45 protein-coding genes, 3 tRNA genes and 3 rRNA genes (2 of these 51 only partly in view) are annotated in these 57,671 nt (G+C 47.8%); 38 read left to right on the top strand and 13 right to left on the bottom strand.

The genetic code is table 11. The features are described from left to right. The 19 genes from TH61_RS01265 to TH61_RS01180 all read left to right on the top strand — a co-directional run. Positions 1 to 270, top strand: partial view of a c-type cytochrome gene (locus TH61_RS01265; RefSeq protein WP_082780267.1) — the final stretch only. 1,059 nt of this gene lie to the left of the window's left edge; 270 of the gene's 1,329 nt are visible here — the last part of the coding sequence; its start codon lies off the left edge, out of view; it ends in the stop codon at positions 268 to 270. Between the two features lie 39 nt (positions 271 to 309). After that, positions 310 to 3,309, top strand: a complete 3,000-nt coding sequence (locus TH61_RS01260) for a TAT-variant-translocated molybdopterin oxidoreductase (RefSeq protein ID WP_066504835.1) — start codon at positions 310 to 312, stop codon at positions 3,307 to 3,309. Positions 3,310 to 3,327: 18 nt separating this feature from the next. Beyond that, positions 3,328 to 4,749: an NrfD/PsrC family molybdoenzyme membrane anchor subunit gene (gene nrfD / locus TH61_RS01255; RefSeq protein ID WP_066504832.1), complete on the top strand. Its 1,422-nt coding sequence runs from the start codon at positions 3,328 to 3,330 to the stop codon at positions 4,747 to 4,749. Continuing rightward, positions 4,742 to 5,266 (top strand): DUF3341 domain-containing protein, encoded by a 525-nt coding sequence (locus TH61_RS01250; RefSeq protein ID WP_066504831.1) that lies wholly within the window; start codon positions 4,742 to 4,744, stop codon positions 5,264 to 5,266. Before nrfD ends, TH61_RS01250 begins: the two co-directional genes overlap by 8 nt. Before the next feature lie 35 nt (positions 5,267 to 5,301). Further along, positions 5,302 to 5,982: a cytochrome c gene (locus tag TH61_RS01245; RefSeq protein WP_231862278.1), complete on the top strand. Its 681-nt coding sequence runs from the start codon at positions 5,302 to 5,304 to the stop codon at positions 5,980 to 5,982. Positions 5,983 to 5,999: 17 nt separating this feature from the next. After that, the gene (locus TH61_RS01240; protein ID WP_231862277.1) at positions 6,000 to 7,280 is read left to right on the top strand and encodes a quinol:cytochrome C oxidoreductase; all 1,281 of its coding nucleotides are present in this window, start codon (positions 6,000 to 6,002) and stop codon (positions 7,278 to 7,280) included. A gap of 24 nt (positions 7,281 to 7,304) precedes the next feature. Continuing rightward, positions 7,305 to 8,342 (top strand): cytochrome c oxidase subunit II, encoded by a 1,038-nt coding sequence (locus TH61_RS01235; RefSeq protein WP_066504827.1) that lies wholly within the window; start codon positions 7,305 to 7,307, stop codon positions 8,340 to 8,342. A gap of 46 nt (positions 8,343 to 8,388) precedes the next feature. Continuing rightward, on the top strand, positions 8,389 to 10,212 hold the full coding sequence (locus tag TH61_RS01230) for a cbb3-type cytochrome c oxidase subunit I (RefSeq protein WP_066504825.1): 1,824 nt from the start codon (positions 8,389 to 8,391) through the stop codon (positions 10,210 to 10,212). Between the two features lie 6 nt (positions 10,213 to 10,218). Further along, complete coding sequence (locus TH61_RS01225) at positions 10,219 to 11,292, top strand: heme A synthase (protein WP_066504823.1); 1,074 nt, start codon at positions 10,219 to 10,221, stop codon at positions 11,290 to 11,292. Positions 11,293 to 11,297: 5 nt separating this feature from the next. Continuing rightward, the gene (cyoE, locus tag TH61_RS01220) at positions 11,298 to 12,194 is read left to right on the top strand and encodes a heme o synthase (RefSeq protein ID WP_066504819.1); all 897 of its coding nucleotides are present in this window, start codon (positions 11,298 to 11,300) and stop codon (positions 12,192 to 12,194) included. Between the two features lie 11 nt (positions 12,195 to 12,205). Beyond that, entirely contained in the window at positions 12,206 to 12,787 is a 582-nt protein-coding gene (locus TH61_RS01215) for a cytochrome c oxidase subunit 3 (RefSeq protein ID WP_066504817.1), read from the top strand. Between the two features lie 16 nt (positions 12,788 to 12,803). Beyond that, the gene (locus TH61_RS01210) at positions 12,804 to 13,550 is read left to right on the top strand and encodes a cytochrome c oxidase subunit 3 (protein ID WP_066504814.1); all 747 of its coding nucleotides are present in this window, start codon (positions 12,804 to 12,806) and stop codon (positions 13,548 to 13,550) included. Positions 13,551 to 13,576: 26 nt separating this feature from the next. Beyond that, positions 13,577 to 13,921, top strand: a complete 345-nt coding sequence (locus TH61_RS01205; RefSeq protein WP_066504812.1) for a cytochrome C oxidase subunit IV family protein — start codon at positions 13,577 to 13,579, stop codon at positions 13,919 to 13,921. A gap of 81 nt (positions 13,922 to 14,002) precedes the next feature. Next, positions 14,003 to 14,572: an SCO family protein gene (locus tag TH61_RS01200; RefSeq protein ID WP_197464076.1), complete on the top strand. Its 570-nt coding sequence runs from the start codon at positions 14,003 to 14,005 to the stop codon at positions 14,570 to 14,572. Between the two features lie 2 nt (positions 14,573 to 14,574). Continuing rightward, positions 14,575 to 15,123: a DUF420 domain-containing protein gene (locus TH61_RS01195; RefSeq protein WP_066504801.1), complete on the top strand. Its 549-nt coding sequence runs from the start codon at positions 14,575 to 14,577 to the stop codon at positions 15,121 to 15,123. Positions 15,124 to 15,136: 13 nt separating this feature from the next. Further along, complete coding sequence (locus tag TH61_RS17745; protein WP_071887750.1) at positions 15,137 to 15,379, top strand: hypothetical protein; 243 nt, start codon at positions 15,137 to 15,139, stop codon at positions 15,377 to 15,379. 5 nt (positions 15,380 to 15,384) lie between these two features. Next, complete coding sequence (locus TH61_RS01190) at positions 15,385 to 15,759, top strand: DUF983 domain-containing protein (protein WP_231862276.1); 375 nt, start codon at positions 15,385 to 15,387, stop codon at positions 15,757 to 15,759. A 62-nt stretch (positions 15,760 to 15,821) separates the two neighbouring features. Then, positions 15,822 to 19,520, top strand: a complete 3,699-nt coding sequence (locus TH61_RS01185) for a HAMP domain-containing sensor histidine kinase (protein ID WP_066504799.1) — start codon at positions 15,822 to 15,824, stop codon at positions 19,518 to 19,520. After that, positions 19,517 to 23,062: a hypothetical protein gene (locus tag TH61_RS01180; RefSeq protein ID WP_066504796.1), complete on the top strand. Its 3,546-nt coding sequence runs from the start codon at positions 19,517 to 19,519 to the stop codon at positions 23,060 to 23,062. The genes TH61_RS01185 and TH61_RS01180 overlap by 4 nt, the downstream gene beginning before the upstream one ends. A 197-nt stretch (positions 23,063 to 23,259) precedes the next feature. Here TH61_RS01180 and TH61_RS01175 read toward each other — a convergent pair whose 3' ends face one another. The 3 genes from TH61_RS01175 to rfaD form a co-directional block, all read right to left on the bottom strand. Beyond that, the gene (locus TH61_RS01175) at positions 23,260 to 24,084 is read right to left on the bottom strand and encodes an FRG domain-containing protein (protein WP_231862275.1); all 825 of its coding nucleotides are present in this window, start codon (positions 24,082 to 24,084) and stop codon (positions 23,260 to 23,262) included. A 47-nt stretch (positions 24,085 to 24,131) separates the two neighbouring features. Continuing rightward, positions 24,132 to 24,917 carry a sulfite exporter TauE/SafE family protein gene (locus TH61_RS01170; protein ID WP_066504794.1) on the bottom strand — a complete coding sequence of 262 codons (786 nt, stop codon included), beginning with the start codon at positions 24,915 to 24,917 and terminating at the stop codon, positions 24,132 to 24,134. Positions 24,918 to 24,992: 75 nt separating this feature from the next. Beyond that, positions 24,993 to 25,958 (bottom strand): ADP-glyceromanno-heptose 6-epimerase, encoded by a 966-nt coding sequence (gene rfaD / locus TH61_RS01165; RefSeq protein WP_066504792.1) that lies wholly within the window; start codon positions 25,956 to 25,958, stop codon positions 24,993 to 24,995. 189 nt (positions 25,959 to 26,147) lie between these two features. Here rfaD and TH61_RS01160 point away from each other — a divergent pair, with 189 nt between their 5' ends. The 4 genes from TH61_RS01160 to lpxB all read left to right on the top strand — a co-directional run bounded on the left by TH61_RS01160 (position 26,148) and on the right by lpxB (position 29,704). Next, complete coding sequence (locus TH61_RS01160) at positions 26,148 to 27,056, top strand: ABC transporter substrate-binding protein (RefSeq protein ID WP_066504791.1); 909 nt, start codon at positions 26,148 to 26,150, stop codon at positions 27,054 to 27,056. Continuing rightward, complete coding sequence (locus TH61_RS01155; protein ID WP_066504790.1) at positions 27,053 to 28,060, top strand: iron ABC transporter permease; 1,008 nt, start codon at positions 27,053 to 27,055, stop codon at positions 28,058 to 28,060. The genes TH61_RS01160 and TH61_RS01155 overlap by 4 nt, the downstream gene beginning before the upstream one ends. Beyond that, entirely contained in the window at positions 28,060 to 28,476 is a 417-nt protein-coding gene (locus TH61_RS01150) for a 6-carboxytetrahydropterin synthase (RefSeq protein ID WP_066504788.1), read from the top strand. The genes TH61_RS01155 and TH61_RS01150 overlap by 1 nt, the downstream gene beginning before the upstream one ends. Positions 28,477 to 28,591: 115 nt before the next feature. Beyond that, complete coding sequence (gene lpxB / locus TH61_RS01145) at positions 28,592 to 29,704, top strand: lipid-A-disaccharide synthase (RefSeq protein ID WP_066504786.1); 1,113 nt, start codon at positions 28,592 to 28,594, stop codon at positions 29,702 to 29,704. A gap of 118 nt (positions 29,705 to 29,822) precedes the next feature. Here lpxB and clpX read toward each other — a convergent pair whose 3' ends face one another. The 4 genes from clpX to TH61_RS01125 form a co-directional block, all read right to left on the bottom strand. Continuing rightward, positions 29,823 to 31,049, bottom strand: coding sequence for an ATP-dependent Clp protease ATP-binding subunit ClpX (clpX, locus tag TH61_RS01140; RefSeq protein ID WP_066504784.1), 1,227 nt, complete (start codon positions 31,047 to 31,049; stop codon positions 29,823 to 29,825). 270 nt (positions 31,050 to 31,319) lie between these two features. After that, positions 31,320 to 32,018: a ClpP family protease gene (locus TH61_RS01135; RefSeq protein ID WP_066504782.1), complete on the bottom strand. Its 699-nt coding sequence runs from the start codon at positions 32,016 to 32,018 to the stop codon at positions 31,320 to 31,322. A 306-nt stretch (positions 32,019 to 32,324) separates the two neighbouring features. Next, positions 32,325 to 33,650 (bottom strand): trigger factor, encoded by a 1,326-nt coding sequence (gene tig / locus TH61_RS01130; RefSeq protein ID WP_066504780.1) that lies wholly within the window; start codon positions 33,648 to 33,650, stop codon positions 32,325 to 32,327. 77 nt (positions 33,651 to 33,727) lie between these two features. Then, a tRNA-Leu gene (locus TH61_RS01125) sits at positions 33,728 to 33,809 on the bottom strand. Positions 33,810 to 33,964: 155 nt separating this feature from the next. Between TH61_RS01125 and TH61_RS01120 the strand changes: the two genes are divergently transcribed. The 9 genes from TH61_RS01120 (at position 33,965) to rrf (ending at position 44,435) form a co-directional block, all read left to right on the top strand. Further along, complete coding sequence (locus tag TH61_RS01120; protein ID WP_066504775.1) at positions 33,965 to 36,169, top strand: bifunctional (p)ppGpp synthetase/guanosine-3',5'-bis(diphosphate) 3'-pyrophosphohydrolase; 2,205 nt, start codon at positions 33,965 to 33,967, stop codon at positions 36,167 to 36,169. Positions 36,170 to 36,364: 195 nt separating this feature from the next. Beyond that, positions 36,365 to 36,835 carry a Fur family transcriptional regulator gene (locus TH61_RS01115; RefSeq protein ID WP_066512390.1) on the top strand — a complete coding sequence of 157 codons (471 nt, stop codon included), beginning with the start codon at positions 36,365 to 36,367 and terminating at the stop codon, positions 36,833 to 36,835. Continuing rightward, complete coding sequence (locus TH61_RS01110) at positions 36,832 to 37,179, top strand: STAS domain-containing protein (RefSeq protein WP_066504772.1); 348 nt, start codon at positions 36,832 to 36,834, stop codon at positions 37,177 to 37,179. Before TH61_RS01115 ends, TH61_RS01110 begins: the two co-directional genes overlap by 4 nt. Continuing rightward, complete coding sequence (locus TH61_RS01105) at positions 37,179 to 38,447, top strand: adenylosuccinate synthase (RefSeq protein WP_066504769.1); 1,269 nt, start codon at positions 37,179 to 37,181, stop codon at positions 38,445 to 38,447. The genes TH61_RS01110 and TH61_RS01105 overlap by 1 nt, the downstream gene beginning before the upstream one ends. 931 nt (positions 38,448 to 39,378) lie before the next feature. Continuing rightward, positions 39,379 to 40,891 (top strand): 16S ribosomal RNA (locus TH61_RS01100). 114 nt (positions 40,892 to 41,005) lie between these two features. Then, a tRNA-Ile gene (locus tag TH61_RS01095) sits at positions 41,006 to 41,079 on the top strand. 13 nt (positions 41,080 to 41,092) lie between these two features. Then, positions 41,093 to 41,166 (top strand) — tRNA-Ala (locus TH61_RS01090). Between the two features lie 177 nt (positions 41,167 to 41,343). Then, positions 41,344 to 44,236 (top strand): 23S ribosomal RNA (locus TH61_RS01085). An 87-nt stretch (positions 44,237 to 44,323) separates the two neighbouring features. Further along, positions 44,324 to 44,435: ribosomal RNA gene (gene rrf, locus TH61_RS01080) — 5S ribosomal RNA — on the top strand. Together the 16S, 23S and 5S rRNA genes with 2 tRNA genes alongside form the textbook arrangement of a ribosomal RNA operon. A gap of 218 nt (positions 44,436 to 44,653) precedes the next feature. On the opposite strand, the gene purB is transcribed toward rrf, so the two are convergent. Further along, positions 44,654 to 46,006 (bottom strand): adenylosuccinate lyase, encoded by a 1,353-nt coding sequence (purB, locus tag TH61_RS01075; RefSeq protein ID WP_066504765.1) that lies wholly within the window; start codon positions 46,004 to 46,006, stop codon positions 44,654 to 44,656. 364 nt (positions 46,007 to 46,370) lie between these two features. Here purB and TH61_RS01070 point away from each other — a divergent pair, with 364 nt between their 5' ends. Further along, complete coding sequence (locus TH61_RS01070; protein WP_071887876.1) at positions 46,371 to 48,236, top strand: biosynthetic peptidoglycan transglycosylase; 1,866 nt, start codon at positions 46,371 to 46,373, stop codon at positions 48,234 to 48,236. Between the two features lie 230 nt (positions 48,237 to 48,466). On the opposite strand, the gene TH61_RS01065 is transcribed toward TH61_RS01070, so the two are convergent. The 3 genes from TH61_RS01065 to hemG all read right to left on the bottom strand — a co-directional run bounded on the left by TH61_RS01065 (position 48,467) and on the right by hemG (position 51,711). Continuing rightward, positions 48,467 to 49,426 (bottom strand): TerC family protein, encoded by a 960-nt coding sequence (locus TH61_RS01065; protein ID WP_066504762.1) that lies wholly within the window; start codon positions 49,424 to 49,426, stop codon positions 48,467 to 48,469. A 188-nt stretch (positions 49,427 to 49,614) separates the two neighbouring features. After that, positions 49,615 to 50,346, bottom strand: coding sequence for a polyprenol monophosphomannose synthase (locus TH61_RS01060; protein WP_066504761.1), 732 nt, complete (start codon positions 50,344 to 50,346; stop codon positions 49,615 to 49,617). A gap of 27 nt (positions 50,347 to 50,373) precedes the next feature. After that, positions 50,374 to 51,711: a protoporphyrinogen oxidase gene (hemG, locus tag TH61_RS01055; protein ID WP_066504758.1), complete on the bottom strand. Its 1,338-nt coding sequence runs from the start codon at positions 51,709 to 51,711 to the stop codon at positions 50,374 to 50,376. 155 nt (positions 51,712 to 51,866) lie between these two features. Between hemG and TH61_RS01050 the strand changes: the two genes are divergently transcribed. Next, entirely contained in the window at positions 51,867 to 52,385 is a 519-nt protein-coding gene (locus TH61_RS01050) for an HAD-IIIA family hydrolase (RefSeq protein ID WP_066512388.1), read from the top strand. Positions 52,386 to 52,434: 49 nt separating this feature from the next. Here the strand turns inward: TH61_RS01050 and TH61_RS18065 are convergent, their stop codons facing one another. Both TH61_RS18065 and TH61_RS01045 read right to left on the bottom strand, forming a co-directional pair. Then, positions 52,435 to 52,596, bottom strand: a complete 162-nt coding sequence (locus TH61_RS18065) for a hypothetical protein (protein ID WP_157600474.1) — start codon at positions 52,594 to 52,596, stop codon at positions 52,435 to 52,437. 89 nt (positions 52,597 to 52,685) lie between these two features. Further along, a complete protein-coding gene (locus TH61_RS01045) occupies positions 52,686 to 54,086 on the bottom strand; it encodes an arginine decarboxylase (protein ID WP_066504756.1) in 1,401 nt (466 codons plus the stop codon). Between the two features lie 86 nt (positions 54,087 to 54,172). Here TH61_RS01045 and TH61_RS01040 point away from each other — a divergent pair, with 86 nt between their 5' ends. The 4 genes from TH61_RS01040 to TH61_RS01025 all read left to right on the top strand — a co-directional run. Next, entirely contained in the window at positions 54,173 to 55,135 is a 963-nt protein-coding gene (locus tag TH61_RS01040; RefSeq protein WP_066504754.1) for an arginase, read from the top strand. Positions 55,136 to 55,158: 23 nt separating this feature from the next. Continuing rightward, complete coding sequence (gene argS, locus TH61_RS01035; RefSeq protein WP_066504749.1) at positions 55,159 to 56,955, top strand: arginine--tRNA ligase; 1,797 nt, start codon at positions 55,159 to 55,161, stop codon at positions 56,953 to 56,955. 161 nt (positions 56,956 to 57,116) lie between these two features. Further along, positions 57,117 to 57,611 (top strand): glutathione peroxidase, encoded by a 495-nt coding sequence (locus tag TH61_RS01030; protein ID WP_369796912.1) that lies wholly within the window; start codon positions 57,117 to 57,119, stop codon positions 57,609 to 57,611. A 13-nt stretch (positions 57,612 to 57,624) separates the two neighbouring features. Beyond that, positions 57,625 to 57,671 carry the 5' portion of a 1,4-dihydroxy-2-naphthoate polyprenyltransferase gene (locus TH61_RS01025; RefSeq protein ID WP_066504743.1) on the top strand. 889 nt of this gene lie beyond the right edge of the window, so 47 of the gene's 936 nt are visible here — the first part of the coding sequence; it begins with the start codon at positions 57,625 to 57,627; its stop codon lies off the right edge, out of view.

Here is a 57,671-nt window from a genome sequence, read left to right as displayed (position 1 = left end):
GACCTGGCCTACTTCAACCATTCTCAGCACACCAAAGTGGGTGGCGTAGAGTGCCAGACGTGCCACGGTCCAATTGAAACCATGGAAGTGGTAGCGCAGTTCTCTCCATTGACCATGGGCTGGTGTATTGACTGTCACCGCAACACACCTCTTAACACAGAGGGCAACGCTTATTATGACAACTTGGTGAAGTTGCATGAGAAGCAATCCAAAGGCGCTTTTGTAGTTGCGTCTAACGGTGGTACAGAATGTTCTAAGTGCCACTACTAATCACTACATATCCATCCTGAATTTGAGTTTTTGAACTATATGCAAGAAACAATTAAATACTGGAGAGGGGTAGAGGAGTTAAACAACACTCCAGAATTCCAAAAGCACGCTCATGACGAGTTTCCTGAGTTTCTGCCAGTAAGTGAGGCCAGCGGCAGTGAAAGATCTGCAGATGTGGCTCCACGTCGTGATTTCTTAAAACTATTAGGTTTTGGTATTGCAGCTACTACCTTGGCGTCTTGTGAGGCTCCGGTACGTAAAGCAATCCCTTATCTAAACAAGCCAGAAGAAGTTGAGCCGGGTATTGCCAACTGGTATGCCTCTACCTACTTTAACGGAGATATCTACAACTCCATTCTGGTTAAAACACGCGAAGGTCGTCCTATCAAGGTTGAGGGCAATACGCTTTCACCAATTACTAAAGGCGGTACGCACGCACGTTCGCAGGCTTCTTTGTTGAGCTTGTATGACAATGCCCGTCTGCAAGGACCAACCGCAAAAGGAAAAGCGGCTACTTGGTCACAAGTAGACCAGGAGATCAGAACTAAACTGACTGGTGTGCAAGGTAAAGTGGTGTTGGTATCTAATACCATCATCAGCCCAAGCACGAAAGCTGTCATTAGAGAGTTTGGTGCACAGTTTCCTTCTTTTGAGCACGTAACCTATGATGCTAACTCTGCTTCTGCTTTGTTAAAAGCAAACGGTGGCGTTATTCCAGGTTATGACTTCAGCAAAGCCAAAGTAGTTGTGTCTATAGGCGCAGACTTCTTGGGTTCATGGATTTCTCCGACTGAATATTCTAAGCAATACATCACTAACCGGAAGATCACGGCTGACAATCCTGTCATGTCTCGTCACTTCCAGTTTGAGACAAACCTTTCTTTGACTGGTGCCAACGCAGATGTTCGTGTGCCAGTTAAACCATCTGAGTACGGTGCGGTAGCAGCTGCCTTGTACAATGCAATAGCAGGCGGTGGTGCTATCCAAGCGCCAACTACTTCAGCCTCTAAGCAAATTGAGGCTGCTACCAAAGAATTGCTAGCCAACAGAGGTGCTGCTTTGGTAGTGTCCGATTCAAATGATGTTGCAGTTCAAACTATTGTAACAGCCATTAACAGTGCCTTGGGTGCAAATGGTGCTACTATCAATACCAGCGCTCCATCTTATGTGCGCCAAGGTGATGATGCCCGCATGTTGCGTCTGATCAATGACATGAACGCTGGTTCTGTAGGTGCTGTAATTTTCTACGGCGCTAACCCAGCGTATGACCATCCTTTAAGCCAGCAAGTAATAGCAGGTGTTAAGAAGGTTGGTCTTAAGATTTCCTTTGCAGACAGAGCAGATGAAACAGCAATGCTAGCTGACTACATCTGCCCAGACAGTCACTACTTAGAATCTTGGAATGACTTTGAGCCAAAAAGAGGTTTCTTAAGCTTAGCCCAGCCAGCTATTTCCCCAATCTTTAAAACCAGACAAGCACAGGACTCTTTGTTGAAATGGTCAGGATCCACTTCTGATTATTACACCATGATCCAGCGTACATGGTCTGGGGTAGTGAGTGGTGGTGCCGCTTGGGATAAAGCTGTGCATGATGGTATAGCTACCGGTTCTACTGGTGCCAATGAGCCAACTGCCGCACCAGCTCCAATGACATTAGCCGCTGCTGCGTTAAGCATCAACAAAGCAGCTCGTGCCGCTGGTAAAAATGTAGAGTTAGCCATTTATGAGAAAGTAGCGATTGGTTCTGGTCAACTGGCCAACAACCCATGGTTACAGGAAATGTCTGATCCTACTACCAAAGCCACTTGGGACAACTACGTGACTATCTCCGCTGCCATGGCTAAAGAGTTAAACGTAGAGCAGAACGACGTTTTAAGAATCACTGCCAAAGGTAAGTCAATTGAATTACCAGCTTTGATTCAGCCAGGTCAAGCCAAAGGTACAGTAGGTATTGCCATAGGTTATGGTCGTACACATGCTGGCCAAGCTGCCAACAACGTAGGTGCCAATGTGTATCCTTTAGTATCTGTAGCTGACAATGGCTTGGTATATGCCAACACGGTCACTCTAGAAAAAGTAGGCGCTGACAAGCCAATTGCACAGACGCAAACGCACCATACGGTAATGGGACGTATTGTAGTGCAGGAGTCAACCCTAAAACAATATCAGAAAGACCCTAAGACCGTAACTGAGTACATCCGTATCGCGACGCCTGAAGGTCCTCAGAAACCACAGAGCGTTTCCTTGTGGCAGGACTACGAGTACAAGGACCACCATTGGGGAATGGTCATTGACTTGAACTCTTGTATTGGTTGCGGAGCCTGTACCATAGGTTGCCAGGTTGAAAACAACGTAGCAGTTGTAGGTAAGCAGGAGGTGTTGAACCGCCGTGAAATGCACTGGTTGCGTATTGACCGCTATTACAGCAGCGATGCCACCCGTGAAAACGGTGGATTCGAGAAAATGGAGGATCCATCAGAGAATCCTACTGTTATCTTCCAGCCAATGCTTTGCCAGCACTGTAACCACGCTCCATGTGAGACGGTTTGTCCGGTAGCTGCCACCATGCACAGCTCAGAAGGCTTGAACCAGATGGTGTACAACCGTTGCGTAGGTACTCGTTACTGCGCCAACAACTGTCCATATAAAGTTCGTCGCTTTAACTGGTTCAACTACGCCAACAATGACAAGTTCGATTATAACATGAATAACGACTTGGGCAAAATGGTGTTGAACCCAGACGTGACCGTACGTTCACGTGGTGTAATGGAGAAATGCTCTTTCTGCGTACAGCGTATCCAAGCGGGTAAGCTAGAAGCTAAAAAAGAAGCCCGTCGTCCTAAGGATGGAGAAGTAGTAACCGCTTGTGCGCAGGCTTGCCCTACCAACGCCATTGTATTTGGAGACATGCTGGATCCTAACAGCCAAGTGTCACAGATCTTGAAGAGAGAAAAAGGAGAACGTGCATTCCACGTATTGGAAGAGTTGAATACTCAACCAAACGTGACGTACCTAACCAAAATCAGAAACCTAGCTTAATTTAACACAGAACGAAATATGCAGCACGTATCTCCGATAAGAGAGCCCTTAGTAACTGGGGGTAAAACTTATGCAGACATCACGGAGGACGTATGTCGGCAGGTGGAAGCCAAGCCGAACGTCCGTTGGATGATGGCCCTGGGAGTTTCTTTGGTTTTCCTGGGAATCTTTCTTTACTCTGTGTACCGGACGCTTTGGTTTGGTATTGGAGAATGGGGTTTGAATAAAACCGTAGGTTGGGCATGGGATATCACCAACTTCGTGTGGTGGGTAGGTATTGGTCACGCTGGTACCCTTATCTCAGCTATCTTGTTGTTGTTCCGCCAGAAATGGAGAACTTCCATTAACCGTGCGGCTGAAGCGATGACCATCTTTGCGGTAATTTGTGCGGCCATGTTCCCGGTATTGCACATGGGTCGTCCATGGTTAGCCTATTGGGTTCTTCCTTTGCCAAACACATTTGGTTCTCTTTGGGTGAACTTCAACTCCCCTCTTCTTTGGGACGTGTTCGCGATCAGTACTTACTTCTCTGTATCCTTAGTATTCTGGTACATTGGTTTGATTCCTGACTTTGCAACCATACGGGACAGAGCAAAAGGTCCAATTGCCCGCAGAGCCTATGCTTTCTTGAGCTTCAACTGGACCGGTTCTGCCAAGCACTGGTCACGTTATGAGACCGTTTCCTTGATTCTTGCTGGTTTAGCAACTCCACTGGTACTTTCGGTACACACCATCGTATCCATGGACTTTGCAACCTCGGTAATTCCAGGGTGGCACACCACCATCTTCCCTCCATACTTTGTGGCAGGTGCGATCTTCTCAGGCTTTGCAATGGTATTGACCTTGATGATCATTACCCGTAAAGTGTTCAAACTAGAGGATTACATCACATTGGAGCACGTAGAATCCATGAACAAGGTAATTACCTTGACAGGTTCTATCGTAGGGGTGGCCTATATCACAGAGTTCTTCATCGCCTGGTATTCAGGAGTGGAGTATGAGCAATACGCATTCATAAACCGTGCTACGGGTCCTTACTGGTGGGCCTACTGGTCCATGATGACTTGTAACGTAATTACGCCTCAGTTATTCTGGTTCAGATCTATTCGTAGAAGCTTAACCGCCACGTTCATCATCTCTATCTTTGTGAACATTGGTATGTGGTTTGAGCGTTTTGTAATCATTGTAACATCTCTTCACCGCGATTTCTTGCCATCCAGCTGGGTGATGTTCTCCCCAACTACCATTGATATTGGCGTGTATGTTGGAACCTTGGGCTTGTTCTTTACCCTATTCCTTCTGTTTGCCAAATTCTTCCCTGTTGTGAACATGGCAGAAGTGAAAGCAATCTTGAAATCGTCATCTGGGGTAAGCCATACGCATGACCCAAATGCCTCAATGCACGCTACAGCCCCTAACAACTCTCACAAACATGACTAGTAAGAAATTCATACTCGGTATTTTCGACGACGAGGATGTGCTGCTGAACGCCATCGAAAAGACACGCGCGGCCGGCACTAAGATTTACGATGTATTCTCTCCTTATCCAATTCACGGAATTGATGATGTTTTAGGGATTCAGCGTTCTAGATTGCCTATCGTGGCATTCTTCTGTGGCCTTTGCGGAACCTCGTTTGCCCTTTGGATGCAGATATACATGTTGGGTTTTGACTGGCCAATGATCATTGGTGGAAAGCCACACATCTCATTGCCTGCATTTATTCCGGTAACATTTGAATTAACGGTTCTTTGCGCCGCTTTTGGAATGGTCATCACCTTCTTTATCATTAGCGGATTGAGACCAACTCTAAAAGTACCAGTAATGGATGTTCGTTCTACAGATGATAAATTTGTAATGGCCATCGAATACAAAGAAGGTACAAACATGCAGCAACTGAACGATCTTCTTCGCTCAAATGGAGCCATAGAAGTTAACGAGAAGGAGGTAGTTAAATAATGAACAATTTCTTTAGAACAGGAGCAAAAGCCTCCATGATTCTTTTCTCGTCCATAACCCTGCTTTCATGTGGCAATGATGCTACAGATCCAGGATTGGAATATGCGCCAGATATGTATAATCCGGTAGCGTATGAACCCTTGAAGCAGTTAGACGGAAACTACAATGCCTTTAACCCAGGAGGTGGGAACCTACGTGTACCAGCTGCGCATACCATTGCCAGAGGTAAATTAGATTTCTACACCCGCATCTCTAAAGACAGCGCGGAAGTGGCTGGCAGTGAGTTGAAAAACCCATTGAAAGCTACATCAGCTAACTTGGCAGAAGGTAAGGTATTGTATTTGAGATTCTGTTCTCCTTGCCACGGTGAGTCTGGTGCTGGTGATGGATTGGTAGGAGCTAAGTTCAAAGGGGTTCCTAACTATACCCAAGGCAGATATGCCTCTCTACCAGTTGGCCATATCTACCATGTGATTGTAAATGGTCGTGGACGGATGATGCCGCATGGTACGCAGGTTAACCCACAAGAGCGCTGGAAGATTGCCATGTATGTGCAGCAATTGCAAAAGGGAATCACTGAAGTAGAAGGTGCAACTCCAGAATCTACAGATGTGGCTTCAAAATCTGCTGATGCCCCTGCAGGCGCAAGTACAACTGAAAACACTAATCCAGTAACAGGTTCCACTGCAGATTCTGCAAAGAATACTCGCAACTAACCTTAAGGTATTTTCAAATGATAACTGAAGAAACACTTAGTATTTCTAAAAGAACCAATAACCGGTTCCTCTTCATGATAGCCATTGGGTTAGTTTTACTAATCATTGGATTGATCATCAACGCCACAACCGGCGGACATGGGGGAGAGCATGGAGAAGCTGCTGGCGCTGCCAGCCATGGCCCCACGTGGGTAAACCGTTTGTTAGCCAACCTTTGGTTAAATAATGTTTACCTTTCTGGTATTGCCGTAGTAGGCGTATTCTTTGTGGCAGTACAATATGTGGCTTATGCAGGCTGGTCTGTATTGGTAAAACGTATTTTCATTGCATTGGGTAATTACCTACCTGTGGGTGGTATTATTATGTTGGTGTTGTTCTTAGGACCAATCTTGTTCACAGGACACAACCCTATCTTCCACTGGACCGACCATACCTTAACAGAGGTAGGGCATGCCAACTATGATCCAATTATTGCTGGTAAAAGCGGTTTCTTGAACGTGACCTTCTATACAATTAGAATGGTTCTTTTCTTTGGCCTATGGATTCTATTCTTCAATTGGTTAAGAAAGCAATTTGCTGCCGAAGACTTAAATGGAGGGCTTGACCATTACAATAAAAGCATCCGTTTGTCTGCTACCTTCTTGGTAATCTTTGGAGTTACCTCTTCCATTGCTGCTTGGGACTGGGTGATGTCTATTGACTCACACTGGTTCAGTACCTTGTTTGGATGGTATGTATTTGCGAGCTGGTTTGTATCTGGTTTGGCCGCTATTACTTTAACTGTGATTGTATTGAAGCAACATGGTTATTTGAAGATGGTAAACTCCAACCACCTGCATGACTTAGGTAAATTCATTTTTGGATTTAGCATTTTCTGGACCTATACCTGGTTCTCACAGTTCATGCTTTATTGGTATGCTAACTTACCGGAAGAAGCGATCTATTTTATAGAGCGTCTTGGTGGATATGACAACCATTATACTTGGATTGTATTCTTTAACCTTTTCATCAACTTTGCATTCCCTTTCTTGTTCTTAATGACAAGAGATGCCAAACGTCAGATGCTTATGTTGAAGATTGCCTGTATAGCAGTACTAATTGGGCATTGGTTTGACTTCTACTTGATGATCATGCCAGGAACAATGCGTGGTGATAGCGGGTTTGGATTAATTGAAATTGGAGCAGCTTTAACATTCTTGGGTATCTTCTTGTTAATGTTTACAAAAGGCTTGTCTAAACTTTCTTTGGTTCCTGTGAATCACCCGTTCCTAGAGGAAAGTGTTCACCATCACGTTTAAGACTTCATTTTAAAGAAATAGATAATGATTACGATTGTTGTAGCACTATCAATCCTCCTTTTACTAGTCATTCTTTACCTTCTGTTTAGAATCCAGATTTTGGCTTCTATCTTTAAGGGAAGCTATCGTCAAGACATAGGGAAGAGTAATAAAGTCAATGCCACCTTGATGCTGTTGTTCATGGTGATCATGGGAGGACTATTCATTTGGTCTTTCTTAGATTCCAAGGATGACATGATGGTTCCAAATGCCTCTGTTCATGGAATAGACATAGACCAAATGTTCTGGACTACCATGATCGTTATTGGCATTGTATTCGTGATTACCCATATTCTGCTATTTGTTTATTCTTACAAATACCAGCATAAAGAAGGTAAACGGGCTTACTATTACCCGCACAATAACAAGATTGAAATAATCTGGACCGTAATACCTGCCATTGTTATGGCGCTATTGGTATTCTCTGGTTGGAAAACTTGGGCTAAAATCACAAGTCCAGCTCCTACGGAAGCCGTTGTGTTAGAAATCATGGGCAAGCAGTTTAACTGGATGGTTCGCTACCCAGGTGCTGATAACAAGTTAGGTGTTACCAAGACTACCTTGATCAATGCCACTAATGAATTTGGTATTGACTTTACGGACAAGAATGCCATGGATGACTTTATGCCCCGTGAGATTCACGTGCCTAAAGGAACGCCAGTGTTGTTGAAAATTAGAGCAAGAGATGTGATTCACAGTGTATTCCTTCCTCACTTTAGAGTGAAGATGGATGCTGTACCTGGCATGCCAACCTCTTTCTGGTTTATTCCTACCAAAACAACTGCTGAGATGCAGTCTGAAACGGGCAACGCAGAATTCAAATATGAATTGGCTTGTACTGAGGTTTGTGGAAGAGGTCACTTTGCTATGAAGTTTACCTTGGTGGTAGATGAACCGGAAGATTATCAGAAATGGTTGAAAGAGCAGAAAGCATTTGTGACAGAGAACCCTGGTGTCCTTGCAAATGGTGGAAAGGCTACTCCTGTAGCGGTGAATACCCCTTCTGCTCCTGCTGGAAACTAGTGCATCTGATTAGAAAGAACAGTTAATAATCCCTTAACAGTATTGTATGTCTAGTACGGATATTTCATTACATAACGATGTGCACTTGGAGCACGATGAGCATGATCATCATGATCAAAGCTTCATTGAGAAGTATATCTTCAGCCAAGATCACAAAGTAATTGCCAAACAATTTCTTTTTGCCGGTATTTTCTGGGCAATCATTGGCGGTACCTTGTCAAGCTTGTTTAGACTTCAGCTGGGTTTCCCAGATGCTACTTTTACCTTTTTGGAGCCATTACTGGGTAAATGGGTAGAAGGTGGAAAGTTAAACCCAGAATTCTACCTAGCCTTGGTTACCATGCACGGTACCATCATGGTATTCTTTGTATTGACGGCTGGTTTGTCTGGTACCTTCAGTAACTTTTTGATTCCCTTGCAGATTGGCGCACGTGATATGGCCTCAGGGTTTATGAACATGTTGTCTTTCTGGTTCTTCTTTATTGCCAGCGTGATCATGTTCTATTCTCTATTCTTAGAGACGGGACCTGCAGGTGGTGGTTGGACTGTTTACCCTCCATTGAGTGCCTTGCCTCAAGCCATTGCAGGATCTGGAACGGGTATGACCATGTGGTTGATCAGTATGGCCTTGTTCATTATCTCTCAGCTGTTGGGTGGTGTGAACTATATCACAACAGTTATTAACTTGAGAACCCGTGGTATGTCAATGTCTAAATTGCCATTGACGATCTGGGCTTTCTTCTTAACTGCAGTGTTGGGTCTATTGGCCTTCCCAGTACTTTTCTCAGCTGCTCTTCTATTGATTTTTGACCGCAGCTTTGGAACAAGCTTCTTCTTATCTGATATCTATGTAGCTGGTGAGGCTTTGTCTCATACAGGTGGTAGCCCCGTTCTTTTCCAACACTTATTCTGGTTCCTAGGTCACCCTGAGGTATACATTGTAATTCTACCAACCTTCGGTATTGTTTCTGAAGTAATTGCCACCTGTGCTCGTAAGCCTATCTTTGGGTACCGCGCTATGATTGGTTCTATGTTGGGTATTGCCTTGTTATCATTTATTGTATGGGCTCACCACATGTTCGTGTCTGGTATGAATCCATTCTTAGGATCGGTGTTCATGTTCTTGACATTGATCATTGCGGTACCTTCTGCAGTAAAAGTGTTCAACTGGATAGCCACTCTTTGGAGAGGTAATATCAACTTCACTCCAGCTATGTTATTCTCAGTGGCATTCGTGTCATTGTTCATTTCTGGTGGTGTGACTGGTATCATCTTAGGTAACTCAGCGCTAGATATTCAGTTGCATGATACCTACTTTGTAGTAGCTCACTTCCACTTGGTAATGGGTAGCGCTGCTTTCTTCGGGATGTTTGCCGGTGTGTACCACTGGTTCCCTAAGATGTTTGGCAGAATGATGGATGAGAAGTTAGGCTATATCCACTTCTGGATTACGTTTGCTGGTGTTTATCTTATCTTCATGCCTATGCACTACATTGGTATTGCGGGCTTCCCTAGAAGATATTACACTTGGACTGGTTTTGATACATTCAGCACGTTCATGAACTTGAACACTTTTATCACGTTTGCTGCGGTTCTTGCCTTCTTTGCTCAATTGTTCTTCTTGTTCAACTTCTTCTACAGCATCTTTAGAGGAAGACGCGCCACAGAGAACCCTTGGAAGTCTAACACGCTTGAGTGGACTACTCCAGTAAATCCAGGTCACGGTAACTGGCCAGGCGCTTTACCAGTGGTATACAGATGGCCATATGATTATAGCAAGCCTGGTGCCCCAGAGGACTTTATTCCACAGAACGTACCATTCTCTCAAACGCAGTCATCTAATTTGCCGCACGAGAGAGACTTTGAGTAGCAAAACATGAGTAAATCTTTTAGTAGTAAAAGGTTTAGAAATATAGGAGTACTCACTATTGCTTCTGTTTATTTTTTAATCTTAGTAGGGGGGATCGTCCGGAGCACGGGGTCCGGAATGGGATGTCCAGACTGGCCGAAGTGTTTTGGAATGTGGGTCCCCCCCACTACGTTAGAGGAGTTGCCAGATAACTACCTGGAGGTATACCAAGAGAAGCGTATTGCCAAGAATAAACGAATGGGCAATATGCTAGGCAATTTGGGTTTTACCCAAGCTGCTAAAGAAATCTTTGATCATCCTAACCAGTACATTGAGACGGCTTTCAACCCTACTAAAACTTGGATTGAATACATTAACAGATTGGTAGGGGTGACCATTGGGATTTTAATCTTCCTGACTGTCATTTTTGCCTGGCCTTATAGAAAGCAAGATCCAAAAGTGTTTTGGGCAGCATTCGCCTCCTTTTTACTAGTAGGGTTTCAAGGGTGGTTAGGATCATTGGTAGTGTCCACTAACTTGTTGCCAGAGATGGTAACGGTGCATATGGCCTTGTCTTTGGTCTTATTGGCTTTGCTTATTTATTGTGTAGTAAGAGCAAAGAGAGAGCAAATTTACCAAGAAGCTGTTACTCCTGAATCTTGGGTAATGCCTCTCTTAATAATAGGCTTAATCTTGACCTTTGTACAGATTATTCTAGGTACCCAGGTACGGGAAGAGGTTGATATGATTGCCTTTAATATGGATGGCTTGAACAGGGAAGGATGGATAGGACAGTTAAGTAGTACATTCTATGTACATCGTTCTTTGTCTATTTTATTTGTCTTGGTAAACGTGGCCCTTGTGTTCAAAATTAACCAGTTGCAAAACCAAGCTCTAAAACGCTTGGGATTTTGGTTAGTGGTTTCTATTGGGTTAGAAATTTTAGTAGGAATCATATTGGCCTACTTTGCATTACCAGCGTTTGCTCAACCTTTGCATTTAGTCATTGGAACGGCCATTTTTGGAATACAATTTTTACTTCTGATGCAGTATTTTTACGCACAGAACTCATTTAAACGTTTTAACGGTACAGTGGCTTAACTACTATGTTCGTACAAAGCGTAACCTCCAGTTCCCCGGCTTCATCAGTTATGACAAAAGCTACCGCATATTTTCAGCTCCTTAAATTCAGGCTATCCTTTACGGTATCTTTTTCTAGTGCTATTGGTTTTATTCTAGGGAATCCTTCTGCTCCTTGGACAGATTCTATTATTGTCATGTTAGGTGGCCTCTTAGTTACTGGGGCAGCTAATATCATCAATCAGATTCTGGAAAAGGATTTGGATAAGTTGATGAAGCGTACTGCCAAGCGTCCTTTGCCAACAGGGGTTTTGACGGTACAAGAAGCAATTGTGTATTGTATTCTACTATGCATTGCAGGCACATGTTTACTAGGGTTTTACTTTAATTGGTTAGCCGCGGCGTTTTCTTTTCTATCATTGCTGCTATACGGTTTCTTTTATACTCCCCTTAAGCAGATTTCTCCAATTTCTGTTTTTGTAGGTGCTTTTCCGGGAGCTTTGCCTCCCTTGATTGGTTGGGTAGCGGCCAGGGGGTATATAGGAGTGGAGGCCTGGATTTTATTTGGTATACAGTTTATATGGCAGTTCCCGCATTTCTGGGCTATTGCCTGGGTATTGGATGATGATTACAAGAAGGCGGGTTTCAAGATGCTTCCAATGTCTGGAGGCAAGAACCTGAAGACTGCTTTCCATATCATGACCTATACCTTGTTGTTGATTCCTCTGAGTCTTTTGCCATTACAGTTTGGCATGGCAGGTAAGACTTCTGCATTTATTGCGGTGGTATGTGGGGTGTTGTTTTTAATGCAGACGTTTTATTTAATGCATACATGTTCTAAGCGCGCAGCCATGAACATTATGTTTGGTTCTTTCTTATACTTACCTATTGTACAGATAGCGTTTGTAGTAGACAGGCTTTGATTTTAAAGAACATGGAAGTAAATACAGAAGTACAACCAGTGCAACGACGGATTAATCCGTTGATTTTTATGCTGGCTTTGTTGTTGGTAAGCATCATAATGATGTTCGCCGCTTTCACTAGTGCCTACATAGTGCGTCGTGAAGAAGGGAACTGGCTAGAGTTTGATTTGCCTTCAGTACTGTTGGTAAATACGATTGTTATTGTCTTGAGCAGTATTTTTATGCAGTGGGCGTACGTGTCTGCCAAGAGAGACAATTTAAAAAACTTGAAGATTGCCTTACTCTTAACCATTGTGGCTGGAGCTGCTTTCTTGGTAGGACAATGGGAAGGCTGGGGACAGCTGGTGCAAGACAAAGTCTTCTTTGGGGGCAGTACAGCTAATCCATCGGGTTCGTTTTTATATGTCTTGACGGGAGTTCACGCATTTCACTTAATTACGGGCTTAGTTTTTCTAATTATTGTAGTAATTTCGGCGCTTAAGTATAAAGTACACTCTAAGAATCTAACAAGAATTGAGCTGTGTACCATCTACTGGCATTTTTTGGGCGCCCTTTGGATCTACTTATACGTATTCTTAATCTTGAACCATTAATTATTCTCTAACACATATGTCGCAAACTACTACATTTGAGCAGCCTAATACCGGCACTTGGGATGGAGGGAACGAGCCCTTTAAGGCGAGTTATGGCAAACTGATGATGTGGTTTTTCCTGTTGTCAGATGCCTTTACCTTTGCTGCTTTCTTGACTACCTATGGATTAAGCCGTCACCGTCACCAAGCCTATGAGGGAACCTCTGAAGCCTTTACCTTCTCTACCCAGTGGTGGCCAATTCCAGATAAAGTTTTCAACGCATTTCCTTTCTTCCATGGAGTTGACTGGCCGTTGGCGTTTGTGGCATTAATGACCATGATTTTGATCTTGAGCTCCGTGACCATGGTATTGGCCGTAGAGGCAGGTCATAGAATGGACAAGAATGATGTACAGAAGTGGCTAATGTGGACCATTCTGTTTGGTTCTATGTTCTTGGGTTGTCAGGCATGGGAGTGGTCTCACTTTATAGCCGGTACGGATGAAGGCATGAAAGTGGCAGATGGATCTGTGATTCATGGGGCAAACCTCATTGTGAATCAATATGGTCCTCCCTTGTTTGCTGACTTGTTCTTCTTCATCACTGGTTTTCACGGTGGTCACGTTTTCAGTGGCGTTATCTTGTTGATCATGATTTTCATCAACACCGTAAATGGTGTGTATCAAAGAAGAGGACACTATGAAATGGTGGAAAAAGTAGGTCTTTACTGGCACTTTGTAGACTTAGTGTGGGTATTCGTGTTTACCTTCTTCTACCTGGTATAATTGTTTACTTGAAATTATAAACAGATATGGCATCGCATCCACACCACAACGAGTTTGAGCATACCAGTGAAATCCCTAAGGCCCAAACCGCAGTTATCTGGAAAACCTTCTTCATCCTATGCGCTATCACCGCAGTAGAATTCGCGTTTGCGTTCATGATGGACCCAAGTACCACGCGTAACTACATTTTCGTGGTACTTACCATCTTCAAGGCCTTTTACATTGTAGGTGAATTCATGCACTTAAAACATGAGACCAAAGGCCTTATTTGGGCCGTTTTGGTACCTACTGTGTTATTGGTTTGGTTATTAATTGCCCTATTGGTAGAAGGCACTTTCTACGGAGAGTCTGTCTTCAATTACTTTAAATAGATGAGTCCAAAAAAGACCCTGGTATTGGGTACCTTATTGTTAGTACCCGTATTGGTGTTTTTGTTTCTTAAAATGTTCGGAGTGAATACTTTTTCACTCCGAACTTATTTTCCAGCCAAGGTTACCACCACCGCGGCAAATGGGGTGGTACAATCAGATACCACCTTCTTCCAAGTTCCGGAGTTCCAACTCACCTCTCAGACCGGGGCTACTTTTTCTCATAAGAACCTTCAGGGCAAAGTCTATGTGGCGCACTTCTTTGATGCTTCGTGCCAAGGGAGCTGTAAGCAGGTAAGCACCCAGTTGACCAGGGTGCATGACGCATTTTATGCCTACCCTGAAGTCATGATAGTCTCCTTTACCCTTAAACCGGTGCAAGACCAAGTAAACGTTTTGGAACAATATGCCAAAAGCTTCAGGGCTAATCCGGTGCATTGGGTTTTCTTAACCGGGCCTCAAGCTCAGATAGACTCCATTGCCTATAGAGGGAAACCATCCAGTGTAGCAAATAGCCATGAAATTAATCACGATGAACTGTGGCTAGTGGACAAGGAAAGACACGTGCGTGGCGTTTACAATGGTAGCCAAGCCGATGAAATTGATAGATTAATCACGGAGATCAACGTGCTTATAAGCGAGTATAAGAAATAGAAATGGACAACAACTCATTAGCTAAGAACGATACCAAGTACCTCATCCTAATAGCCATTCTTTCTATAGTGGTTCCAGTATTGGTGTCAGTGCTGCTGTTTGTGCCGCAGACAGGAAAATTGGGCGACATTGATCTGTACTTCCTCCCTAAGCTGCACGCTGTCATCAATTCACTAACGGCCATCGCCTTGCTGGTTGGGTACTACTTTATCAAAAACGGGAACAGACGCTACCACCGCTTTGCCATGACTACGGCTTTTGTGTTGTCCATTCTGTTCTTGGTATCCTATGTGCTGTACCATTACCAAGTGGCACCTACTTCTTTTGGAGGTGAAGGCACTGCCAAATCTATCTACTACTTCATTTTGCTAACGCATATTGTGTTAGCCGCCGTTATTGTGCCTTTGGTGTTATTGTCTGTTTACTTTGCTATTTCTAAGCAATATCAAAAGCACAAGAAGGTATCTAGATGGACCTTTCCGCTGTGGTTATATGTCTCTATTACAGGCGTGCTGGTGTACATCCTGATTGCGCCGTATTACCCACAATAGATAATTCATTGCCATGAACAGAAGATTATTGATTTGGAGTATAGGAGTGGGGCTGGCTATTTTGTTGTTGTTCACGGGAACGCCTTCTCAAGCACAGTGTGCCATGTGCCGGGCTTCTGTGGAATCCTCCAATGGTGAGGACCAGGATACCATTGCCAATGGCTTGAATAAAGGAATCCTCTATTTAATGGCGGTGCCTTACATTCTGGCGGGCGGAATTGGTTTGTTCTGGTACAAATACAGCAAAAGAAAATAATGGGCTTGGCGCACTTACAAGCCGCCCTTGCTCTAAAGTGCCCGCAGTGTCATCAAGGACTACTCTTTACCCACTCGGCCGCCAACTTACATAAGTTTGACCAAATGCCTGAGCATTGCCCCGTTTGTGGACTGCGCTTTGAGCGGGAGCTTGGGTTTTACTGGGGTGCCATGTACATGAGCTATGGTTTGTCTGTGGGAATTGTAGTGACGTTAGGTTTGGTTCTCTACAACCTTTTCAATGATCCCCCAACTTGGGTATACCTCACAGCGGTGGCTTCTACCATCACAGTTTTGACGCCGGTTCTTTTCCGGTACGGTAGAGTGATGATGCTTTATTGGTTTGGGAGTGTCTCTTTTGATCCCAAGTATAGAACCTAAGGCAACGTATATTTCTGTGCGTTTTGCCCGTATTATTCCTAAATTCGGAAAAACTGGCAACTTTGAAATTCCTCCGCAATAGTCCTTTCCTGTTCTTTTTTATATCGCTGCTCTTTGCCGGCGCAGGTGCCTTCCTACAAATTAGCGTAGAGCGCCAGTTGGTAGAGACTCCAGAAAAGCAAATGGCCCAGGAAGTCTCTGGCAAGCTGCAAACCGTCATTACGCAAGCCCAGGAAGAACTCAACTCTGTTGCCTCTGCCTTACCACTGGATTCTAGCCTCTTTTCTAGGAATCTACCCAAAACCAGCATTCCTATTTTTGTCTACCGCCAGAATGACTTAGTGTTTTGGTCTGAACACATCTTGCAGCCAGAAATTAGTCCCAAGAACATCAGGCAGGACGTCCAAATGGCGGAGAACAGGTTTGGTAAATATTTGGTCCTGCGCAAGCAGCCTGGTTCTCTCTATACGCTGCTAGCGGTTATCCCCTTAGAAACCAGGTACGGCATTAATAACACGTACCTTAAAAATAGGCTCAATCCCCAGTTTTTTGAGGAGCATGCGGCCAGCCTACAGGCAGAGAAAAGTAAAAACACGGTTCCTATTGTAGACGACCAAGGCCGGTACCTTTTCTCTTTGCGGGTCATAGACAAGGCCGAATGGTTGCACGCTGGGCCTGTGACCCTTATCCTGTACTCCTTAGCGGTGCTATTTTGGTTGTTGTTTCTGCGCAGCATGTGGGTGCGTTGTACTACGGCTGAGCACAAAACAGCGGCGCTCTGGATTGTCATCTCAGGATTGATTATTCCTAGGATCCTCATGCTCTTGAACGGTTTCCCAAACAATGTGCAGGAAATTAAACTTTTCAGCCCCCGGGTGTACGCGGCGGGTTGGTGGTCACCTTCCTTGGGCGACTTGCTGTTAAATGAACTATGCCTGCTGGTCATCTCCATGGTGGTATACCGATTAGGCACTACTATCCGTTTTTCGGCTGTTTCCCAGAAAATAGGCCAAAAACAACATTGGCTGGTGTGCATGCTTTTGGCCATCACAATCTTGTTAATCATCATTAGCTGGTATGAGTTCTACCGAAGCCTATTGGTGAACACCCAGGTGTCTTTAGACATTACACAGAACGTGCAGGTGGACTTTGAAAAACTGCTCATCTTTGTGGCCATCATCATTCACACGTTGTTGCTGGGCTGGGTATTGCGTCTGCTCCTTAACTGGCTGCCGCTCACCAAGGAAAGGAAAGCCCCTTTTGCGCTGGCATGGATGACCGTATTGGTGTTTGCCTTGGTATGGGCGTTTAACAGAGACGCCCCCAGCGGGAACTGGATTATTTTGTTCGCGGCCGCCATTCTGTTGACCTGGGAGCAACTGCACCGGCGGTTTACTAAAATTGCGGGTGCCTATTCCAGCATTTTCCTGTTGAATATTCTGAGCGCGGGGATTGGTGCCTCGGCGCTGTATGATGTCTATACCGTTCAGTTGCGGCAGGACAAACAGCAACTGGCCACCCTACTGCTTAGGGACCGCGACGAAATTTCTGAATACCTGCTGGCCCAAGCCGCCGAATCCATCCAACAGGACGCTATTCTGTTGCATGCCTTACGGGCTCCGTGGGTAAACGGCAGTTTTCTAGAAAGGAAGATAAGAAGGCAGCACCTGCAAAGCGTAGTAGACAAATATACTGTACAGGTGCGGCTGTTTGACGTCAATGGTTTGCAGCTGCACCCCAGAGACAGTTCGCTCACCTTAGAAAACTTCGTGGCGGAGTGGGTGCCAAGGGCCAAAGCCACCACCCAGAAGGGACAAAGCATTAAACCCTCCGAAGAAGAGCCAGGGCAGTTTACCTATTTGCAGGAAATCAAATTGCCCCTGAATTCATCACAATGGGTGACGGTGCTTTTAGAACTGAGTCTTAAGATTGCGGCGCCTAATAGTGTGTTGCCTGAATTGCTGATCAATTCACAGAACGCCCAGGTAGAGGCTTTGCCCTCAGGGAGTTATGCTATTTACCGGGACGGCCGCTGGCTCAAGACCTCGGGTTTTTTTGAGTACGGGCAAGATTTTCCGGCGACTTTGTTTGAGTTGCCCATGCTGTACTCCCAAGGGATTGCTGCGGCAGACTACCATCACCTGGCTGCCCAGTCGCCTAATGGCACCGTGGCTGTGGTGAGCACCATGGCCTATGGACTTCGGTCTTGGCTGTCTAATTTTTCCTTGCTGTTCTTGGTGCATACACTGGCGCTGTTTACCATTCTGGGGAGTCTCATTTTATACAAAGGCAAGCTGGTGCAGACCATCACCTCCACCTTCAGTACCAAGATTCAACTCTTCCTGAACATGGGCGTGTTGGTGCCGCTGGTTTTGGTGAGTTTGACCATTGGTAGCCTGGTCACGGATTCTTACCGGCAGGATTTAGTAAGAACCTACATTGAGCAAGGCGATTTTGTGCGACAGAATATATTGACCAGTAATTGGGGAGCGGTCCTGTTCAAAGGAAGAGCAGACTCTTTGTCGCGCCGGGTCAATAGATTGGCTGCCATCTCCCAAGCCGAGTTGAACATCTATGATGCCAAAGGACAACTGAGGATCTCCAGCCAACCGGCCTTGTTTGAAGCCGGCGTGCTTTCCCCGCGCTTAAACCCACAGGCCTTTGGCGTCTTGCGGCAACAGGGGCTTAACAGAATCCTTCTAGATGAAAAAGCGGGCACGCTGCCGTATAGAACTATTTATGTGCCCCTACGGGATAAGCCCACCGAGGCTCCGAAGGGCTACCTCGGGATTCCGTTCTTTGACTCAGAGAAGGAGTTGAACTCTAAGCTCATCCAATTGATCACCACCATCCTCAACATCTTTACGTTGCTGTTCTTGGTGTTTGTGACGTTGAGTTATGCCGCCACCAGGGCCCTGACAGTTCCATTGCAGTTACTAACTGAGCGCCTGAAACGTACTACCCTCACAGAGAGCAACGAGAAACTGGTCTATGAGTCCAATGATGAGATAGGTTTGCTCGTGCGCGAGTACAACCACATGCTTCAAAAGCTGGAGGAAAGTAAACAAGAACTGGCCCTGCGCGAGAAGGAAGCCGCCTGGAAGGAAATGGCCCGCCAGGTAGCCCATGAAATCAAGAATCCTTTGACGCCCATGAAACTGTCCTTGCAATATCTACGCAAGGCCATGGCCGAAGGAAGGAGCAACATTGACGAGTTGGTGGGCAAAATCTCCAACACTATGATTACCCAGATTGACGTACTAAGCGACATTGCCACCTCGTTCTCCAATTTTACATCCATGCCCGACTTGAAAATGGAAGTGTTGGAGTTGAATGAATTGGTTCGCCGGTCAGTGGATTTGCATTTGAGCCCCCAGCAGCACCAGATGAACCTGCAACTACCGCAGGAACTCATTTATGTGCGCGCCGATGAAAGCCAATTAATCAGAATCTTCAACAACTTGTTGCTGAATGCCCTGCAAGCGGTGCCTTCTGGCAAAACCCCAGCCATTAACGTCACAGTTCAGCCAGATAAGGAGGGCTTCGTGTTGGTAAGCATCCAGGACAATGGCTCGGGGATTCCAGAAGAAGTGCAGTCCAAAATCTTCGTGCCCAACTTCAGTACCAAATACTCAGGCTCAGGCATTGGCTTGGCCGTAGTGAAGAAAGGGGTAGAGGCCATGGGTGGTTCCATCTGGTTTGAGACCAAAGAAAACGTGGGCACTACCTTCTTCCTTAAATTGCCGGTGGTGCCAGCATGAAGCAGGCCTGGGTCATAGGCATTTGGCTCCTTTGTTGGCTATTAGCGGGAGAAGCAGTGGGGCAGACCTTGTCCAGTAAGCGCTGCAAGTGGGTGACCATCAACGCCGCGCCCGTCCAGTTGGACACCTTGACCATTGCCGAGAATTCCATTGAAGTTTATGACTCCCGGCAGGTGCGGCTGCATCGGCTGTTTCTGTATGACCCAGCCACCAATCGGTTCCAGTTCACCAACCTACTACAGACCGCCGTTCCCAGTGACACATTTCCAACTATTGACGGCACCGAACCGTTTTTGGTCTCTTTTCCACAAAACAAGCCAAAAACGGATTCTGTCTTAGTGTGCTACCGGGTGCTGCCCATCAACTTGGCCAAGCCGGCCTTCAAGCGCGACATTGCCAACTGGGACTCGCTGTCCTTTGCGCAGCGCCAGGTGTTTGAACCCACCCAGCCGCGTGAGGAGCTCTTCAAAACGCCCGGCCTCAACAAAACGGGTAGTATCTCCAGAGGCGTCTCCTTCGGGAATACGCAGAACGTGTTCGTGAACTCGGCGCTCAACCTGCAACTAGAAGGAAAGCTCACCGAGGACATCAGCATCACCGGCTCCATCACGGACCAGAACATTCCTTTTCAGCCCGAAGGCAACACCCAACAATTGCAGGAGTTTGACCGCGTGTTCATCACGCTGCAGCACCGGCTGTGGACCTTGACCGGTGGCGATGTGGTGTTGCGCAACAAACCGGCTTCGCATTTTCTCAGGTTTTACAAGAACGTGCAGGGCGGCGCGTTGGAGGTGAACCGGGGAAAACCCGGCTGGGAGAGTTCTACCACGGTGGCCGCCTCGGTGGCCAAAGGGAAATTCGCCTCAGAGAACATCACGCCCATTGAAAGTGTGCAGGGGCCTTATCGCCTGCGCGGACCCAACGGCGAGCGCTTCATCATCATTCTGGCCGGCTCTGAGCGGGTGTACCTGGACGGGCGCTTGCTGGCGCGTGGCTATGATTACGACTACACCATAGACTACAACCAAGCCGAAATCACGTTCACGCCTAAATGGATTATCACCAGAAACTCGCGCATACGGGTAGATTTTGAATATTCAGACCAGAACTACAGCCGCAGCATCTTGCACGCCAACCACTACCAGAACCTGGGCAAGCTCAAGGTCTACGGCAACTTTTACAACGAGGCCGACAACCAGAACAACCCGCTGACGCTTAACCTGGACAATGAGGAAAAGCGCCTGCTGTCCCAGATAGGGGATAACCTGGACCTGGCCTTCGCCCCGGGCGCGGATTCGGTGCGCTTTGACCGGAACCAGGTGCTGTATATTAAAAGAGACACCCTTGCCAGCAGCGGCACCTATACCATCTTTGAGTACTCCACAGATTCCACCCAGGCGTTTTATGCCGTCAGTTTTACGGAGCTAGGCCCCGGTCGTGGCAATTACAACCTTTTGAATACCACCGTCAACGGGCGGGTATACGGCTGGGTAGAACCGGTGGGCGGCGTGCCGCAGGGAACGTATGAGCCCATCCGCATTCTGCCCGCGCCCGTGCAAAAGCAGATGGTCACGCTAGGTGCCGGTTGGAGCCTGGACAAACAGTCAGAGGTCTTTGTAGAAGTAGCCGGCTCAAAGAACGACCTCAACAAATTCTCAAACCTGGATTCTCAGGACGACCAGGGCAAAGGCGTACGGGTAGGTTACCAGGTAAATGAAAAGTCTCTCAAGTTTCTGGGGGCTTACAAACTGAACAGCGGCCTAACCTATGAGTACACAGACCCCAACTTTGTGCCCATTGACCGCTACCGCGACGTGGAGTTTGACCGCGACTGGAACAATCCCACCAACACCACCCTGGCCCAGCAGACCAGAATAGAGGACCATATCTTGACCTTCGCGGTGGGCGGGGTGAAGGACGCGCAGCACTTCGCCAACTATAGACTGAGCCGCCGGTACCGGCCGGGAGAGGTGGACGGCACCCAGCATTTGGTAGAGTTGGCGCAGAAAGTGGCCGGGCTGGAACTGAGAACTAATTTGTTTCTCATGAACAACCAGCAGGTAGAGACCGACGCAGAATGGGTGCGCGGCGAGATTGGCGCCCAGTATCCCACCAAGTACATCACGCCGGGTTACGTGTACCGCTTTGATAAAAACAGAATCACCTCTACCGTCACTGAACAGTTGGTGGCCTCAGCGAATTACTTTGATGACCACCTGTTCTTTGTGCAGAGCGCAGACACCGCCAATTTTAAGTACCGCGCTGAATATAGCCGCCGGGTAGACTGGCGGCCAGAAAACGGAGAATTAGGTAATAAGCAGGTAGCCAACACTTACAACTTCAGTACCACTACCAGCCTGAACAACAACCATCAAATCAGCGCCTTGCTCACCTTGCGCCGCTTACAAGCCAGCGACAGCTTGGCAGAAACCACCGTGCTCTCCAAAGTAGACTGGACCGGAGACTTATTGAAAAAGCATTTGCGCTCAGAACTAAGCTACGTGATTGGCACCGGCCGAGAGCTCAAGCGCCAATACCAATTTGTGGAAACTGTGCCCGGGCAAGGCACCCACTTTTTTGAAGATTTAAATCGGGACGGCCGACAAGACCTGAATGAGTTCTTTGAGTCACAGCCCTCAGACCCGCCCTACCGGAGAAATTATATCAAACTGTTCATCCCAACAGATGAGTACGTCATTGCCTACACCAACCAGTTCACCTACCGCTTAAACAGCAGTTTGCCGCGTGAATGGCAAGAAACTTCCGGCTGGAAACGCATCGCCGCCAAATTCTCTGCCCTGACTTTCATTTCTATTGACAAACGCACCACCGATGATGACCTGCGCAGCCGGTTCAACCCCTTCAGCCTGAACTTTGAGGATTCTACTTTGCTGTCCTTGAGCCGGTCTTACAGGAACACGCTGTACTTTAACCGAAGCCATCCCAAGTACGGCGTGGAATGGACGTTTCAGCAAGGCTTGCAAAAGACCCTGCTCACCAACGGAACCGATGTGCGCAATAACACCAGCCAGCAGGTCTTGTTTCGGATGAACCTCACCGAGGTCTTGTCGGGCCGCGTGAACGCCATCCGGTCTAAGCGCGAAAGCTCGTCCAATTACCTCACCACCAAGAATTTTTTAATCAGGAGCTGGGAGGCTACGCCAGAACTGTCCTACCAGCCCGGCACCAAGCTGCGCTACACCGGTTCATATAACTGGATGCAACGGGAGAATGAGTTAGGCGAAAGAGAGAAGGCGCAGTTCCATGAACTGGGCAGCGAGGTACGCTTAAGCCAGGTGAACAAGCGCACCGCCACCGCCAACCTCAAATACATCAACATTGAATACACGGGGCTGGACGTTTCGCCGGTGGCTTATGAAATGCTCAACGGCCTGCGCCCCGGCAATAATCTCACGTGGAACCTGGCCATTCAACAGCGGCTCAGCAATGGCCTCAATATTACCCTGGACTACGACGGCCGAAAACCCCAAGGCATCCGCTCCATCCACACCGGCCGCATGCAAGTGTCAGTGCTATTCTAGCAATTAGAAATTCAAAATTAGAAGTTAGAAGTTGATTCTACTTTAGCAGGGCTTTTATTCAAATTTGTCATCCTGAAAGGACCTTGTGGGCAAACTAAGCAGGCGTTAGCTTCTGGCATTACATTCGTTTTTGACCTGTTTTCCAGAAAACAAGCCAAAAACGCTACCCCATTTCTAATTTTGAATTTCTAATTAAATCACGTCGCGGTATAATGCCTCGTCAACCAGGCGCTTAGGCCGGTGAGGCCGGGGAAGAGCACGCGTTCGGTGATGTTGGCCTGGTCTAGTTTGTCACGTATTTCCCATTTGAGCTTGGCCGGAATGATGAGGCGGTAATATAGGTCGGGATGCTGGTCCAGCCAGTCGCAGAGCATGCCGTTGGGCGTAGACATCATGGAGAACAGCGCGTACTGGTGCACAATGCGCTCATCCAGAGAAGGCGGCTCCAAAAACAGCACAAAGGGGTCTTCCTGAAATTCCTGCAGGCTCCTTAAGCTAGGGCAAACGGGTTCCAGCACTTCGGGCGTGAAGACGTTGGAGCCTTCGCCTTTAATGGCTTCGCTCAGGTTGTCAGGTAAATACTCGGTGGACTTAACGTAGTTCATGCACCAGATGGCGCCGTCTGTATGGAAGGTGTGCAGGTTGGAGGTGGCAAAGTGCAGCGCCACGTACGGCGAGTACGTCCAGTCCAGCATTCGGGTGGGTAATCCATGGTGTTGGGCCACGGCCAACCAGTTCCAGAGCGAATCGCCCGGGGAGGTGTTGGCCTTGGCGTACTTCCGGAAGTTGCGCAGCAGGTGGGGCTCCAGTTTGGGGTAGTCGCCGCCCAGGCGCATGAGGCTAGTTTTTAGGTTGTAGCGACGGTTCCAGGCGCCACGGTAGACGTACGGGGAGCGGTACCGGTTAATGGAGCCGTCCCAAGAATCCCGGAACAGCTCGCGTTGCAGTTCTTCCCAGGACTCCACCACCACATCATTGGCCATGTCAAAGGTCTGGGTATCGTCGTAGTGCAAATCGTTCATGGGCATTTTACGTGAAAAGAGGAGAGGGTAGTTCTACGGATTTTTTCTTATAGCCAGCCCAATCCCAGGCCAAGCGCTACCAATAATAATAAAATCCCGACAAGGGTCTGCAAAAAATGGATGGTTACTTTCTGTAAGAGTCTACTCCCCAGAAAAGCCCCCAGAAACGCCGAGAGCGTGGCGGCCACCAACAACCAAACGTCCAACTGCTCCTGCACCGCCAGAATATTTTTGCTGTAGACGGTGAGTCTGCTCACGTCAATCAAACAGGCAATGACCACGCCGGTGGCAATAAAGGCTTCCTTGGGAATGCCGGTCTTCACCAGAAAGGCACTTCTTAGGGCGCCTTGGTTACCCGACAAGCCCCCGAAGAATCCGCTCAAAGCCCCGCCCAACGGCAAGAATTTAGGCGGAAAGGAAAGCTTTCTGAGCGCGGGCAACAGGTCAAACAACGCGAAAATCACCATCAAGACGGCAATGATGGATTTGACGGGCGTCAGGAAAAACACGTGCCCTTTCAAGGAATACTGTCCCCAAGCAGGCTGATTGGCCAAAGAACTTAACAGCCAGGCGCCGAGCACCGCTGCCAGCATGGATGGAATTCCAAACCGGAGAATAATGCTTTTATCGGCGTGCCGGCCAATCAAGACCAGCTTGAAGAGGTTGTTCAAAAAATGGACGATGGCGGTGAGCGCAATGGCTATCTCAATGGGGAAGAACAAGGCAAACACCGGCACCAGCAACGTTCCTAAGCCAAACCCAGAAAAGAAGGTAAGCCCCGAGGCTAGAAAGGCGGTCAGGCAAATGAAGAAATAGTCAGCGTAGGCGGGCATTCGTTTTTGGCTTGTTTTGGTGAAAATAAGCCAAAAACGGAAGAGCCGGTACTGGACCGGCTCTTCTTTTATCTTTTAGTAATAACTGTTGCTCATCAAGTAATTCTGCACATAATCCTGGATGCCTTCCTCCAGAGTATGAAACGGCTTGTCATAGCCAATGGAGCGCAGTTTGTCCATGTTGGCCTGGGTGTAGTACTGGTACTTGTCTCTTATGTCCTCGGGCGTGTCTCTGAAATCTACGTTGATGTCCTTGCCCATGGCCGTGAACGTGTTGAACGTCAAATCCAGGAAGGTGCGTGCCTGACCACTGCCTAGGTTGTAAATGCCCGAGTCTTTGCGATGGTGCATGAGCCAGAACAATACTTCCACCACATCTTTCACATACACAAAGTCACGCATCTGCTCGCCGTCCTTGTAATCTGGGTGATGCGATTTAAAGAGCGTGAAGCTCCCGTTTTCTTTGATGGCGTTGTAGGCGTGCAGAATCACCGAGGCCATGCGGCCTTTGTGGTATTCATTGGGGCCGTACACATTGAAGAACTTAAGACCGGCCCAGAAGAAAGGCTTAGCCGTTTGCTCCAGCGCCCACATGTCAAAATCATTCTTAGAATCACCGTACGGGTTCAAAGGCTGAAGCAAGGGAATCATGTTCTCATCATCATCATAACCCAAGGTGCCGGAACCATAGGTGGCGGCAGAGGAGGCGTAGACTAGGGGAATCTGGTATTCACAGCAGGCGTTCCATACTTTTTTGGAGTAGTCCAGGTTGAGCAGGTCCAGCACGTCGCGGTTCATCTCGGTGGTGTCGGTGCGGGCGCCCAGGTGGAAGATGAACTCCACCTCTTCGTAGTTTTTCTCCAGCCACTCAAAGAAATCGTTTCGGTCAACGTACTCCTTTATCTTCTTGCCTTCCAGGTTCGCCATTTTCTTGGCCACCGAGAAATTATCCACCACCACCACATCATTGAAGTTGGAGGCGTTGAGCCGCGTGACAAGGCAGCTGGCAATAAAACCCGCGGCGCCGGTTACTACTATCATCAGAGTTTTCCTTTAGGTACAGTGCGTGTGCACGCCAAAGGTACGAAACTTTTCAAGGGCCAGGTTTTGGTGCGTGACAACACAAGTCGTTTTTGGCCTGTTTTCTAGGAATGAGGGCAAAAACGGAGGCCGTGCAGGCTTCGGGCAAAAAATGTACCTTTGGTTTCTAATCACACTTGAAAAATCTGCGTGACTTTCTCCCATACCCTCTCTGCGCTTCTGTCTTCTGTTCTGCTGTGTCTGTTGCTAGCGGCCTGTGAGTCGAAGCCGGCCAAAGCACCCAACCAGAAGACCAGCCATACCCTTAAAGATGACTTGGGCCGAAGGGTCACTCTGCCCACACACCTCAAACGCGTGATGGGCCTGGACGCCGCCATGACCGAGATGCTGTTCGCCGTGGCCGACACTGCCTCCATCATTGGCCGCACCCAGAACTGCGATTTCCCGGCCGCCGCCTTAACCAAACCCGTAGTGAACAATTACCCCATGGACTATGAGCGCCTGCTGACCTTAAAGCCGGACGCCGTTTTTGCCACCGAAGGCATCATCTCTCTGGAAGTGGCCGCGCAGATTCACAAGATGGGCATACCGGTGTATTTTCAGGCCTTTGACTCGGTGTCTGATGTGCTGCGGGGTTTACGGGATTTAGGCAGGATTCTGCAACGCGAGAAGGAAGCAACTGCATTGGTCAACTCCTTGCAACAGAAACTACAGGCGTTCTCCCAAGACAGAGCCCAATTGAAAGAGCACCCCAAAGTGCTGGCCATTATCTGGAAGGACCCTATCTACGTCTTCGGGCGCAATACTATCTTCACTGACAAACTCCGCTACCTGGGCGCCGACAATGCCGTCCCTGTGGTGATGGCCCAGCAGTCGCCGGCCTTGACGCGGGAATACATTCTGCAACTGAACCCAGACGTGATAGTGGGAGGGACTTTTGAAAAGTATGACAAGGAGTTTTTCTCTTTGTACCCAGAGTTGAAGCGCATCAAAGCCTACCAGAATAGACGCATCTATGAAGTTACGGATGATTTGATGTCCCGGCCTGGACCGAGGGTGATTGAAAGCATACAGGAACTTAAGCAGGTGCTCCGGTGAGAAAATCCCTAGTCCTTTTGCTGGTGGTGGTGCTATTACTGGTCTTCGGGTTTTTCCTGGGGCTCAAGGTAGGCAGTATTGAAACGTCTTACCGACTCATCTGGGAGGCCCTCACTCAGTATAACTCTGAAGACGCCGCCCATTACAGCATCGTACATCTACGCCTGCCGCGCTTATTGTTGGCGTTTCTGACCGGTGCCTCTTTGGCCTTTGCCGGTTACTTAATGCAGGCACTGGTGAACAACGCCTTAGCCGACCCTTACTTGATGGGCACCGCTTCCGGGGCTTCGTTGGGCGCTTCTTTCAGTCTCTTCTTTTTGACGGACCTGACTGTGATGGGCCTGTACCTTCCGCCGTTCTTTGCCTTGGTGGGTTCTTTTGCCGTGACCTTGGTGGTGGTCCTTCTGGGCTCCCGACGCAGACAGTTGATTCCCAGCCAGATGCTGTTGGTCGGTGTGGCTCTGAGTTCCCTGCTGACAGCACTGGTGAGTCTGATTATGTTTCTCTCAGATTCAGAAAGCCAATTGAAATCAGTGGTGTTCTGGAGCATGGGCGGTTTTGAGAAGGCCGACTGGACCAACTTGGGTTATCCGGCCACGGCCTTGCTGGCGGGGCTGGTCATTTTCCAATTCCTTCAGAAGCATTTGAGCGTTTTATTACTAGGAGCAGAGCGCGCCGAGACGCTGGGCGTGGAGGTGGGTAAGTTGCGCTGGGTAATGCTGTTAGCTATTTCGGTGGTGACGGGGTTTGCGGTGGCGTTCTCGGGGCCGGTGGGCTTTGTGGGCTTGATGATTCCGCACGTGACTCGGGCGCTGTTGGGCATTACCAATCGGTTCAACCTGGTTTTCTGCGCGCTGGCCGGTGGTTTGTTCCTGGTGCTGTGTGATATTCTGTCCAGACTGCTGTATCCGCCGGCCGGAATGCCGGTTGGCATTGTGACATCGTTCTTTGGTGTACCTTTCTTCGTATATTTGCTGCGTAGAAAGAATTACCGATTCAGTTAATGGTATACGTAAGCAGGTTAGAGCATTTCAATGCAGCGCACAAGCTGTTCAATCCAAATTGGTCTATGTCTAAGAACAAGGAGGTGTTTGGCCCTTGCGCCAATACCAACTGGCACGGGCATAACTATGAGTTAATTGTGACCGTGAAGGGCAAACCAGACCCAGACACCGGTTTTGTGATTGACTTGAAGAAACTGAGCACCCTCATTAGAAAGCACATCATAGAGAAAGTGGACCACAAGAACCTGAACATGGACGTGCCGTTCATGGAAGGCAAACTGGCCAGCACCGAGAACCTAGTGATGGAGTTCTGGAACATCTTGGCTCCTTTGATTGCGGGTATCTCAAAAGCACAATTACACAGCCTGAAACTGTACGAGACTCCCCGGAACTTCGTAGAGTACTTTGGGGAATAATCCTTCAGAAGTTAAGAGTTAGATTAAGAGTTGCAAGAGGGAACCAATCGTCCCAACAAACTCTTAACCGCTAAACTTTTGATTCTCAACTAAAAGAACAGCTTGCTGTTACTTCATGAAATACTACATCATAGCTGGAGAGCGCTCCGGCGATTTGCATGCCTCCAATCTCATCAAGCAACTGCATCTGCAAGACTCGCAGGCGCATGTGCGTGCCTGGGGTGGTGACATGATGGAAGCCGCCGGCGCCGAGTTGGTCAAGCATTACCAGGAGATGGCCTTTATGGGTTTCTTGGAGGCGGCCACCAACCTCTTCAAGATAAAACGCTTTTTGAAAGAGTGTCAGCAAGACCTTTTGCAATACAATCCAGACGTGGTGATTCTGGTGGACTACGCCGGCTTCAACATGCGCATTGCCAAGTTCGCGAAGGAGCACGGCATCAAGGTCTTCTATTACATCTCCCCTAAAATCTGGGCCTGGAACCAGGGACGCGTGCACAACATCAAAAGACTGGTGGACCGCATGTTCGTCATCATGCCCTTTGAGAAAGACTTCTACAAGCGCTTTGACTATGAAACCGACTACATTGGCAATCCGGTGTCAGATGCGGTGAACGCGCATACGGTCAATCAGAACTTCAGAGCCGACAATGGTTTGGATGACCGTCCTATCATTGCCGTGTTGCCGGGCAGCCGTCAGCAGGAGATAGAAAGCCTGTTGTACATCATGCTCAGCATCTTGCCGGCATTCCAGGACTATCAGTTTGTGGTGGCGGCGGTCAGCAATTTCTCCAGGGAATACTATGAGAACTTCAACCGGGAGCCGTTCATCAAGATTGTGTATGACCAGACCTATGACGTCTTAGCCCACGCCGAGGCCGCCATGGTCACCTCTGGTACAGCTACGTTAGAAACAGCTTTGTTCAATGTCCCGCAGGTGGTCTGTTACCGCACGAGCAACATCTCTTACATGATTGGCAAGGCGGTGATAAAGGTGCCATACATCTCTCTGGTGAACCTGATTGCCAATAAGAGGGTAGTGCCGGAGTTGATTCAAGGCGATATGAACGCTCAGAACCTGGTGCGCGAACTCAAGAACGTCTTGCAAAACCCTGAAGGCAGACAGGCGCAGTTAAACGGCTACGCCGAAGTCAAAAAACTCATCGGAGACTTTAATACCTCAGAGACGGCTGCCAAGTTGATGGTGAACTACCTTAAAGAGAAATAGATTGTATTCGTTTTTGGCCTAATTTCCAAGAAACAGGCTAAAAACGGTTTTTAAATAGAAACAGAAAGGCCTCTCTTGTTTTCAAAGAGAGGCCTTTCTGTTTCTAGGTATTATGCTCTTAGGCGACTTTCAGTTGCTTCAGGGATGATTTCTCGAATTTCTCGCGGGCGTAGTCCAAGGTGATTACTAAGTCGCCGCCGTCTTGTTGGTCAGATGGCAAGTCAAACATGGCGTCTGTCATGATGCCTTCGCAGATGGAGCGGAGACCGCGGGCGCCTAATTTGTATTCGGCGGCTTTCTCTACAATATAGGCCAAGGCTTCTTCAGAGAATTCCAGCGTGATGTTCTCCATCTCAAACAGACGCTTGTATTGTTTCACCAAAGAATTCTTCGGCTGCGTCAGAATGAGGCGCAGGGTCTCATTGTCCAATGGGTTCAGGTGGGTCACCACCGGTAGACGGCCAATCAACTCAGGAATCAACCCGAAGGATTTCAAGTCTTGGGAGGTGATGTACCGCAGGAAGTTCTCAGTGTCTACCTTGTCATCCAATGAAGTCTTGGAGAACCCGATAGGCTTGGTGTTCAAACGGCTCTTGATTAGACGGTCAATGCCTACAAAAGCGCCGCCGCAGATGAACAGGATGTTCTCTGTGTTCACAGAAATCATCTTTTGCTCTGGGTGCTTGCGTCCGCCTTGCGGGGGAACGTTAACCGTGGTGCCTTCCAACAGTTTCAATAAGGCCTGTTGTACGCCTTCACCTGACACGTCACGGGTGATGGATGGGTTGTCGCTTTTGCGGGCAATCTTGTCAATCTCATCAATGTAGACAATACCGCGTTCGGCGGCTTCTACGTTGTAATCGGCGGCTTGCAAAAGGCGGGTCAAGATGCTTTCTACGTCTTCACCTACATAGCCGGCTTCAGTCAAAACAGTAGCATCTGCAATACAGAAAGGGACTTGCAAGGTGCCGGCCAGCATACGGGCCAGGAAGGTTTTACCGGTTCCGGTTTCGCCTACCATGATGATGTTGGATTTCTCAATCACTACGTCATCAGCCTTAGGCTTCTGCATTAAGCGCTTGTAGTGGTTGTACACCGCTACAGACATTACTTTCTTGGCTTCGTCCTGACCTACCACAAACTGGTCAAGGTACTCCTTCATTTCGCGCGGCTTCATGAGGTTGAACTTAGGTGCGCGGTTGTTGGCACGTAAGCGGTTTTCCTCATTTAAAATCTGTTGTGCCTGACCAATGCAACGCTCACAGATGTGCGCGTTAATGCCTGAAATCATCACAGAGACTTCTTTCTTATTCTTGCCGCAAAAGGAGCACGTAATTTCTGCCATAAATTTGTGAAGGATGTTCTAAAACGCCCATGTGCGGGTGTCTTAAAAGCAAAGTTACAAAATTGGAAAGGCAAGAAGCTAGAAATTTTTCAACAAGGCTATAAAATGTGCATAAGGAACAGGCTGTGTTAGAGGTATTTATAAAATATAGGATATTCTGTATCTGATTGAAAGCTAAGCGCCTGCAACCAAAAAGACGTTTTTTCGTTTGACGTGGGGCATAAAAAAAGCCTGCTGGTGGGCAGGCTTTTTTTATGCTAAATATAGTGATTAGGCTTTGTGACGAAGCAAGACTTCATCAATCAAGCCGTATTCTTTGGCTTCCTGGGCAATCATCCAGTAGTCACGGTCAGAGTCTTTGTCTACCTCTTCCACGGTCTTGCCGCTGTGGCTGGAGATGATTTCATAGAGCTCTTTCTTCAGCTTAAGGATTTCACGCGCGGTGATTTCAATGTCTGAGGCCTGTCCTTGCGTACCACCCATTGGCTGGTGAATCATGACGCGGGAGTGAGGCAGGGCAGAGCGCTTGTCTTTGGCGCCACCGCACAACAACACGGCACCCATAGAGGCCGCTAGACCTGTACAGATGGTAGCTACGTCTGGCTGTACATACTGCATGGTATCATAGATACCTAAACCGGCATACACAGAACCACCCGGGCTGTTAATGTATAATAGAATGTCTTTTTTGGCATCCACGCTCTCTAAGAACAAAAGCTGAGCAGTGATGATGTTGGCGATATAATCATCTACCTGCGTACCCAGGAAGATGATGCGGTCTACCATTAAGCGAGAGAATACGTCAATCTCTCTAAAGTTGGTAGGACGCTCTTCAATCACAGAGCGGGTCATGCTGGTAGGATGGAAACGCGTGGAGCTTTCCAGATGCGTCAAATATTGGTCAACGCCCAGGCCGCTCATGCCTAAGCCGTGCACGGCAAATTTTCTGAATTCGTCTTTGTTGTACATACAGGTTCTATTTAAAGGCCTTAACTTAAAAAGAAGGAGTGAGGTTACAAGCATCTGCCAATAAGAAAGTACAGACTGCCCGTTTTTAGCTTCTTTTCCAGAAATCAGGCCAAAAACGATTCTTACCTTTTTCCTGCCATTATGGCGGGAGGTGGTATCAAGTAGATTAAAGGAGGGACGTGGAAGATAGCTGCTCGGCCAAACATTTGGCTTTACCATTCATATTCTCTGCTACAAGATTCCATAAAACAGAAAAGTCCTTGCCGCTTGACAAGGACTTTTCTGTAATGTAAATTCTGACTCAGACTAGGCAACCAAGTTGCGGAACTCCTCAGCAGAAACAGTTTTCTCAGTTACTTTGATTTTCTCTTTCACAAATGCCAATACTTTCTCAGCAACCAGGGCTTCGTACTCATTTACAAAGTTACGGCCGTTGTTCTGCTTCAAGTGGTTGTCCAAGAAGTTGTTGAAGGTTTCTTCCATCTCGGCTGGCACCTCGGGCATGTTGAACTGGGCCATCATCTTCTGGCGGGCGCTCTCCACTACATCTTCGTTGCTTACTTTGATGTCATTGTCCTCTACCACCTTGTTGCGGATCATAGACCACTTCAACTCTTTCAGGTATTGGTCATAGAACTCGTCAATTTGCTCTGGCGTGATTTTGCCTTCATTGGTGGCGGTCAGCCAACGCTTGAAGAACTCCTGTGGCACGTCAATAGAAGCGCTGTCTACCAATTGGTCAATCACTGTGCGGTCCAATACGTTCTCAGCCTCACGGTCATAGTTGTCTTTGATGACCTCGCGTACTTTGGCGTCAAACTCCTCTTGGGTCTTTACGTTGTCCTTCCCGAAAATCTTGTCAAAGAACTCCTGGTCCATGTCAGCGTTCTCTGTACGGTTGATTTTCTCTACCGTGAATGTGAACTGGCCATTTAGGTCTTTGGTCACGTCTTTGCTCAAACCGGTTACGTGGGCCAAAGCGGCGTCATCACCAAATGCTTCTCTGATGTCAAAGGTGATGGTGTCCCCTGGTTTCACGCCTACAAATTTGTCAGCGCCGGCAACCACCTTGTTCAACGGAAGCAAAGTCTTGGTTTCAAACTCACCTTCTACCTGCTTCAAATCACCGTACAGGTAATCATTGGCTTCAGATACTTCTGGGTTGGTGGTTTTGCCAAACTGCTTCTGCATCTGCTCATACGCCTCATCAACGGTAGTTTGGTCTACCTCAATGTTGTATTTCTCTACAGACACCTTGTCCAATGGCAATTCAAACTCAGGCAGCAACCCTACGGCGTAGCTGAACTCAAACTCCTTCTGGTTGTCCCAGTCAATGGCGTTCTCGTCCTGGCGCTCCGGAAGCGGCTCACCTAAGATGCGCAGTTTGTTTTCTTTGATGTAGTTGTTTACAGACTCGTGCAGCAACTGGTTGATAGACTCCACCAGAATGCCTTTGCCGTACATTTTACGGATCAAACCAGCTGGAACCTTACCCGGGCGGAAGCCTTTGATGTTGGCTTTCTTGCTGTATTCTTTGATTTGCTCATCTACGCGGGGTGCATAGTCTGCCTCTTGCAGATTTACTTTCAGGCTGGCGTTGTTGCCGTCGGTTTGATTTAACGTGATATTCAAGGCTGTAATTATTTAGGTACGTACAGTGTTAAAAGAAGAAAACCCTCAACCCCGGTTGGGATTGAGGGTTTTTCTAGTGCGGATGGAGGGACTCGAACCCCCATGCCTCGCAGCGCTAGATCCTAAGTCTAGTGCGTCTACCAATTTCGCCACATCCGCATTATGTGTTGGTGTTCCGTAATTGTGATGCAAATGTAGCAACAACTGTTTTGTATATGCAAGAGCGTTTCGCTTTTTTTGTTAACTTTTTTTAAAATAATGTCAAAACCGCCTTTCAGACGTACCTTTTGGGCGTATTTTGATACATGCATACTATGATTGACCACGAAGCTGAACGGAAAGAGATCCTGCGCCAATACCGAAAACTGTTGAGGCACGCCAAACCTTTCCTTAAAGATAACGACGCCAAGATTATAAAGAAGGCCTTCAATACCTCTCTGGAGGCGCACAAAGACATGCGCCGCAAATCTGGCGAACCTTACATATTACACCCTCTGGCGGTGGCCCAGATTGCCGTGGAGGAAATAGGTCTGGGTACCACTTCTATCATTGCGGCCCTCTTACATGACGTGGTAGAAGACACGGATATGGAAATCCATGACATTGAGCGCGAGTTTGGGCCAAAGGTGGCGCGCATCATTGAAGGGTTGACTAAAATCTCTGGCGTTTTTGAATACGGCACGTCCCAACAGGCAGAGAACTTCCGGAAGATGCTGCTCACGCTGTCTGATGACGTGCGGGTGATTTTGATTAAGCTAGCCGACCGTCTGCACAACATGCGGACGCTGGGCAGCATGGCTAGAGACAAGCAGTTGAAGATTGCTTCAGAGACCATGTACCTATATGCGCCTCTAGCGCACCGTCTGGGTTTATATGCCATTAAGTCTGAACTAGAAGACCTGCATCTGAAGTATACTGATACTGAGACCTACAAATTCATCTCTAATAAGATACGCCAGACCAAAACAGCCCGCAGCAAGTTCATCAATGACTTTATCACGCCAATTGAGGATGAGCTGCGCCGGCAGGGATTCACAGATTTTGAGGTAAAAGGTAGGCCCAAGTCCATCTACTCCATCTTGAAGAAGATGAAGAAGCAGAACGTGACGTTTGAGGAGATTTATGACCTCTTCGCCATCAGGATTATCTTGAATGTGCCATATGAGCAGGAGAAACCTGCTTGCTGGCGCGTTTACTCTATTATAACTGACTTCTACCAACCTAACCCAGACCGCCTGCGTGACTGGATAAGTACCCCTAAGGCCAACGGTTATGAGGCTTTGCACACCACGGTAATGAGTAAGGCCGGGCAGTGGGTAGAGGTGCAGATACGCACCAAACGCATGGATGACATTGCTGAGCGTGGTTATGCCGCCCACTGGAAATATAAAACCGGTAGCCCCTCGGCTGCTGAGTCGGGGCTGGACAACTGGATCAATAAGGTGCGGGACATGCTGGACGTGAACAATTCCAACGCGCTGGAGTTTCTGGATGAGTTCAGAACCAACCTGTTCGTGGAAGAAGTCTTTGTGTTTACCCCTAAAGGGGAGTTGATTATCCTGCCAGACAGAGCCACTGCCTTAGACTTTGCCTTTGAGATACACACGCAGATTGGCTACCAGTGTCTAGGCGCGAAGGTGAACCAGAAACTAGTGCCGCTAAGCTATCGTCTGCACAATGGGGATCAAGTGGAGATTCTCACCTCACAAAAACAGAAGCCAACGGATGAGTGGCTTAAGTTTGTGACTACTTCTAAGGCCAGAGCTAAAATTAAAGAATACTTGCGCGAAGAGCGGAAAGGCAAATCAGATGAAGGAAAAGCCAAACTGGAAGTGCGTCTGCAACAGATAGGAGTGGAGCCTACCGCCGCTAATCTAAACAGGTTGGCGGCTTATTTCAATGCCTCTACGTTGCAGGACTTATATTATAGAGTGGCTATTGATATGCTGGACTTGAAGGAGATCAAGGAGCATATCTTTAATCCGCGCAGTGAAAACTACAAGCCAGCCTCTATTCTGGAAGGCTCCACCTTTGACAAGGAGGTGCAGAAAATAAGAGGTGTCAATGCCAACCTGTTGGTGATAGGCGGAGACACAGATCGTATTGACTATACATTGGCCAAATGCTGTAATCCAATCCCCGGGGATGATGTGTTCGGGTTCCAGACCTTGGATCAAGGCATTACCATTCATAGAACTACCTGCCCCAAAGCGGTAGAGCTGATGTCTAACTACGGTCATCGCATTGTTAAAGCCAAATGGACAGAGCAGCAAGAGCTTTCTTTCTTGGCAGGTATCAGGATTAAGGGAACAGACAGGGTAGGTTTGGTGAATGACGTGACCAAAATCATCTCCAACTCCCTAAAAGTAAACATGCGCTCCATTACTATTGATTCTAATGACGGCGTGTTTGAAGGACACTTGATGGTCTTCGTGAATGACACATCGCACTTAGAGAAGATGATACAGCGTCTCTCTAAGGTAAACGGTGTCTTGAGCGTTGATAGATTTGATACCTAAAGTGATAAACCCATGGATGATCCGTTTTTGGCCTCTTTTCCAGAAAAGAGGCCAAAAACGGATTTAGTTAACCAGAATGTGGTAGTGTGATCGCTTGATTCAAACTATTCTTCTTGAAGGTGGTTGGCATTGTTAGGTCAAACCTCTCTGGTGAGTGAGGGCAATACCATATTATATAGTATGTTTGCAGAAGCTATGGCATTAGATGAAGTGAAGTTTTTGGAGGTAAAAAAAATCTTTACCGCCTACCTGGAGAGTAAGGGTCTTAGAAAGACCCCAGAGCGATATGCTATTCTAGAAGAGATTTATTCCCGCACCGGGCATTTTGATGTAGAGTCCCTTTACATCAGCATGAAGAATAAGAATTACCAGGTGAGCCGGGCCACGGTCTATAATACCTTAGACTTGCTTGTGGAGAATGACTTGGTCAGCAAACACCAGTTTGGCCGTAATTTGGCACAGTATGAGAAATCATACGGCCGTCGGCAACATGACCACGTTATTTGTACAGATTGCCATAAAGTGGTTGAGTTTTGTGACCCGCGGGTTCATAACATTCAAACAATGGTGGGGGAGTTGCTTAACTTTAACATTCTGCACCACTCCCTTAACTTATATGGTATCTGCGGCGATTGCCAGGCAAAACTAAATGCGCCTAAACAATGAAGATTGAACACACTATAAAGGAGGACGTGCTTTTGATTCAGCTGGAGGGAGACCTGATTGGAGGTCCAGACACCCAGCGTCTCATGGACATCGCTAATACTACCATTGATGATTCTATGCTGCTTTCTGCCGTAGACTTATCTAATGTGCGCTTTATTAATAGTAGTGGTATTGGAGTCTTGGTTTCCCTTCTTACTAAATTCCGCAACCGCGGTGGGGAGCTGATTTTAATCAATCCCTCAGAGCATATCCGTAAACTATTGATCATTACCAAGCTTAACGCCATATTCACCATTGCTGAAGATGAGGCAAGTGCTCTTCAGCTTCTTAAAGAATCAAATTAATGCCAGTTGATATTCTAGTAGGCCTCCAGTGGGGCGATGAAGGAAAAGGCAAGATAGTTGACGTCTTGGCTCCCCAGTATGATGTTGTTGCCCGTTTTCAGGGAGGACCTAACGCGGGTCACACCTTAGAGTTTGAAGGTACCAAGCACGTGTTGCACCAAATCCCGTCTGGCATCTTCCATCCTCAGATTACTAACATCATAGGGAATGGAGTGGTCTTGGACCCAATTGTCTTCAGGACCGAAGTAGAAAAGCTGACAGCCCGCGGAGTAGATGCTACCCAAAACCTTTACATATCAAAGAAGGCGCAGTTGATCCTTCCTTCGCACAAGAGCTTGGATAGAATCTCTGAAGAAGCCTTAGGTACTTCTAAAATTGGCTCCACTCAAAAAGGAATCGGGCCCACTTATCAAGACAAGATTGGCCGAAGCGGTTTGCGAGTAGGGGATATCCTGGCCGAGGATTTTGAAGAGCGCTATAAATTGACAGTGGCTCGTCATGAGAAAATTGCCTCCTTCTACCAGAAGTCATTAGAGATTGAAGGAATAGAAAAGGAGTTCTTCCAGGCTGTTGCCTTCTTGAAACAATTTACCTTGGTTGATTCTGAATACATGATCAACCTAGCTCTTAAAGACGGTAAGAAAATTCTGGCTGAGGGAGCACAAGGATCCTTGTTGGATATTGACTTCGGGACATATCCGTATGTGACTTCATCTAATACATTGGTAGCCGGTGCTTGTACGGGATTGGGCGTTGCCCCAAGAAATATTGGCGAAGTCTACGGAATTTTCAAAGCCTATTGTACCCGTGTAGGGAGTGGCCCGTTCCCAACCGAACTGTTGGATGAAGTAGGAGAGCAGATTCGTCAAGCTGGCCGAGAGTTCGGGTCAACCACTGGACGTCCTCGTCGCTGCGGCTGGATTGATCTTCCAACCCTAAAGTATGCCATCATGCTCAACGGTGTGACGCAGCTTAATATGATGAAGGCAGATGTGCTGGATGAATTTGATGAGATTAAAGTGTGTACCCATTATCAATTAGAAGATGGTACCATTACTGACCATGTTCCTCATGATTTAGATAAGACCGCGGTTACTCCCATCTATGCATCCTTTAAAGGTTGGAAAGAAGAACTGAGAAACTATGAGTCTTATGCTACTCTTCCAAAAGCCGTATTAAAATACGTTGCCTACCTGGAAGAGCATTTAGAAGTACCTGTCTCTATTATTAGTGTAGGGCCAGATAGAAAGAGTACCCTATTAAAGTAAAAGCTACACCTATATAAAGAGAGCGGCCTGCATATCATAATGCAGGCCGCTCTCTTTATATAGGTGTAGTAAGTAAGTAAGTAAGTAAGTAAGTAAGTAAGTAAGTAAGTAAGTAAGTAAGTAAGTAAGTAAGTACCGTTTTTGGCTTGTTTTCCGGAAAAGAGGCTAAAAATGAGTTGTAATAAAAATTCTTTCAAACCTTTCCCGTTCCGTCTCAGGCACTTGGGCGGGACGCCGTTAAACCTTCGCCGTCCCCGCTTGCCTTCCCGGGGAATCCTCGTACCTTTGCACTCCCGATCAACAAGGGGGCCTTCCGGACGGGGAGGCAAACAAGCTTAAAAAAAAACCTCGCGCGGCGTTTTGAAAGTCTGAAAAGCCTTCCTACCTTTGCACTCCCTTCTGAAAAGAGGGGCCTTCCGCCGAAAGGGCGGAGGGGAAAGTAAAAAAAAATATCCGCAGGGTGTTGCAGACTAGGGTAAGTTTGCTACCTTTGCACTCCCTTCCGAAAAGAGGGTCTTCCGCTGGATGGGCGGAGGAAAAAAAAGAGAAAAAATCGCTGCGGGTATTGCGGAAACGAAGATTCTTCTTACCTTTGCACTCCCTTCCAGAAGGGTTCTCGGTCGAAAGGGCTGAGGGAAAAAAAGAAGAAAAAAGCTGAAAAGATTATTTGGAAGTTTAAATGAAACTTCGGACCTTTGCAGCACGCCGAATCAACTGGCACACAGAAACATACAGAGTGAAAAGTCGCTCTGCAGTCACCGGGGAAAGCCCGGTGGGAAGTTCTTTGAGTAGATGGGATAAGATAGGAAAAGCACTCAGGATGTTCAGTCATCGGAGTGAGAAGTGAGGTTCAAGCGAGGGCGGTCGGTCTTTACAAAACTACCGACTGTCTTTATTATTAAAGTAATTGAGACCAGTCAGACAATCTACTACAATGGAGAGTTTGATCCTGGCTCAGGATGAACGCTAGCGGCAGGCCTAATACATGCAAGTCGAACGGGTGCAGCAATGCACCAGTGGCGCACGGGTGCGTAACGCGTATGCAACCTACCTTCAACTGGGGGATAGCCCGGAGAAATCCGGATTAATACCGCATAACACCCTTCGATGGCATCTGAAGAGGGTTAAAGATTTATCGGTTGGAGATGGGCATGCGTGCCATTAGCTAGTTGGCGGGGTAACGGCCCACCAAGGCTACGATGGCTAGGGGTTCTGAGAGGACGGTCCCCCACACTGGCACTGAGATACGGGCCAGACTCCTACGGGAGGCAGCAGTAGGGAATATTGGGCAATGGGCGGAAGCCTGACCCAGCCATGCCGCGTGCAGGATGAAGGCCTTCTGGGTTGTAAACTGCTTTTACCAGGGAAGAAAACACCCATGCGTGGGGAACTGACGGTACCTGGGGAATAAGCACCGGCTAACTCCGTGCCAGCAGCCGCGGTAATACGGAGGGTGCAAGCGTTGTCCGGATTTATTGGGTTTAAAGGGTGCGTAGGCGGCCCCTTAAGTCAGTGGTGAAAGCCCGCGGCTCAACCGCGGAACTGCCATTGATACTGGGGGGCTTGAGTACAGACGAGGTAGGCGGAATTGAAGATGTAGCGGTGAAATGCTTAGATATCTTCAAGAACACCGATTGCGTAGGCAGCTTACTAGGCTGTAACTGACGCTGAGGCACGAAAGCGTGGGGAGCGAACAGGATTAGATACCCTGGTAGTCCACGCCGTAAACGATGATTACTCGATGTCGGCGATAGACCGTCGGCGTCTTAGCGAAAGCGTTAAGTAATCCACCTGGGGAGTACGCCCGCAAGGGTGAAACTCAAAGGAATTGACGGGGGCCCGCACAAGCGGTGGAGCATGTGGTTTAATTCGATGATACGCGAGGAACCTTACCTAGGCTAGAATGCGCGTGACGGTACCGGAGACGGTACTTCCCTTCGGGGCACAAAGCAAGGTGCTGCATGGCTGTCGTCAGCTCGTGCCGTGAGGTGTTGGGTTAAGTCCCGCAACGAGCGCAACCCCTACCTTTAGTTGCCAGCACGTAACGGTGGGGACTCTAAAGGGACTGCCTCCGCAAGGAGTGAGGAAGGCGGGGACGACGTCAAGTCATCATGGCCCTTACGCCTAGGGCTACACACGTGCTACAATGGGCGGTACAGAGGGTCGCTACCTGGTGACAGGATGCCAATCTCAAAAAGCCGCTCTCAGTTCGGATCGAAGTCTGCAACTCGACTTCGTGAAGCTGGAATCGCTAGTAATCGCGTATCAGCAATGACGCGGTGAATACGTTCCCGGGCCTTGTACACACCGCCCGTCAAGCCATGGAAGTCAGGGAGACCTGAAGGCGGTAACCGTCAAAGGAGCCGCTTAGGGTAAAACTGGTAACTGGGGCTAAGTCGTAACAAGGTAGCCGTACCGGAAGGTGCGGCTGGATCACCTCCTTTCTGGAGACGCCGCCTCCGCGGCCCGCTTTACTTTTCCTATCCCCCCCTACTTAATTACGCTTACAAACATCAGCATCAGCACTCGTCAGGAAGCGTGCGGAGGCCCAGTTCACTGGGCTTGTAGCTCAGGTGGTTAGAGCGCTACACTGATAATGTAGAGGTCCGTGGTTCGAGTCCACGCAGGCCCACTCTAAAGATCTTGGGGGATTAGCTCAGCTGGCTAGAGCGCCTGCTTTGCACGCAGGAGGTCAACGGTTCGACTCCGTTATTCTCCACACTCCGACAGAGTCGCGGCGCGACTGACAGATTCAAGGCATGCACCGGAAGGGTGGATGCCGCACATGCCCGAGGGGACTGTACTTGTACGGGTCCCGGAGGCGGGGAGGTTCTTTGACATATTGGGAAGAGAGAAAACAAACTAGAGTACGCGCCGAGGCTTAGGCCTCAGGCGCTAGGAAGTTAAGAAGGGCGTATGGGGGATGCCTTGGCTCTCAGAGGCGAAGAAGGACGCGATAAGCTGCGATAAGCCGCGGGGATGGGCACATACCAGTCGATCCGCGGATGTCCGAATGGGGAAACCCGGCAGGTTGAAGACCTGTCACACCTTCGGGTGGGCGAACCCGGGGAACTGAAACATCTAAGTACCCGGAGGAAGAGAAAATAACAATGATTCCGCAAGTAGTGGCGAGCGAACGCGGAAGAGCCCAAACCAGGGTCGTTACGGCGACCTTGGGGTTGTAGGACCACGACGTGGGACCAAGAAAAGAAGCTTAAGCGCCTGGGAAGGCGCGCCGCAGAGGGTGATAGCCCCGTCAGCGTATAGTTCTTGGCCCTAGTGGTATCCTGAGTAGGGCGGGACCAGAGAAATCCCGTCTGAATCCACCGGTACCATCCGGTAAGGCTAAATACTCCTGAGAGACCGATAGTGAACCAGTACCGTGAGGGAAAGGTGAAAAGTACCCCGAATAGGGGGGTGAAATAGAACCTGAAACCATGCGCCTACAAGCGGTCGGAGCCCTTTAGTGGGGTGACGGCGTGCCTTTTGCATAATGAGCCTACGAGTTACTCCTCCCTGGCAAGGTTAAGCGTCTCAAGACGCGGAGCCGCAGCGAAAGCGAGTCTGAACAGGGCGCACAGTCAGGGGGGGTAGACGCGAAACTTTGTGATCTACCCTTGGGCAGGATGAAGTTGCGGTAACACGCAATGGAGGTCCGAACCAGTTAGCGTTGAAAAGCTTTTGGATGACCTGAGGGTAGGGGTGAAAGGCCAATCAAACTGAGAAATAGCTCGTACTCCCCGAAATGCCTTTAGGGGCAGCGTCGAGGTGGAGTCTCATGGAGGTAGAGCTACCGATAGGACTAGGGGGAGTCAAATCCTACCGAATCCTGACGAACTCCGAATGCCATGAGACATACTCGGCAGTGAGGCTTGGGGTGCTAAGGTCCCAGGCCGAGAGGGAAAGAACCCAGACCGCCAGCTAAGGTCCCTAAATATATGCTAAGTTGAACAAAGGAGGTCCAGTTGCCTAGACAGCCAGGATGTTGGCTTGGAAGCAGCCATTCATTTAAAGAGTGCGTAACAGCTCACTGGTCGAGCGACAGGGCATCGATAATAATCGGGCATCAAGCATATTACCGAAGCTGCGGATTGTACTATGTACAGTGGTAGGGGAGCATTCCCTTCTGCGGTGAAGGCGCCTGGTCATGGGCGCTGGAGCGTAGGGAAAAGCAAATGTAGGCATAAGTAACGATAATGCGGGCGAGAAACCCGCACACCGAAAGACTAAGGTTTCCTGATCAACGCTAATCGGATCAGGGTTAGTCGGGTCCTAAGGCGGAGGCGAAAGCACAAGTCGATGGACAACTGGTTAATATTCCAGTACTAGCGTAACCCAGTGATGCGGTGACGGAGAAGTGAAAGGCCCGCCTGGTGACGGAATACCAGGTTGAAGCACGTAGGTATAGGACCGGTAGTCAAGTACGCCGGACCTGCTGAAATGCGATAGTACCCCAAGCCCCCGGGCGAGGGGATAGCGGCCCTAATCATGCTCCCAAGAAAACCCGCTAAGCGTTCAAGGTTACGCTACCCGTACCGCAATCCGACACAGGTAGTCGAGGAGAGAATCCTAAGGTGCTCGAGTGAATCACGGCCAAGGAACTCGGCAAAATGGCCCTGTAACTTCGGGAGAAGGGGCGCTTCCTCCAAGCAATTGGAGAAGCCGCAGTGAAAAGGCCCAGGCGACTGTTTAACAAAAACACATGGCTTTGCGAAATCGAAAGATGAGGTATAAGGCCTGACACCTGCCCGGTGCCGGAAGGTTAAGAGGGGGGGTTAGCCGCAAGGCGAAGCTCTGAATCGAAGCCCCGGTAAACGGCGGCCGTAACTATAACGGTCCTAAGGTAGCGAAATTCCTTGTCGGGTAAGTTCCGACCTGCACGAATGGTGTAACGATCTGGGCGCTGTCTCAGCCGTGAGCTCGGTGAAATTGTAGTCTCGGTGAAGATGCCGAGTACCCGCTACGGGACGGAAAGACCCCGTGCACCTTTACTATAGCTTAACATTGACTCTGGGTAACTCATGTGTAGGATAGGTGGGAGCCTGTGATCCGGCGTCGCCAGGCGTCGGTTAGGCAGCGTTGAAATACCACCCTTGAGTTACTTGGAGCCTAATCTCCAATGCGGGAGACAGTGTTTGGTGGGTAGTTTGACTGGGGTGGTCGCCTCCAAAAGAGTAACGGAGGCTTTCAAAGGTACCCTCAGCACGCTTGGTAACCGTGCGCAGAGCGCAATAGCAGAAGGGTGCTTGACTGTGAGGCCCACAAGCCGAGCAGGGCCGAAAGGCGGATATAGTGATCCGGTGGTTCCGCATGGAAGGGCCATCGCTCAAAGGATAAAAGGTACGCCGGGGATAACAGGCTGATCTCCCCCAAGAGCTCATATCGACGGGGAGGTTTGGCACCTCGATGTCGGCTCGTCACGTCCTGGGGCTGGAGAAGGTCCCAAGGGTTGAGCTGTTCGCTCATTAAAGTGGCACGCGAGCTGGGTTCAGAACGTCGTGAGACAGTTCGGTCCCTATCTGTAGTGGGCGTTAGATATTTGAGGGGACCTGTCCTTAGTACGAGAGGACCGGGATGGACGAGCCTCTGGTGGACCTGTTGTGGCGCCAGCTGCAGCGCAGGGTAGCTACGCTCGGATGAGATAAGCGCTGAAAGCATCTAAGTGCGAAACTCACCCCAAGATGAGATATCTTTCAAGGGCCGTGGGAGACTACCACGTCGATAGGCGGCAGGTGTAAAGGTAGGAATACCACAGCCGAGCCGTACTAATTGCCCGAAGGCTTCCGCGCACCGGCGCGTACCCTAGCAAAAGTTCTCTCTCAACCCAATATGACAAACAACACTCCCCAACCCCATTAGGCCGAGAGGCCGACGACAATGGTGGCTATGTCGCGGGTGTCCACCTCTTCCCATTCCGAACAGAGAAGTTAAGCCCCGCCGAGCCGATGGTACTGCGGTCACACGCGGGAGAGTAGGTAGCCGCCAACCCCATTATGGAATCCCGCCCCAGCGTCATGCCGGGGCGGGATTCTTGCGTTTACAAGGCCCCCCTTGCTTTTCAGGGGAATTGGGGGTAGATCGGAGCAGGCGTCAATGGGTATTAGAAATGATTTAGTTAAACTAATGTTCTGTAATAATCCATTAAACAAAAAGGCCATCTAGTTATAGATGGCCTTTTTGTTTAATGGATTATTATGTAGTTATTTTTAATAAAGGTCAACTCCAGTGTAAGACTGTGGTGATATGGTTATCAATTCCTTTTTAACCACTTCACTGATATCTAGTCTATCGATGAATGCTGAGATAGCTTCCTTTGTTATTTTCTCATTCTTCCTTGTCAATTCCTTCAGAGCCTCATAAGGCGCTGGGTAGCCTTCTCTTCTTAAGACAGTTTGAATAGCTTCTGCCACTACAGCCCAGTTATCTTCTAGATCGTTATGTAATGCTTGCTCATTTAATTCTAACTTGTTTATTCCTTTCAGTAAGGATTTAAGAGCAATTAAGGAATGAGAGAACGGTACACCTAAGTTTCTTAGAACGGTAGAATCTGTCAGGTCTCTCTGGAGCCTTGATATCGGGAGTTTATCTGACAAAAATGAGAAGATGGCATTTGCCATTCCTAAATTGCCTTCCGCGTTTTCAAAGTCAATAGGGTTTACTTTATGTGGCATTGCAGATGACCCTATTTCTCCTGCTTTAATCTTCTGTTTAAAGTAGCCCATTGAAATATATTGCCAGATATCCCGTGAGAAATCTACTAAGATGATATTTATGCGCTTTATATTATCTAATAGAGCGGCCAAATGATCATAATGCTCAATTTGGGTGGTTACTTGACTTCTGGTCAAGTGTAGTTTTTCCTGTAAAAAGGTGTTCCCGAAACCAACCCAATCTATAAAGGGATAAGCAACGTGGTGAGCGTTAAAGTTACCTGTTGCACCTCCAAATTTTCCTGCGTAAGGAATAGATTGTAGTAAGGTTATTTGTTGCTCAATTCGGTTTACAAATACTTGTATTTCTTTACCTAACTTAGTAGGAGAAGCAGGCTGGCCATGGGTATGGGCAAGCATTGGAATGCTTTTCCACATCTCAGCAAGCTCCATTAATTTTTTTAACAAGTCTTGATAACCAGGAAGGACGATTTGTTCCATAGCCTCTTTCAAAGACATTGGAATGGCTGTATTATTAATATCCTGGGAGGTTAGTCCAAAGTGCACAAATTCTATGGTCTCCCCTAAGCCAAGGTCAGAAAGTTTCTCTTTGATAAAGTACTCAACCGCCTTTACATCATGATTGGTAACTTTCTCGGTAGCTTTAATCTTTAAGGCATCCTCTTCTGTAAAGTTTTGATAGATGCTACGCATCTGGTCAAAAAGAGAAGAATCAGTCTGTTGCAGTTGTGGTAGCGGAAGCTGGCAAAGTGAGATAAAGTACTCGATCTCTACTAGGACTCTATAGCGGATTAAACCAAATTCAGAAAAGTATAGGGCTAATTCTTCAACTTGGGAGTGGTATCTTCCATCAATGGGAGAGATAGCGGTTAACGGTGAAAAATTCATAGGTATAGCGTTTGCCAAAGATAGTTATGTTCTGTGAACCATAAATTGTTTATCCTAAAGTGTTATATATTTCTTGTGACAGTAATTGATATGCCTTGAATCACAGTCATAAACAAAACTTCTTAAAAACCGTATTTACGCTGCGGCACAGTCTGCTTTTCATACCAACTGTAATCTGTTACTTTTGTACCTGTCCCTGTAAAGGGAAACTTAATTTATAATATCTATAGCCTTGTCTGATCCTGTACAGCCTAAACCATTTAACAAGAAAAAGCTTTTTATCTGGCTTGGAAGTATTTTTACTCTTCTAGTTGTTGCCTTCGGCGTTTTCCTTTTGAACCGTGAGCGGTTACTGCAATTTGCGGTGAATAAGGTTATTCAGAAAGTTGAGGCCAAGTACCCAGCTAAGCTCCAGATTGGCTCTGCGCGTTTCCTTGATTTGAATACGGTCATGGTACAGGATATCCAGTTCCTGCCAATAGATCAACCCAAACTCTTACAGATTGATAGTGTAGAAGCTACTGTGAGCTTTAAGTCCTTGTTCTTAGGTAGGTTGGTGTTTAAACAGTTCAACGTTTCTAACGGAACGGTGGACGCTATCAAGGAAGGGACTATTGATAATTTCTCCTTTCTCCTTAAAAAGAAATCATCCCAAACGGCGAGTGTAGACACCACGCAGAAATCAAATTATGCGGTCCTGTTAAACAGACTCATTGAGACTGTTTTTGAGAACGTGCCTGATGGGGTGAACTTTCAACGTTTGGCGGTTTCTTTAAAGAACGACGGGCTTTTCATTGGCGTGAAAATACCTTCCTTAACGGTTGAAGACGGTGTGATCCTCTCCAAGATGGTCATCTCTACAGATTCTGTTACCAATAACATGAATGTGAAAGGGTTGGTGGATCCAGATGATTATTTGTTGTCTGCCAAGATGTATGGGGATAAGCCCGGCGGAATTGAGGTGCCGTACATTGAACGCAAATGGGGGGCCACCATGAAATTCGACACCCTTAGCCTGAGCATCACTGGTAAGAAGTTCAAAAATGGTGAACTAACCGTTACTGGGGAATCCAGTGGCTATAGTCTAGTGTTAAACCACCCTAAAATTGCAGACGAGGATGTATTTGTGAAAGATGGCGCCCTTAAATACGTAGTTACGTTGGGGGACCATTATTATTCATTAGACACCTTATCTGAGGTGCGTATAAACAAAGCCATCTTCTATCCCCAGCTTACATATGAGACGGGACCTAAAAAGAAAATTGGGATAAAGATTGACTCGCCCAACATTCCTGCCAACGATTTGTTCGAGTCTATGCCTCCTGGCTTGTTTGATACCTTCCAAGGCATGAAAGCGACAGGTTCATTCAAGTACCATATGGATTTTTATGTAGACATGGCCCGAGTGGATAGTCTTACATTTAATTCAGACTTGGATGCCCAAAATCTGAAGATAACCCAGTTTGGTGCCCAGGACCTTCGGAAACTAAACCAGGAGTTTGTTCACACCGTGTATGAAAACGGGAAAGAAGTAAGAAGCTTTCCGGTTGGGCCTTCTTACCCAAAATTCACTCCTTACGCGCAGATTTCGCCATACTTAAAAAATTCTATCTTAACTGCTGAAGACCCTAAGTTCATGACCCATAAAGGATTTCATGAAGGAGCCTTCCGTCATTCACTAATCACTAATATCAAGGAGAATTCCTTTGTACGGGGCGGAAGCACGGTTTCTATGCAGCTGGTGAAAAACGTCTTCTTGACCAGAAAGAAAACCATTACGCGTAAAGTAGAGGAGGCTCTAATTGTCTGGCTGATCGAGAACTTAAGGATAAGCGAGAAGCAGCGGATGTATGAAGTATATCTGAACGTGATTGAATGGGGCCCGGGAATATACGGCGTAAAAGAGGCGGCACAGTTTTATTTCCAGAAACAGCCTAGCCAGTTAACGCTGGAAGAGAGTATGTTCTTGGCCAGCATTGTCCCCAAGCCCAAACAATACCGTTCCTATTTTGATGCTTATGGCAATTTGCGGGCCTATCCACGCTACTTTTTTAAGTTGATTAGCGGGAACATGCTTAAGAAAGGCCTCATCTCTTATAGTGACTATAACAGCGTATCCTCACATGTTAACTTGAAGGGACGTGCGGCAGATTTCATCATCAAGGTGAAACCAGATACTACCATGATCATGGATACACTGCAACTTGCACCAATTGATCTGTTAGATTAACAATATTGTAAGTGCTGGTTGCAGAAACTATGAGATAATGATTTAACCCGTTTTTGGCCTAATTCTCAGGAAACAGGCCAAAAACAAAATTTGTAACAGCAACTAATACTAAATCAATTCCCAGAATTCTGGCTTAAAACGACTAGCTAATTTGATTTAGAAAGGCAGTATAAAAAGAGAGGGCGCTTCTACATGTAGAAGCGCCCTCTCTTTTTATACTGCCTCCAGTCTTACTTATCCGTCTCCTGTCCAGGTAGGGTAGGCAAGTCTTTTTCTTTTTTAGGGAATATCAGGGAAAGGACCACAGAAGTAGCCAATATGAAAGCAACTACGCCCAGAGCTATGACCATGTTAATGTGGATGTAGTCTGATAGCATAAGCTTGGCGCCTATGAAGACCAGAATCAAGGATAGACCATAGTGCAGGTAGTGGAAGAGCTGCATGATACCCGCCAGCGCAAAATACAATGCCCTAAGGCCCAGTAAGGCAAATACGTTTGATGTGTAGACAATAAATGGGTCTTTTGAGATAGCTAGAATGGCTGGAATAGAGTCTGCGGCAAAGACAATGTCCGTGGTCTCCACCATGATCAACACTAGAAACAATGGCGTGGCAAATACGGTCTTGTCAATCTTAACAAAGAATTTGGAGCCAAAGTGCCGATTGGTGACCGGTATGTACCTGCTAACAAACTTGATGACGGGGTTTGCCTCTGGGTCAATGTCTTCCTGTCCGCCCGAAGTAGCCATCTTAATACCTGTAAACACCAAGAACGCACCCAGGATGTAGATGATAAAATGGAAGTGGTTCAATAGGGAAACGCCTACTAGGATAAAGACTGCCCTAAAGAACAAGGCTCCCAAGACTCCCCAGAAAAGGATTTTGTGCTGGTACTGCTGCTCTACTTTAAAATACCCGAAGATGAGAATGAACACAAACAGGTTGTCCACACTCAAGGACTTCTCAATAAGGTAAGCCGTCAAAAACTCCAACGCAGGCCCAGAGCCTTTCCAGTAATAGATAAGGACGTTAAAAGCCAGAGAAAGCGCAATCCAGAAAGCACTCCAGCCCAATGCTTCCTTTATCTTAACCACATGGCTTTTGCGGTGAAAAACAAATAGGTCCAAGGCGAGCAGTACCAACACCACCACGTTGAAGCCTATCCAAAAGAGTATATCTGTCTTTACCATTTTTATATGTTAAAGCTGTTTCACCTATTGCTAAAAGCAGTTATGCGTGCTCTTTAATAGAGGCGAACAGTTGTTTGCAAGAGGTGAAGATAAGCGGTTAAGAATTGAAAACCCAGAACAGCCGGTAGGAGATGCCCCTGTTTTTGGCCTATTTTCCTGAAAACAAGCCAAAAACGATATTAAAATTACTACCTGGTAAAGTGCCTGAAGTAGCTATCCAGTTTCATCTGAATCACACCCAAGAATGCTTCCTTGATAATGCCTTTGCTCATTTTGGACTGGCCCTTGGCACGATCTGTGAAAATGATGGGCACCTCTTTTATCTTGAACCCATACTTATAGGTCAGGAACTTCATTTCAATCTGGAAGGCGTAGCCAATAAACCGAATACGGTCCAGGTTGATAGTCTCCAGCACTTTTCTAGAATAGCATTTAAAACCCGCGGTGGCGTCATGAATGGGCATGCCCGTGATCAGGCGCACGTAGCGGCTGGCAAAATACGATAGCAATACGCGGCTCATGGGCCAGTTCACCACGTTCACGCCGCTGCTGTAGCGGCTGCCAATGGCCATGTCAAAACCATCTACCGCGCAGGCATCATGCAAAGCCAACAAATCATGTGGGTTGTGGGAGAAATCTGCGTCCATCTCAAAGATGTACTGGTAGCCAGCTCTAAGTGCGTATTTAAACCCATGAATGTAGGCAGTACCAAGTCCCAACTTTCCTTTGCGTTGCTCTAAAAACAAACGGTCTGGGTATTCGGCCTGCAAATGCATGACAGCCTCTGCCGTACCGTCCGGTGAGCCGTCGTCTACCACTAAAACATGGAAAGGATGGGGGAGGGAAAATACTTTCCGGATAATTGCTACAATATTCTCTATCTCATTGTAGGTAGGAATCACCACCACAGACTCTTTCATCCTTCAAATATAGCCGATGTGAATATATTAGAAGGACGGCCGCTGCGAATTAATTTTCTGGGCTAGGTTTTTAGCGAAGGAAATGCAGTCTGGCACACTAGGCCCGGCTACCCAATTGGCGCAGCAATACAACTGCTCTTCCTCCAAGGCCTGTGCCATGAGGTGCACATCCAAGATATAGACATCAGGCTGGGGCAGGGCCTTGGCCCACCTGTGAAAATGCTGAAAGGTAGGTTCCTTAGCTGAGATGCCATAGAGGGCTTTCAATTCGGCGTGTACTTTCTCCATGATCTCCTGCCTGGGCAAGTCTAGGTGCTGCTTCCATTGGGTACCGCCCACATAGCTGGTAAAGAAGACTTCCTTTTCTGGCGCGCAATGCGGAAAAATGGAGCTGGTCCAGACAGAGCCGCCGGTAAAGGTCTTCTCTTTCTGGGGGTGCAAGGCGCCATACCCCGCCAAGGGAAACTTCACCTGCTCCCGGTGGTAGGCAGTGTGCACCACCGCCATGGGCGCGTAGTTGACATTGTATAAGGAAGCAGACAATCCTGGGGCTACGTAGTTTAGTAGATCAGCGGCGGCATGTGCGGGCAGGGCAATGACCACAGCGTCAAATTCCTCATCGCTCAAACCCTCCACGTCATTTTGGATGCTTAAAAGGTATTTACCGTGTAGTTTATGGACCATCTCAATGCGTTGGCCCAAGTGTATGGAGATTAGCTTTGATGAGATGGCCTCGGCCAGAGTTTCTAAGCCGTTTCTTAAGGTAAAGATGGGCCGTCGCTTAATTTCTGGAGCCTGTACCAGGCCTTTTAAAACCGATCCATGTTGATGCTCCAGCTTTTGGAGAAATGGCAGCGTTTTTTCTAATAGCAAAACATCTGGATCTCCGCCGTACATGCCCGCCACCATGGGTTTTACTAAATAGTCTACCACCTCCTGGCCAAATCTCCTGGCAAAGAAATGGGAAATGGTTTCTTCCTTCACCTCTTCTTTGGCATGTTGGGTCTCTCTGGCAATTTTAAGTTTGGTGCGCCAGTCAAAGAAAGGTTGGAACAACATGCTCAAAGGCGTCAAGGGCAGCTTGTGGTATTTGCCTTCTTTTAGAATATAGCGGTTGGCGGCCTGCGCAGTGGGCAATACGGTCTCTTCCTGTAGTTTCAATTCTTGCAGCAATTCTTCCAGCTCAGGGGTGAATTGCAGGGAAGAAGGCCCCATCTCAAACTGGTAAGCGCCCTGCCTGCCGCTTCTGAGCATGCCACCTGCTTGGTTGCTGGCTTCAAACAGGTCATAGCGTACCCCTAGCTTTTGTAAGTAGTACGCCAAAGCCAACCCAGAAATCCCTGCTCCAATAATGGCAACTCGCATGAAAAGAAAGTGAAAGATAAGTGTGCCTGTTTACGAAAGAAGCGGCCTGCCGTTTTGTAGCTATTTTAGAGAAAGTAAGCCAAAAACGATTTTAACGAGTGTCGGGTTTGTACAAAAGCGTTATTTTTGACCTAGTCAAAACAGCAAGTTACGGTATGCCGAAAGCGATTTTCTTAGACAGGGATGGGGTGTTGAACGTAGAGCGCGGGGCGTATACGTTTAAGACAGAAGACTTTGACGTATGCGCGGGGGTGCCAGAGGCCTTGACGTTGCTCAAGCAGCAGGGCTATTACTTAATTGTCATCACCAACCAAGGCGGCATTGCCAAAGGCCTATATACCAAAGAACACGTCCTGGCCTGCCATGAGAAGCTGCAACAAGCCTGCGGCGGTATATTAGATGCGCTTTATATGGCGCCAGCCCATGAGTCGGTGTCGGCGTCTATTGCTAGAAAGCCAGATAGTTTGATGCTGGAGAAGGCCATGGCCAAATTCAATGTAGACCCTGCCCAATGCTGGATGGTAGGCGACCAGCTACGAGACATGCAGGCCGCTGAGAAAGTGGGAGTGAAGGGAGTTTTGGTAGGAGACTATCCCGCTGGTACGCATCCGTTTCAGGCAGAGAATTTGTTGGAGGCGGCCACAAGATTCATCCTACCCGAAGGGCAAAAATAAAGGACCGAAATTGCTTCCGGTCCTTTGAATTCTTTGCGTCAATGAATGACTAGCCGTTGATCTGAGTAGAAGCGGCTTTTTGGTGGTTGGATTTTACCAGTACCTTTTGGTCTGCGGCGCGGTCACTTTTTACAGCGTACGCAGGGCAAGTAGATTTGCAAGAAGCAAAAGCAAACATTCCAAAGGCGGCTAACAGGAATAACTTCTTCATAAAATGCGTTAAAAAACAAAGTCTTGGGTATTCTACTCCAAAGCTACGGTTTTTGGTTCAGCTTTGGAGTAGAAAATATGAATTTATTTTTAATCCTTATAGCCCAGAATCTTGAGCATGGACTCCTCATTCTGCTCTTCGGCAAAAACCCAGGACTTGAGCGTTCCGTCTTCTTCTCTATTGATTAGCACGTGCTTAGGTGATGGAATAAGGCAATGCTTGATGCCGCCGTACCCGCTTAAGCTCTCTTGGTAAGCCCCCGTGTGGAAGAAACCAATGTACTGCGGCTCTGCCTGCTCTTTTTGTACCTTAGGGAGGAACACCTGGAACGAGTGCATCTCTGAGTTATAGTAATCCTGGCTGTCACAGGTCAAACCACCCAGGTTCAGGCGCTGGTAGTCTTTGTCCCAGTTGTTGAGGGCCATTAAGATGTAGCGCTGGTTCAAAGCCCAGGTGTCTGGCAGGTTGGTAATGAATGAACCGTCAATCATATACCAAAGCTCCTTGTCGTTCTGCAGTTTGGTGTCTAGTATGGAATAGATGTGCGCACCGCTTTCACCCACGGTATAAATACCAAACTCCGTGAAGATGTTCGGCTCGGCCACGCCTTCTTCCTTACAAATCCGCTGGATGGTCCTGAGGATTTCCTCAATCATATAGCGGTAGTTGTAGTCAAACTGGATGGATGTCTTGATAGGGAAACCGCCGCCAATGTCAATGGTATCTAGGTCTGGGCAGATCTTCTTCATCTCACAGTACTTGTGCACAAAGCGGCTCAGTTCTGACCAATAATACGACGTGTCCTTGATGCCCGTATTGATGAAGTAATGAAGCATCTTGAGCTTGAACTTGGGGTTGTCCTTAATTTTCTGCTCATACAGGCCCACCACGTCATTGTAGTTGATGCCCAGGCGCGAGGTATAGAACTGGAACTTAGGCTCCTCATCAGAGGCGAGTCTAATGCCCACCTGGCAGGTGCCTTCCACAAATCCTTGGTAGTGGTCAATCTCATTTAAGTCATCCAGCACCGGCGTCACGTTTTTGAAGCCCTCATTGATCATGCTGGTGATGTAGTTGCGGTACAAGTCACGCTTGTAGCCATTGCAGACTACAAAGATGTCCTTGCTCACTTTCCCTTTCTCATACAAAGCCTTTATGATGGGCATGTCAAAAGAAGAAGACGTCTCAATGTGGATGTCGTTCTTAAGGGCTTCCTCTAAGACAAAAGAGAAGTGGGATGATTTGGTGCAATAGCAATACGTGTAGGTGCCCTGGTAATTCAGCTTGGCCATTGACTCTTTAAAAAGCACTTTGGCTTTCTGAATCTGGGAGCTGATCTTGGGTAAATAGGTAAGCCTAAGCGGGGTGCCGTACTGCTTCACCAGTTCCATCATGGGAATGCCGTTGAAGGACAGCTCGTTGTTATGTACAGTAAATTCCTCAGTAGGGAAATCAAAGGTTTGATGTATGAGGTCGGTGTATTTATCCATTCTTTAGTTGTTGCTTCCCCAACCGGGAAATTGTGCAAAATTGACTGTATTTTACCATCTTTGCAAAAACTAGGTTTGCTTTTGCTATGAAAAAAATAAGACTGATTGAGGTGAAATCTGAGCTAGGGGCTGGTACCCGCGGGGCCAGTTTAGGAGTAGATGCGCTCAGGATTGCCTGCCTCAACCAAAAGTCAGATTATTTTCAACGGTTTACCACGGTAGAGGTTCCCAACCTCAATGATGTTCTCTTTGAAAAGAACCTGTTCCCCCATGCCAAATACATTGACAGTATTCTTCATACCTACAAACGTATCAGTGCCACGGTAGAGCAGACGTTTGAATTAGGGATGTTCCCGCTGGTACTGGCTGGTGACCACTCTAACGCAGGCGGGACCATTGCTGGTATAAAAGCCACCTATCCAGACAAGAAACTGGGCGTGATCTGGGTAGACGCACACGCAGACATCCACTCACCGTACACCACGCCTTCAGGCAACATGCACGGCATGCCCTTGGCGGTATCGTTGCACGAGGACAACATGGACTGCAAAGTGAACGATCCAGAGCCAGAGACCATTTTCTTCTGGGAGGCCTTGAAGCGCGTAGGCACCGACCAGCCCAAGATGAAACATGAGAACATTGTCTACATTGTGACCCGCAGCTATGAGAAGCCAGAAGTTTATCTGTTTGACAAGCACAACATTAAAAACTTCACCTACCCAGAGGTAATGGCCAAAGGCATTGAGCAGGTAGCCCAGGAAGCCTTACACCGCCTGAAGGACTGTGACATTATTTATGTATCTTTTGACGTAGACAGCTTAGACTCTAAGTTCTCCAAAGGCACCGGTACCCCGGTAGAGGTAGGCTTAAACGTGACCCAGGCCAAAGAACTATGCAGGGCCTTGGTAAGCGACCCGCGTGTGGTGTGCTTTGAGATGGTAGAAATCAATCCTACCCTGGACGCCGAGAACACAATGGCCAACAATGCCTTTGAAATTTTAGAGTACACCACAGAGGGCATTCTGGAGCGTTTATCTAAGGAAGCCTAATCTCTGTACCGCTTATTTATTGTATGAAAAATCTTGAATCACAGATAGCCCAGGCGCTAAGCCAGGCCCTTCAATATACTTACTCCCACGTATTGCCGGCAGAGCAGATTGCCTTGCAACCCACCCGTAAAGAGTTTGCCGGTACGTTTACGTTTGTCACCTTTCCCTTGACCAAAGCCTTGGGCAAAGGACCAGAGCAGATTGGGCAAGCGCTGGGAGATTACCTAAAAGAGAACACGTCACAGGTCTCTGGCTACAACGTGGTCAAAGGCTTCCTGAACCTAGAGATTCATGATGCCGTGTGGTTAGAGCTATTCTCTGCGCAGGTGGCTGGAAAATCGGCTGTTTTCCCGGAAACAGGCCAAAAACAGAAAGTGGTGGTGGAGTACTCTTCACCTAACACCAACAAGCCCTTGCACCTGGGTCACTTGCGGAATAACTTTTTGGGTTACTCCGTAGCCGAGATTATGAAAGGCGCGGGCCATGAGGTGGTGAAAGCCAACCTGGTAAACGACCGCGGCATTCACATCTGCAAGTCCATGATTGCCTATCAATTATTAGGCAACGGAGAGACGCCAGAAACTGCCGGCATGAAGGGTGACCACCTAGTGGGCAAGTACTATGTCAAGTTTGACCAGGAATACAAGAAGCAGATTGATGAATTGGTAGCCCAAGGCACCGACAAAGAGTTAGCTAAAAAGCAGGCGCCTTTGATGCTGCAGGCCCAGGAGATGCTTCAGAAATGGGAGCAAGGCGATGCAGACACCATTGCCCTCTGGAAACAGATGAACGGCTGGGTGTATGAGGGTTTTGACTCCACTTACCGCACCATTGGTGTTGACTTCGACAAGTTCTACTATGAGTCTGGAACCTACATGCTGGGCAAGGACCGCGTGGAGGAAGGCTTGGCCAAAGGCGTGTTCTTCAAGAAAGAAGACGGCTCCGTTTGGGTGGACCTAACGGACCAAGGCTTGGACGAGAAGCTATTGCTACGCGCAGACGGAACCTCTGTGTACATCACCCAAGACCTGGGTACCGCTGAGCTCAAATACGAAGACTTCCACTATGACCAGTCTATCTATGTGGTGGCAGATGAGCAGAACTACCATTTCCAGGTACTAAAGGCCACGTTGAAGAAACTGGGCAAGCCATACTCAGACGGTATCTTCCACTTGTCTTACGGAATGGTGGACCTGCCCAGCGGCAAGATGAAGTCCAGAGAGGGAACGGTAGTAGACGCCGATGAACTGGTAGCCGAGATGATTGAAACTGCTCGTCAGAAAACCAATGAACTAGGCAAGATTGACGGTTTCTCAAAAGAAGAAGCTGAGCAACTGTACCACACGCTGGCCATGGGCGCCTTGAAGTACTTTTTACTGAAAGTAGACCCGAAGAAGCGCATGCTCTTCAACCCAGAGGAGTCCATTGACTTTAAAGGGCACACGGGTCCTTTTATTCAGTATACCCATGCGCGTATTGCCGCCATTCTGCGCAAAGCCAGCGAGCTGGGTATTGCCTCTGAGAGCGAGGACTTCAAAGAGATTGAGGTATTGCATGAAACGGAGCGCGATGCCTTGATTTTATTGAACACGGCCGGACAGGTGGTAGAAGATGCGGCCCGTAACTATGCGCCTTCTATTGTGGCCCAGTATGCCTTTGATCTGGCCAAAGCGTATAACAGATTCTACACCGAGGTGCCCATCTTCCAGGAGAGCAACGCCCAGGTGTTGAGTTTCAGGATTGCGTTCTCCCGTCAGGTAGCCCAGACCTTGCGTAAAACCATGGGACTGTTAGGCATTGCGGTGCCAGACAGAATGTAATCTGGGTGGCACGCGTAAAACAAAACATTAAGATTAAGGTTACACAAGAAAAAACCACTACCATGCTCAACCTATTGTCTATTCTGTCCTTTTTGTTCCTAGGAGCCTGCGCCACACCAAGCGCGCCATCTTCCGGAACATCCACTTCTGAAAAAACGACTATGGAACAATCTACCGTTGCTAAATCTATCTATGACATTCCGTTGACTACCATTGACGGCAAAGCCACCTCTTTAGACAAATACAAAGGCAAGAAATTGCTGATTGTGAACGTAGCCTCTGAGTGCGGATACACGCCACAATACGCTGATCTGGAGAAACTGCACAAACTGCACGGCGATAAAGTGGTGGTCTTGGGTTTTCCAGCCAATAACTTCGGAGGTCAGGAAAAAGGCACCAATGAAGAGATTGCCCAGTTCTGCCAGAAGAACTTCGGGGTGACGTTCCCAATGTTTTCTAAAGCCTCTGTGAAAGGCGATGACATGCAGCCCCTGTACAAGTGGTTGACAGACAAAAGCGTGAACGGCACCAATGATCAGGCGCCCAGCTGGAACTTCTGCAAGTACCTGATTGACGAGAAAGGCAACCTGGTGAAATTCTATCCTTCTAAAGTGTCTCCATTGAGCGAAGAACTGCTCAGAGACATCAACGGCTAATTCTCGTTTTTGAGTGAATTCTGAAAAAACAGGCCAAAATCGGCCTGCGGTGGGTACTTG

The sequence above is a fragment of the Rufibacter sp. DG15C genome, from assembly GCF_001577755.1.
Classification (GTDB): Bacteria; Bacteroidota; Bacteroidia; order Cytophagales; family Hymenobacteraceae; genus Nibribacter.
The sequence above is the reverse complement of the archived record's forward strand: the minus strand, read 5'-3'. Positions and strand labels throughout refer to the sequence as shown.

Bases quoted from the DNA above. Each gene is read 5' to 3' on its own strand.
- argS (WP_066504749.1), top strand. From the start codon at position 55,159: ATGAAAAATCTTGAATCACAGATAGCCCAGGCGCTAAGCCAGGCCCTT.
- TH61_RS01215 (WP_066504817.1), top strand. From the start codon at position 12,206: ATGGAAGTAAATACAGAAGTACAACCAGTGCAACGACGGATTAATCCG.
- TH61_RS17745 (WP_071887750.1), top strand. From the start codon at position 15,137: ATGAACAGAAGATTATTGATTTGGAGTATAGGAGTGGGGCTGGCTATT.
- TH61_RS01250 (WP_066504831.1), top strand. From the start codon at position 4,742: ATGACTAGTAAGAAATTCATACTCGGTATTTTCGACGACGAGGATGTG.
- TH61_RS01060 (WP_066504761.1), bottom strand. From the start codon at position 50,346: ATGAAAGAGTCTGTGGTGGTGATTCCTACCTACAATGAGATAGAGAAT.
- nrfD (WP_066504832.1), top strand. From the start codon at position 3,328: ATGCAGCACGTATCTCCGATAAGAGAGCCCTTAGTAACTGGGGGTAAA.
- TH61_RS18065 (WP_157600474.1), bottom strand. From the start codon at position 52,596: ATGAAGAAGTTATTCCTGTTAGCCGCCTTTGGAATGTTTGCTTTTGCT.
- TH61_RS01150 (WP_066504788.1), top strand. From the start codon at position 28,060: ATGGTATACGTAAGCAGGTTAGAGCATTTCAATGCAGCGCACAAGCTG.
- TH61_RS01030 (WP_369796912.1), top strand. From the start codon at position 57,117: ATGGAACAATCTACCGTTGCTAAATCTATCTATGACATTCCGTTGACT.
- rfaD (WP_066504792.1), bottom strand. From the start codon at position 25,958: ATGATAGTAGTAACCGGCGCCGCGGGTTTTATTGCCAGCTGCCTTGTC.
- TH61_RS01240 (WP_231862277.1), top strand. From the start codon at position 6,000: ATGATAACTGAAGAAACACTTAGTATTTCTAAAAGAACCAATAACCGG.
- cyoE (WP_066504819.1), top strand. From the start codon at position 11,298: ATGTTCGTACAAAGCGTAACCTCCAGTTCCCCGGCTTCATCAGTTATG.
- TH61_RS01110 (WP_066504772.1), top strand. From the start codon at position 36,832: ATGAAGATTGAACACACTATAAAGGAGGACGTGCTTTTGATTCAGCTG.
- TH61_RS01260 (WP_066504835.1), top strand. From the start codon at position 310: ATGCAAGAAACAATTAAATACTGGAGAGGGGTAGAGGAGTTAAACAAC.
- clpX (WP_066504784.1), bottom strand. From the start codon at position 31,049: ATGGCAGAAATTACGTGCTCCTTTTGCGGCAAGAATAAGAAAGAAGTC.
- TH61_RS01105 (WP_066504769.1), top strand. From the start codon at position 37,179: ATGCCAGTTGATATTCTAGTAGGCCTCCAGTGGGGCGATGAAGGAAAA.
- TH61_RS01135 (WP_066504782.1), bottom strand. From the start codon at position 32,018: ATGTACAACAAAGACGAATTCAGAAAATTTGCCGTGCACGGCTTAGGC.
- TH61_RS01040 (WP_066504754.1), top strand. From the start codon at position 54,173: ATGAAAAAAATAAGACTGATTGAGGTGAAATCTGAGCTAGGGGCTGGT.
- TH61_RS01045 (WP_066504756.1), bottom strand. From the start codon at position 54,086: ATGGATAAATACACCGACCTCATACATCAAACCTTTGATTTCCCTACT.
- TH61_RS01175 (WP_231862275.1), bottom strand. From the start codon at position 24,084: ATGAACGATTTGCACTACGACGATACCCAGACCTTTGACATGGCCAAT.
- lpxB (WP_066504786.1), top strand. From the start codon at position 28,592: ATGAAATACTACATCATAGCTGGAGAGCGCTCCGGCGATTTGCATGCC.
- TH61_RS01230 (WP_066504825.1), top strand. From the start codon at position 8,389: ATGTCTAGTACGGATATTTCATTACATAACGATGTGCACTTGGAGCAC.
- TH61_RS01115 (WP_066512390.1), top strand. From the start codon at position 36,365: ATGGCATTAGATGAAGTGAAGTTTTTGGAGGTAAAAAAAATCTTTACC.
- TH61_RS01170 (WP_066504794.1), bottom strand. From the start codon at position 24,917: ATGCCCGCCTACGCTGACTATTTCTTCATTTGCCTGACCGCCTTTCTA.
- TH61_RS01120 (WP_066504775.1), top strand. From the start codon at position 33,965: ATGATTGACCACGAAGCTGAACGGAAAGAGATCCTGCGCCAATACCGA.
- TH61_RS01205 (WP_066504812.1), top strand. From the start codon at position 13,577: ATGGCATCGCATCCACACCACAACGAGTTTGAGCATACCAGTGAAATC.
- purB (WP_066504765.1), bottom strand. From the start codon at position 46,006: ATGAATTTTTCACCGTTAACCGCTATCTCTCCCATTGATGGAAGATAC.
- TH61_RS01180 (WP_066504796.1), top strand. From the start codon at position 19,517: ATGAAGCAGGCCTGGGTCATAGGCATTTGGCTCCTTTGTTGGCTATTA.
- TH61_RS01195 (WP_066504801.1), top strand. From the start codon at position 14,575: ATGGACAACAACTCATTAGCTAAGAACGATACCAAGTACCTCATCCTA.
- TH61_RS01225 (WP_066504823.1), top strand. From the start codon at position 10,219: ATGAGTAAATCTTTTAGTAGTAAAAGGTTTAGAAATATAGGAGTACTC.
- TH61_RS01245 (WP_231862278.1), top strand. From the start codon at position 5,302: ATGATTCTTTTCTCGTCCATAACCCTGCTTTCATGTGGCAATGATGCT.
- TH61_RS01235 (WP_066504827.1), top strand. From the start codon at position 7,305: ATGATTACGATTGTTGTAGCACTATCAATCCTCCTTTTACTAGTCATT.
- TH61_RS01050 (WP_066512388.1), top strand. From the start codon at position 51,867: ATGCCGAAAGCGATTTTCTTAGACAGGGATGGGGTGTTGAACGTAGAG.
- hemG (WP_066504758.1), bottom strand. From the start codon at position 51,711: ATGCGAGTTGCCATTATTGGAGCAGGGATTTCTGGGTTGGCTTTGGCG.
- TH61_RS01065 (WP_066504762.1), bottom strand. From the start codon at position 49,426: ATGGTAAAGACAGATATACTCTTTTGGATAGGCTTCAACGTGGTGGTG.
- TH61_RS01210 (WP_066504814.1), top strand. From the start codon at position 12,804: ATGTCGCAAACTACTACATTTGAGCAGCCTAATACCGGCACTTGGGAT.